The 49,145-nt window shown below is 59.2% G+C and carries 49 protein-coding genes, 1 pseudogene and 1 riboswitch; of the genes and pseudogenes, 14 read left to right on the plus strand and 36 right to left on the minus strand.

Features of this window, described 5'->3' with window-relative positions; genetic code table 11:
* From HMPREF1147_RS03870 to HMPREF1147_RS03930, 13 genes and pseudogenes are all read right to left on the minus strand, one after another.
* Positions 1-99: pseudogene (locus tag HMPREF1147_RS03870) on the minus strand (acetyl-CoA carboxylase biotin carboxyl carrier protein subunit); the annotation flags it as partial.
* A 52-nt stretch (positions 100-151) separates the two neighbouring features.
* A complete protein-coding gene (locus HMPREF1147_RS12160; RefSeq protein ID WP_009350212.1) occupies positions 152-289 on the minus strand; it encodes a hypothetical protein in 138 nt (45 codons plus the stop codon).
* A gap of 18 nt (positions 290-307) precedes the next feature.
* Positions 308-1,837, minus strand: a complete 1,530-nt coding sequence (locus HMPREF1147_RS03880; protein WP_009438198.1) for an acyl-CoA carboxylase subunit beta — start codon at positions 1,835-1,837, stop codon at positions 308-310.
* A gap of 107 nt (positions 1,838-1,944) precedes the next feature.
* Complete coding sequence (gene mce, locus HMPREF1147_RS03885) at positions 1,945-2,361, minus strand: methylmalonyl-CoA epimerase (RefSeq protein WP_009350214.1); 417 nt, start codon at positions 2,359-2,361, stop codon at positions 1,945-1,947.
* 59 nt (positions 2,362-2,420) lie between these two features.
* Positions 2,421-3,359 (minus strand): methylmalonyl Co-A mutase-associated GTPase MeaB, encoded by a 939-nt coding sequence (gene meaB / locus HMPREF1147_RS03890; protein WP_009350215.1) that lies wholly within the window; start codon positions 3,357-3,359, stop codon positions 2,421-2,423.
* Between the two features lie 99 nt (positions 3,360-3,458).
* Positions 3,459-3,854, minus strand: a complete 396-nt coding sequence (locus HMPREF1147_RS03895; RefSeq protein WP_009657784.1) for a cobalamin B12-binding domain-containing protein — start codon at positions 3,852-3,854, stop codon at positions 3,459-3,461.
* 37 nt (positions 3,855-3,891) lie between these two features.
* Positions 3,892-5,538 carry a methylmalonyl-CoA mutase gene (locus HMPREF1147_RS03900; protein ID WP_009350217.1) on the minus strand — a complete coding sequence of 549 codons (1,647 nt, stop codon included), beginning with the start codon at positions 5,536-5,538 and terminating at the stop codon, positions 3,892-3,894.
* A 77-nt stretch (positions 5,539-5,615) separates the two neighbouring features.
* Positions 5,616-7,112 carry an acetyl-CoA hydrolase/transferase family protein gene (locus HMPREF1147_RS03905; protein ID WP_009350218.1) on the minus strand — a complete coding sequence of 499 codons (1,497 nt, stop codon included), beginning with the start codon at positions 7,110-7,112 and terminating at the stop codon, positions 5,616-5,618.
* Between the two features lie 290 nt (positions 7,113-7,402).
* Entirely contained in the window at positions 7,403-8,056 is a 654-nt protein-coding gene (locus HMPREF1147_RS03910) for a redox-sensing transcriptional repressor Rex (protein ID WP_009438154.1), read from the minus strand.
* A gap of 2 nt (positions 8,057-8,058) precedes the next feature.
* Complete coding sequence (locus HMPREF1147_RS03915) at positions 8,059-9,405, minus strand: O-antigen ligase (RefSeq protein ID WP_009657808.1); 1,347 nt, start codon at positions 9,403-9,405, stop codon at positions 8,059-8,061.
* Between the two features lie 4 nt (positions 9,406-9,409).
* A complete protein-coding gene (locus tag HMPREF1147_RS03920; RefSeq protein WP_009657803.1) occupies positions 9,410-10,711 on the minus strand; it encodes a folylpolyglutamate synthase/dihydrofolate synthase family protein in 1,302 nt (433 codons plus the stop codon).
* Positions 10,712-10,720: 9 nt separating this feature from the next.
* Entirely contained in the window at positions 10,721-13,384 is a 2,664-nt protein-coding gene (locus tag HMPREF1147_RS03925) for a valine--tRNA ligase (protein WP_009657790.1), read from the minus strand.
* Between the two features lie 123 nt (positions 13,385-13,507).
* Positions 13,508-13,978: a YhcH/YjgK/YiaL family protein gene (locus tag HMPREF1147_RS03930; RefSeq protein WP_009657785.1), complete on the minus strand. Its 471-nt coding sequence runs from the start codon at positions 13,976-13,978 to the stop codon at positions 13,508-13,510.
* Positions 13,979-14,234: 256 nt separating this feature from the next.
* Positions 14,235-14,418: riboswitch (cobalamin riboswitch) on the plus strand.
* A 175-nt stretch (positions 14,419-14,593) separates the two neighbouring features.
* On the opposite strand from HMPREF1147_RS03930, the gene HMPREF1147_RS03940 reads away from it, so the two are divergent.
* The 5 genes from HMPREF1147_RS03940 (at position 14,594) to HMPREF1147_RS03960 (ending at position 20,405) form a co-directional block, all read left to right on the plus strand.
* Positions 14,594-14,935: a hypothetical protein gene (locus tag HMPREF1147_RS03940; RefSeq protein ID WP_009657806.1), complete on the plus strand. Its 342-nt coding sequence runs from the start codon at positions 14,594-14,596 to the stop codon at positions 14,933-14,935.
* A 38-nt stretch (positions 14,936-14,973) separates the two neighbouring features.
* Positions 14,974-17,430 carry a TonB-dependent receptor domain-containing protein gene (locus tag HMPREF1147_RS03945; RefSeq protein WP_009657776.1) on the plus strand — a complete coding sequence of 819 codons (2,457 nt, stop codon included), beginning with the start codon at positions 14,974-14,976 and terminating at the stop codon, positions 17,428-17,430.
* Positions 17,431-17,546: 116 nt separating this feature from the next.
* A complete protein-coding gene (locus HMPREF1147_RS03950; protein ID WP_009350227.1) occupies positions 17,547-18,563 on the plus strand; it encodes an ABC transporter substrate-binding protein in 1,017 nt (338 codons plus the stop codon).
* Between the two features lie 5 nt (positions 18,564-18,568).
* Positions 18,569-19,624, plus strand: coding sequence for an iron ABC transporter permease (locus HMPREF1147_RS03955; RefSeq protein ID WP_009657796.1), 1,056 nt, complete (start codon positions 18,569-18,571; stop codon positions 19,622-19,624).
* A gap of 1 nt (position 19,625) precedes the next feature.
* Positions 19,626-20,405: an ABC transporter ATP-binding protein gene (locus HMPREF1147_RS03960; protein ID WP_009657787.1), complete on the plus strand. Its 780-nt coding sequence runs from the start codon at positions 19,626-19,628 to the stop codon at positions 20,403-20,405.
* Positions 20,406-20,480: 75 nt separating this feature from the next.
* On the opposite strand, the gene HMPREF1147_RS03965 is transcribed toward HMPREF1147_RS03960, so the two are convergent.
* The 22 genes from HMPREF1147_RS03965 to HMPREF1147_RS04065 all read right to left on the minus strand — a co-directional run bounded on the left by HMPREF1147_RS03965 (position 20,481) and on the right by HMPREF1147_RS04065 (position 41,698).
* On the minus strand, positions 20,481-22,391 hold the full coding sequence (locus tag HMPREF1147_RS03965) for a TonB-dependent siderophore receptor (RefSeq protein WP_009657780.1): 1,911 nt from the start codon (positions 22,389-22,391) through the stop codon (positions 20,481-20,483).
* Positions 22,392-22,410: 19 nt separating this feature from the next.
* Positions 22,411-23,412, minus strand: coding sequence for an ABC transporter substrate-binding protein (locus HMPREF1147_RS03970; protein ID WP_037351117.1), 1,002 nt, complete (start codon positions 23,410-23,412; stop codon positions 22,411-22,413).
* Complete coding sequence (locus HMPREF1147_RS03975) at positions 23,409-24,185, minus strand: ABC transporter ATP-binding protein (protein WP_009657794.1); 777 nt, start codon at positions 24,183-24,185, stop codon at positions 23,409-23,411. The genes HMPREF1147_RS03970 and HMPREF1147_RS03975 overlap by 4 nt, the downstream gene beginning before the upstream one ends.
* 1 nt (position 24,186) lies before the next feature.
* A complete protein-coding gene (locus HMPREF1147_RS03980) occupies positions 24,187-25,206 on the minus strand; it encodes an iron ABC transporter permease (protein WP_009657783.1) in 1,020 nt (339 codons plus the stop codon).
* A 236-nt stretch (positions 25,207-25,442) separates the two neighbouring features.
* Entirely contained in the window at positions 25,443-27,110 is a 1,668-nt protein-coding gene (locus tag HMPREF1147_RS03985) for a formate--tetrahydrofolate ligase (protein WP_037351119.1), read from the minus strand.
* 291 nt (positions 27,111-27,401) lie between these two features.
* Positions 27,402-28,256: a bifunctional methylenetetrahydrofolate dehydrogenase/methenyltetrahydrofolate cyclohydrolase FolD gene (gene folD / locus HMPREF1147_RS03990; protein WP_009657797.1), complete on the minus strand. Its 855-nt coding sequence runs from the start codon at positions 28,254-28,256 to the stop codon at positions 27,402-27,404.
* Between the two features lie 21 nt (positions 28,257-28,277).
* Complete coding sequence (locus HMPREF1147_RS03995) at positions 28,278-29,138, minus strand: 4-hydroxybenzoate octaprenyltransferase (RefSeq protein ID WP_009657781.1); 861 nt, start codon at positions 29,136-29,138, stop codon at positions 28,278-28,280.
* Positions 29,135-30,595 (minus strand): menaquinone biosynthesis decarboxylase, encoded by a 1,461-nt coding sequence (locus HMPREF1147_RS04000; protein WP_009657775.1) that lies wholly within the window; start codon positions 30,593-30,595, stop codon positions 29,135-29,137. Before HMPREF1147_RS04000 ends, HMPREF1147_RS03995 begins: the two co-directional genes overlap by 4 nt.
* 18 nt (positions 30,596-30,613) lie before the next feature.
* Complete coding sequence (gene tatC / locus HMPREF1147_RS04005) at positions 30,614-31,558, minus strand: twin-arginine translocase subunit TatC (RefSeq protein WP_009657788.1); 945 nt, start codon at positions 31,556-31,558, stop codon at positions 30,614-30,616.
* A gap of 3 nt (positions 31,559-31,561) precedes the next feature.
* Positions 31,562-31,780, minus strand: coding sequence for a twin-arginine translocase TatA/TatE family subunit (gene tatA, locus HMPREF1147_RS04010; protein ID WP_009438175.1), 219 nt, complete (start codon positions 31,778-31,780; stop codon positions 31,562-31,564).
* 117 nt (positions 31,781-31,897) lie between these two features.
* On the minus strand, positions 31,898-32,044 hold the full coding sequence (locus HMPREF1147_RS12010) for a hypothetical protein (RefSeq protein WP_156791296.1): 147 nt from the start codon (positions 32,042-32,044) through the stop codon (positions 31,898-31,900).
* A gap of 100 nt (positions 32,045-32,144) precedes the next feature.
* Complete coding sequence (locus tag HMPREF1147_RS04015) at positions 32,145-32,525, minus strand: twin-arginine translocase TatA/TatE family subunit (protein WP_009657799.1); 381 nt, start codon at positions 32,523-32,525, stop codon at positions 32,145-32,147.
* Between the two features lie 136 nt (positions 32,526-32,661).
* A complete protein-coding gene (locus tag HMPREF1147_RS04020) occupies positions 32,662-33,627 on the minus strand; it encodes a polyprenyl synthetase family protein (protein ID WP_050992864.1) in 966 nt (321 codons plus the stop codon).
* 135 nt (positions 33,628-33,762) lie between these two features.
* Complete coding sequence (locus tag HMPREF1147_RS04025; protein ID WP_009657793.1) at positions 33,763-35,394, minus strand: phosphodiester glycosidase family protein; 1,632 nt, start codon at positions 35,392-35,394, stop codon at positions 33,763-33,765.
* A gap of 38 nt (positions 35,395-35,432) precedes the next feature.
* The gene (locus HMPREF1147_RS04030; protein WP_009657779.1) at positions 35,433-35,879 is read right to left on the minus strand and encodes a rod-binding protein; all 447 of its coding nucleotides are present in this window, start codon (positions 35,877-35,879) and stop codon (positions 35,433-35,435) included.
* A 10-nt stretch (positions 35,880-35,889) separates the two neighbouring features.
* Positions 35,890-37,002, minus strand: a complete 1,113-nt coding sequence (locus HMPREF1147_RS04035; protein WP_009657807.1) for a flagellar basal body P-ring protein FlgI — start codon at positions 37,000-37,002, stop codon at positions 35,890-35,892.
* Between the two features lie 16 nt (positions 37,003-37,018).
* Positions 37,019-37,618 (minus strand): flagellar basal body L-ring protein FlgH, encoded by a 600-nt coding sequence (locus HMPREF1147_RS04040; RefSeq protein WP_009438199.1) that lies wholly within the window; start codon positions 37,616-37,618, stop codon positions 37,019-37,021.
* 31 nt (positions 37,619-37,649) lie between these two features.
* Positions 37,650-38,351, minus strand: a complete 702-nt coding sequence (gene flgA, locus HMPREF1147_RS04045) for a flagellar basal body P-ring formation chaperone FlgA (RefSeq protein WP_009657801.1) — start codon at positions 38,349-38,351, stop codon at positions 37,650-37,652.
* Positions 38,352-38,410: 59 nt separating this feature from the next.
* Positions 38,411-39,205, minus strand: coding sequence for a flagellar basal-body rod protein FlgG (gene flgG / locus HMPREF1147_RS04050; protein WP_009350251.1), 795 nt, complete (start codon positions 39,203-39,205; stop codon positions 38,411-38,413).
* Between the two features lie 87 nt (positions 39,206-39,292).
* Positions 39,293-40,093 carry a flagellar hook-basal body protein gene (locus HMPREF1147_RS04055; RefSeq protein ID WP_009657792.1) on the minus strand — a complete coding sequence of 267 codons (801 nt, stop codon included), beginning with the start codon at positions 40,091-40,093 and terminating at the stop codon, positions 39,293-39,295.
* Between the two features lie 67 nt (positions 40,094-40,160).
* Entirely contained in the window at positions 40,161-41,189 is a 1,029-nt protein-coding gene (locus tag HMPREF1147_RS04060; RefSeq protein WP_009350253.1) for a rod shape-determining protein, read from the minus strand.
* A gap of 35 nt (positions 41,190-41,224) precedes the next feature.
* The gene (locus tag HMPREF1147_RS04065) at positions 41,225-41,698 is read right to left on the minus strand and encodes a hypothetical protein (RefSeq protein ID WP_009657798.1); all 474 of its coding nucleotides are present in this window, start codon (positions 41,696-41,698) and stop codon (positions 41,225-41,227) included.
* Positions 41,699-41,881: 183 nt separating this feature from the next.
* Between HMPREF1147_RS04065 and HMPREF1147_RS04070 the strand changes: the two genes are divergently transcribed.
* The 9 genes from HMPREF1147_RS04070 (at position 41,882) to nrdG (ending at position 48,310) form a co-directional block, all read left to right on the plus strand.
* Positions 41,882-42,427 carry a GNAT family N-acetyltransferase gene (locus HMPREF1147_RS04070; protein WP_009657804.1) on the plus strand — a complete coding sequence of 182 codons (546 nt, stop codon included), beginning with the start codon at positions 41,882-41,884 and terminating at the stop codon, positions 42,425-42,427.
* A 5-nt stretch (positions 42,428-42,432) separates the two neighbouring features.
* Positions 42,433-43,617 carry a phosphopentomutase gene (locus HMPREF1147_RS04075; protein WP_009657800.1) on the plus strand — a complete coding sequence of 395 codons (1,185 nt, stop codon included), beginning with the start codon at positions 42,433-42,435 and terminating at the stop codon, positions 43,615-43,617.
* A gap of 9 nt (positions 43,618-43,626) precedes the next feature.
* Positions 43,627-44,949, plus strand: a complete 1,323-nt coding sequence (locus HMPREF1147_RS04080) for a thymidine phosphorylase (protein WP_009657795.1) — start codon at positions 43,627-43,629, stop codon at positions 44,947-44,949.
* A complete protein-coding gene (locus tag HMPREF1147_RS04085) occupies positions 44,939-45,349 on the plus strand; it encodes a cytidine deaminase (protein ID WP_009657786.1) in 411 nt (136 codons plus the stop codon). The genes HMPREF1147_RS04080 and HMPREF1147_RS04085 overlap by 11 nt, the downstream gene beginning before the upstream one ends.
* The gene (locus HMPREF1147_RS04090) at positions 45,346-45,714 is read left to right on the plus strand and encodes a response regulator (RefSeq protein ID WP_009657782.1); all 369 of its coding nucleotides are present in this window, start codon (positions 45,346-45,348) and stop codon (positions 45,712-45,714) included. Before HMPREF1147_RS04085 ends, HMPREF1147_RS04090 begins: the two co-directional genes overlap by 4 nt.
* Entirely contained in the window at positions 45,711-46,163 is a 453-nt protein-coding gene (locus HMPREF1147_RS04095) for a hypothetical protein (protein ID WP_009438169.1), read from the plus strand. Before HMPREF1147_RS04090 ends, HMPREF1147_RS04095 begins: the two co-directional genes overlap by 4 nt.
* A gap of 30 nt (positions 46,164-46,193) precedes the next feature.
* The gene (locus HMPREF1147_RS04100) at positions 46,194-47,252 is read left to right on the plus strand and encodes a mechanosensitive ion channel family protein (protein ID WP_009657802.1); all 1,059 of its coding nucleotides are present in this window, start codon (positions 46,194-46,196) and stop codon (positions 47,250-47,252) included.
* Between the two features lie 274 nt (positions 47,253-47,526).
* Positions 47,527-47,811 (plus strand): anaerobic ribonucleoside-triphosphate reductase, encoded by a 285-nt coding sequence (nrdD, locus tag HMPREF1147_RS04105; RefSeq protein ID WP_009350263.1) that lies wholly within the window; start codon positions 47,527-47,529, stop codon positions 47,809-47,811.
* Complete coding sequence (gene nrdG / locus HMPREF1147_RS04110) at positions 47,789-48,310, plus strand: anaerobic ribonucleoside-triphosphate reductase activating protein (RefSeq protein ID WP_009350264.1); 522 nt, start codon at positions 47,789-47,791, stop codon at positions 48,308-48,310. Before nrdD ends, nrdG begins: the two co-directional genes overlap by 23 nt.
* Before the next feature lie 256 nt (positions 48,311-48,566).
* Here nrdG and HMPREF1147_RS04115 read toward each other — a convergent pair.
* On the minus strand, positions 48,567-49,145 hold a 579-nt coding region (locus HMPREF1147_RS04115), incomplete at its 5' end, for a transposase (protein ID WP_198002973.1).

The raw sequence follows: 49,145 nt of genomic DNA on the forward strand, positions 1-49,145 counted from the left end.
GGGAGCCGCTGCGCGCGGAGCTGCCGATGCGCCGCCGCGTACTTCTTCGACTTCTACGTCATAGGCGGTGCCGTTGACAGTGATGTTGAACTTTTTCATGTGTGATTCCTCCAACGTGTTTATTCCAAAGTCTCCGGTATGATGGGATTCCTCAGATACTGCTGCGATTTGCAATCGTCCAGATCTCTGCCGGCTTAATGCTGACAGCGACGACCTTGCTGCCCATCGCCGACTGAACGGCGGCGGTGATGGCGGCGATAATTTCCGGTGCAACGCTGCTGTTAGCCATGCTATCCCTCCTAAGGAATTAGAGCGGAATGTTGCCGTGCTTCTTCGCCGGGTTCGCCTCACGCTTGCTCGAGAGTGCGTTGAGCGCCGTGATGATGTACGGACGCGTCTCGCTCGGCGTGATGACCATATCGACGTAGCCGCGCTCTGCCGCCTTGTACGGCGTCGCAAATTCCTTGATATATTCTGCTGTGCGCGCTTCCTTATCCGGATCCTTACGGAAGATGATGTTGGCTGCGCCCGCAGGTCCCATAACGGCGATCTCGGATGTCGGCCATGCCATGACCTGATCCGCGCCGAGCTCACGGTTGCACATTGCGATGTAGGAACCGCCGTATGCCTTGCGCGTGATAACCGTCACCTTGGGCACGGTTGCTTCGCTGTATGCGTAGAGCATCTTTGCGCCGTGACGGATGATGCCGTTGTACTCCTGGTTGACACCCGGGAGGAAGCCCGGAACGTCGACGAGGTTGACGAGCGGAATATTGAACGCATCGCAGAAGCGGATGAAGCGCGAGGACTTGCAGGATGCGTCAACGTCGAGGCAGCCTGCCATGACGTTCGGCTCATTCGCGATGATGCCGACCGCGCGGCCATCGAAGCGTGCGAAGCAGCAGATGATGTTCTTTGCGTAGTGCTCGTGCACTTCGTAGAACTCGCCGTTGTCGACGATGCTGCGGATGACGTCCTTCATGTCATACGGTGCATTCGGGTTGTCCGGCACAACGGAGTTGAGCGACTCGTCCTGACGATCCGGATCATCGCCCGTATCAACGCGCGGGGTCTCTTCCATGTTGTTGCTCGGGAGGAAGGAGAGAAGATAGCGGATCTGCTCGATGCAGTCCTCGTCGTTCTCCGTTGCGAAATGCGCAACGCCGGAGCGGCTGTTGTGCGTCATCGCGCCGCCGAGTTCCTCTGCCGTAACCTCTTCCGCTGTGACGGATTTGATAACCGCAGGGCCCGTGATGAACATCTGGCTCGTGTTCTTCACCATGTAGATGAAATCCGTGAGTGCCGGGCTGTAAACGGCGCCGCCCGCGCAGGGTCCCATGATGACGGAGATCTGCGGGATCACGCCCGAAGCCTTCGTGTTGCGGTAGAAGATGCCGCCGTAGCCGGAGAGCGCGTCGACTGCCTCCTGGATACGTGCGCCGCCGGAATCGTTGATGCCGACGCACGGTGCGCCCATCTTCATCGCGAGATCCATGACCTTCCAAATCTTGTGGGCGTGTTTCTCACCGAGCGAGCCGCCCTCGACGGTGAAGTCCTGTGCGAACGCATAGACGAGACGGCCGTTGACCGTGCCGTAGCCCGTAACGACGCCCTCGCCGGGCAGTTCCTTCTCCTCCTGCCCGAAGTTCGTGCAGCGATGCTTCACGAACAGATCGAGCTCGACGAAGCTGCTCTCGTCAAAGAGCAGGTTGAGACGCTCGCGCGCCGTCAGCTTCCCTTTGGCGTGCTGCTTCTCGATGCTCTTTGCGCCGCCGCCCTGCATGACATGCTCTTTTTTCTTGAGCATCTCATCAATTTTTTCCTGGACTGTGGACATCATATCCCTCCTGATGTTTATATGTGGAATCTACGGCAGTGCGGCGGGGATGAGTCGCGCTCTGCCGGGGAATCGCCCAATGAAATGATATGCGTAGAAGAGCCGCCTCAGCGATCCTCATGCTCGCAGATCTCAAGGAGAACGCCCTTCGTCGCTTTCGGATGAAGGAACGCAATCTTTGCGCCGCCCGCACCGATGCGCGGCTTCTCGTCGATCATGCGGACGCCCTTTGCCATGAGGTCGGCAATTGCGTTCTCGATATTGTCGACACGCAGAGCGACATGCTGGATGCCCTCGCCGCTGCGCTCGATGTACTTCGTGATCGGGCTGTCCGGCGCCGTGCCGATCAGGAGCTCAATTTCGCTGCCGTTCGGGGTCGGATGGAACGTCGTCGTGACTTTCTGCTCGGCGACCGTCTCCTGATTCGTGCAGGGGATGCCGATGACATCCGACCAGAACGATTTGCCCTCTTCGAGGTCTTTCACTGCGACACCGATGTGATCGATTCCCAAAACCTTGAACATTGTTAATCCTCCTCATCAAGGAAATGCCCGCGCAGAGTGATCCGGCGCTCGGTATTTCCCTATGACAACATTTCGGCCATGACCTCGCCCACTACGGTGTAGGGGTCTGTCTCATGTGCCTTGATCTGCGCCACATACGCGTCGAGCCGTCCGGTACTGACGATTCGTTTTTCGATATGGCGCCCCACCCCCGCATGGAGGATGTCGAGCATCTCGTCGCGTGTACGGCGTGTCCGCCGTTCCGTGAGGACGCCGTTTCCTTCGATATGGGCGCGGTGTTCTTCGAGCGTGTCCACCAGATCCTCGATTCCTTCGCTGCGGTTGGCAACGACTTTGCGGATCGGCGGCCGCCAGTCTGACATATGATCGTCAAGATCCAGCATCATATTGATTTCGCGGACGAGTTTATCCGCACCGTCAAGATCGGACTTGTTGACGGCGAATACATCGCCGATCTCCAAGATGCCCGCCTTAATGGCCTGAATATCGTCGCCCATACCGGGGATCAAAACGACCATGGTAGTGTCCGCCGCCCGCACAATGTCCACCTCGGACTGCCCGACACCGACGGTCTCGACAAAGATGATATCTTTGCCGAACGCATCCATGACCTTTACCGCGTCAGCAGTCTTGTGCGAAAGCCCGCCAAGGCTGCCGCGCGTTCCCATACTGCGGATAAATACGCCCTCGTCGAGCGTCAGGTCGTTCATACGGATGCGGTCGCCCAAGATGGCGCCGCCGGAAAAGGGGCTTGTGGGGTCGACGGCGATGATGCCGACGGTTTTCCCGCGTTTGCGGTATTCCTTGGCAATCTTATCCGTCATGGTGCTTTTCCCAGCACCGGGGGGTCCCGTAATGCCGAGGACATAGGCGTGTCCCGTGTGTGGATAAAGAGCCTTCATGATGTCCGTCGCGCTCTCGCGCTCGTTCTCAATCGCCGTAATGGCGCGTGAGAGGGCAAGGCGATTGCCGCGCAGCACTTCGGCGGCGATATCCATATTACCCGCCTCCTTCGCGTCGCTGCTTCCATCAAAACATGTCAGGTGGATGGCAGTGAAGAGATTCCGCTGCCATCCACCTTTCTAAAAATGCGTTTGTTACGCTTTTACATGTGCCTTGATGAAGTCAACAATCGCGCCGGTCGGCGTTCCGGGTGTAAAGACTTCTGCGACGCCCGCCTGTTTGAGTGCGGGAATGTCGCCCTCGGGGATCACACCGCCGCCGATGATCAGGACGTCGTTCATGCCCTTGCTGCGGACGAGATCCACGACCTTCGGGAACAGATGCGGATGCGCACCCGAGAGGATGCTCATCGCGATGACGTTGACGTCTTCCTGCAGTGCCGCTTCCGCGATCTCCTCGGGCGTCTGACGAAGACCTGTGTAAACGACCTCAAATCCGGCATCGCGCAGTGCGCGTGCGACGACCTTCGCGCCGCGGTCATGCCCATCAAGACCGGGTTTCGCAACGAGTACTCTGATTTTCTCTGCCATTTTTATATTCCTCCTGAACCTTGCATTCACCAATTCATTACAGGTTGACGTGTGCTTCGTATTCGCCGAAGACTTCGCGCATCACGCCGCAGATCTCGCCGAGCGTTGCGTAGGTCTTGACCGCTGCGAGAATATGCGGCATGAGGTTCTCGTCCTCGTCCGCACAGGCGTTCTTCAGATCCGCCAGAGCAGCCTGAACGGCGGCGTTGTCACGCTTTGCCTTCATAGCCTCAACCTTGGCCTTCTGTTTCTCGCCGACAGAAGCGTCAACCTTGAGCAGGTTCTTCGGAGCTTCCTCTTCCACCTGGAATTTGTTGACACCGACGATGACGCGCGCGCCGGACTCAACATCCATCTGCCACTTGTAAGCGCTGTCCTGAATTTCCTTCTGGATATAGCCCTTCTCGATCGCCGCAACAGCGCCGCCGATATCATCAATCTTCTTGATGTATTCCCATGCCTCCGCCTCGATGCGGTTCGTCATGGCCTCTACATAGTAGGAGCCTGCGAGCGGATCGATGACGTCGGCAAGCCCGCTTTCATACGCAACGATCTGCTGCGTGCGGAGAGCGACCATAACCGATTCCTCCGTCGGAAGCGCGAGCGCTTCGTCGCGGGAGTTCGTATGCAGCGACTGCGTGCCGCCCATAACCGCAGCTGCGGTCTGGAGTGCAACGCGGACGATGTTGTTGTTCGGCTGCTGCGCGGTCAGCATGGAGCCGGCCGTCTGCGTGTGAACGCGGAGCATCATGGACTTGGGTTTCTGCGCATGGAAACGCTCTTTCATGACCTTTGCCCAGACGCGGCGGGAGGCACGGAACTTCGCAACTTCTTCGAGCACGTTGTTGTGTGCGTTCCAGAAGAAGGAGAGACGTCCCGCGAAGTCGTCGACGCTGAGCCCCGCCTTGATGGCGGCTTCAACGTAGGCGATGCCGTCCGCAATGGTGAATGCAATTTCCTGCGAAGCGGTGGAACCTGCCTCGCGGATGTGGTAGCCGGAGATGGAAATGGTGTTCCAGTTCGGCACGTTCTTGGAGCAATATTCAAAAATGTTCGTGATGAGACGCATGGACGGACGCGGCGGGAAAATATAGGTACCGCGTGCCGCGTATTCTTTCAGAATATCGTTCTGAATGGTCCCTTTGAGTTTGTCCGCGGAGACGCCCTGCTTCTCTGCCACAGCGATATACATCGCGAGCAGAACGGAAGCCGGTGCGTTGATCGTCATGGACGTGGAGACTTTGCCGAGGTCGATCTGATCGAAGAGGATCTCCATATCGGCAAGCGAATCGATCGCAACGCCGACCTTTCCGACCTCGCCCTCAGCGATGGTATCCGTGGAATCGTAGCCGATCTGCGTCGGGAGATCAAACGCGCAGGAAAGCCCCGTCGCACCGCTTTCGATGAGGTAACGATAGCGCTTGTTGGATTCCTCCGCTGTGGAGAAGCCCGCGTACATACGCATGGTCCAGAAGCGCCCGCGGTACATCGTCGGCTGAACGCCACGGGTATAGGGATAAACGCCGGGGAAACTGAGATCCTCCGCGTAGTCCGTCTCCTTGATGTCGAGCGGGGTGTAAAGCCCCTGCGCCGGAATGTTCGGGCGCGCGGGGAACTTTGCGGTTGCCTTCTCTACGTTGGCATTGTACTGATCAAGCTCCGCCTGGATTTTCTCATTGCTCATTTGGATTTTTTCCTCCTATGCTCTTTTCAGTTTTTGCGCTTTGTGCGCTAAAGTGCTTTTTGCACCTTTTATCTGTTTTATTTCTGCATCGACCCCGTTGTTACGAAGCGCTGATGGAAGGAAAGCGCCTCATCGAGCAGATGCGGTGTCTGTGCGCCCTTGGTTGCCGCAAGCGCACGGTTGTAGTAATCGAGCAGAATCGGACGATAGTCCGGATGTGCACAGTTGTTGATGATCTCGAGGGCGCGCTGGCGCGGGGATTTGCCGCGCAGATCCGCAACGCCCTGCTCCGTGATGACGACGTCAACGTCGTGTGCGCCGTGGTCAATGTGTGCGCAGAACGGAACAATGGACGAGATCTTTCCGCCCTTTGCCTCGGACGTCGTGTAAAAGATCGTGAGGTAGGCGTTGCGCGCAAAATCGCCGCTGCCGCCGATGCCGTTCATCATCTTCGTGCCCGTAACATGGGTGGAATTGACGTTGCCGTAGATATCGACTTCGATCGCGGTGTTCATCGCGATGACGCCGAGACGACGGACAACCTCGGGGTTGTTCGAGATCTCCTGCGGACGGAGCATCATGATCTTCTTGTACTTGTCGATGTCCTTGTAGAAGCGCTGCAGCCCTTCCGGAGAGGGAGAGAACGCCGTGCCGGATGCAAACTTCAGCTTGCCGGCATCCGCAAGGTCGAACATGCCGTCCTGAATGACCTCGGTATAGACCTCAAGATCCGTGAAGTCAGAGTTGACAAAGCCTGCGATAACGGCGTTTGCCACGTTGCCGACGCCCGACTGGAGTGGGAGAAGCCCTTTGGGCATACGCCCCGCCGCGATCTCCTTCTTGAGAAGCTCGACCGTGAACGCACCCATCTTGCGCGAGGCATCGTCGAGCGGTGCGAGCGCACGCGTCTTGTCGGTGATGTCACAGGGGACGATGTACTTGATCTTCTCGAGCGGGCACGGAATGAAGTTCGTGCCGATACGGTCGCCCGCCTTCGTGATGGGAATCGGCAGACGGTTCGGAGGATCGAGCGGGATATAGATGTCGTGCATTCCGACCAGCTCCATGGGCTGGCTGGTGTTGACCTCGACGATGACCACATCCGCGGTCTGCACATAGGACGGGGTGTTGCCGACCGAGGTCGAGGGGATGATGCCCTCCTCGGTGATCGCAACCGCCTCAATGAGCGCGACGTCGATCTTGCCCAGGAAGCCCTCGCGGCTCTGCTGCGCGACTTCCGAAAGGTGCATATCGATGTAGTTCACTGCTCCCGAATTGATCTGATTGCGCAGCGGCGTGTTCGTCTGATAGGGCAGACGCTGCTCAATGCCGTTTGCCTCGGCGAGCGCGCCGTCCAGCTCGGGACCTGTGGATGCGCCTGTCCAAAGATTGACCTTGAACGGGCTCTTCTTCATCCGCTCCGCGATGGCGAGGGGCACTGCCTTCGGATAGCCGGACGGCGTAAAGCCGCTCGCACCGATGGTCATGCCGTCCTTAAAATACTCGGCAGCTACTTCCGCACTCACGATTTTGTCCGCAAGGGACTTAGGTACGCGATCGGAAATATCGATCATAGAAAAACCTCCCTCTTGCTACACCGACCAGTTCTCTTGGCGGCTGCTCTTCTGATACATCTATGGCACCGCGCCGGAACACTCGTAATCCATCCAAAACATGAGGTAAAAACCTCCGTGGAGAGTAGATGTAAACGCTTTGAATAGTTACGAGTTATCATAGCTGCATATGCCAATTATATCTGCCCCTTAGAATATCACGAAAAAAAATTACCGTCAAGATTGTATTGACGGCATTTTCTGTGATTTGTGAAAAAAAGTGCACGCAAGCGCTATTCTATATTATTTTTCTATGACAATTCTTCATCTTCAACCGCAATATGTGTGAGCGAATAAGAAAGACTGCTGAGTCCGACGGACAGATCCTCACTGATCAGCGGAATGTTTTCCGGCACAGAGAGCTTCACGGGAGCGAAATTCCAAATCCCCCGTATCCCCGCTCCTACCAGTCTGTCGGCAACTTCCTGTGCATGCGCGGCAGGCACGGCGATGACGCCGATCTGAACGCCGCGTTCGGCGACGATCTCGGGGAGGTACGCAATGTCCTCGACACGCCGCTCGCCGAGGCGCGTTCCGATGACGACGGGATTCACGTCAAAGAGCGCGGCGATGCGAAAACCAAGGCGCGTGATCCCCTGATAGTTTGCAAGTGCAACGCCGAGATGTCCCATGCCGACGATGGCAATATTAAACCGCTGGTCAAGCCCCAAAATCCCGCCGATATTTTCCTTGAGTTCAGCGACGTAATACCCGACGCCTTTTTTTCCGAACTGACCAAAGACCGCAAGGTCTTTGCGAATCTGTTCGGGATTGACGGAGGTACGCCTGCCGATCTCTTCAGAGGACGTGATCTCGACGCCCTCGTCCGCGAGCAGACGCAGACAGCGGTAGTACCGTGGAAGCCTGTCTACCGTTGCCTTGGAAATTGAACTGTTTTCCTGCATACTCATCCTTCCTTCCGTTCCCCCGCGATCGCATGTACGGCAGCCGTCATTGCGGCAAGCATCCACAACAGCATGGAGGACGGAATGTTAAACAACAGGTGATCGGTGAGCCCGTTCAGAGCGACGGAGCAAAATGCAAGCCCCAGACCCAGGCTAAGCCCGTCAATAAATTTATCACTGCGCCACGCCTCGAGCCCCGCGCGCACGTCGGCGAGCGTTTTCCACGCCCGCTCATGCACGGCGAGCTGCGCTTCCCACGGCGGCGTATCGCGCTTTGTGCGCAGAGCAAGCACGAGCGTCCCGAAAAAGAACCACAGGAACGCGAGCGCCCCGGGGATGCCGATCTCTGCGGCGTAGTTCAGATACATATTGTGCGCGTGTACGATCTGCACGGGCGCGCCCTGCAAGTAAAAATCGTAATCGGGATAGACCACGAAGTACATCCCCCACCCAATGCCGAGAAAGGGATGGTCTAAAATCATCGCGACAGTGCTCTCCCAGAACGCGAGACGCATCTCCGAAGAGGTATCAATGTGCGTAAATACCGAGAGCAGCCGATCCGTCAGCACAGGGTCAAAGGCAAGAACAAGCCCGCAAATCACCGCAATTCCCGCGAGGATGCGCAAATCACGCAAGATGCCATAGCCTGCAAGCACCGCGGCAATGACAAGGCACGCGCCGCGCGCATAGGTCATGCCAAGGCACGCGAGTGCTGCGATGAGAAGGACAATTGCAAGGATGCGCAGCCAACGCTGAAGCCCGGTCATGAGACCAACCGCGATACAGGCAACGATGTCGAGATAGCCTGCAAGGATATTCGGATTTTCCCATGTGGAAAAAACCCGTTTCGACAGCTCCGGGAAGGACTCGCCGTCCACCCATTTCATCGCGGAGATATCAATGCCGAAAATGAACTGATAGAATCCGTAAAGGATGACAATCCCTGCGGCAATTGCCATGACGAGTACCGTATGCCGCAGCGACGCCGTGTCGCGCAGCGTTTGACCCGCGAGCAGGTAGGTCAGCGCATAGACCGGGACAAGATGATAAAAGTTGTAGAAACTGAACGCCTTATCCGGTGCAGCGGCGACGGATGCCAATGCGATGACGACAAAGAGAAGCGCGGGCGCATCGTACGGCAGCCGCCGCAGACGGAACTCCGGATCGATGCGCAGCCGAAGCGCAAGTGCCCCGCATCCGACGAGCAGGACTGCCATCGCAGCGAGCGGTACGAGAGGGATGAGGAAAGCCTCCGCGAGCACTGCATAACGCATGACGGCGCCCATGCGTGCCCCCCATCGGCGGCGCCGCCGGAAGCGGCGGCGCTGCTTGACGTAATCCTCCGCCATCCGCTCACCTCCCCGCTGCGCGCAGGAGTTTGCGCACGCCGCCGACAAGATAGAGCGACCCACAAGCGACGAGCAGTGCATCGCCGTGTGCGCGCCGCTCCGCCTCAACGAGCGCCGTTTCCACATCACTGCAGGCAACGGTATCCAGCCCCATCGCAGCGGCGACGGCAGCGACGACATCCGCGCCCGCTGCACGCTCGGAATTCGGACGTACCGTGACGACCACATCCCCGGGACGCAGAAGGATACTGAGCATCGTGTCGATGTCCTTGTCCTTGAGGATGCCAAGCACAAAGACACGCTGCTCCTTCGGGAAATAGCGGTCAAGACTCGCCCGCAGCGCCGCCATCCCCGCCGGATTATGCGCACCGTCCACAACGGCGTCCCCCGCCGCCCATGATCGAATCTCAAAGCGCGCGGGATGCCGCACATGTGCCAGCGCCGTCCGCAGCGCCTCTTCCGTAATGCGCGCATCATCGCGCTCGAGGAGCTTTGCCGCCATGATGACGAGGGCGGCATTCTCCGCCTGATAGGTTCCTGCAAGTGAGAGCTCAAACGGCGCAGGCTCACGGCAGACAAGCGAATGAAACGCAACGCGCTGCCCTCCGCCCGCCGGGAAAATCATATCGGCAGAAAAGTCCTCGCCATAGACAAAGACGTCCGCCGTCATCTCCTCCGCACGCGCTTGGATGATCTCAAGCGGCTCACCCGACGCCGCCGTGATCACAGGCACGCCCTCCTTGATAATGCCCGCCTTGTGCTCGGCGATGCCCGCGAGCGTACCGCCGCAGCGGTCGGCGTGATCCATGGCGACATTTGTAATGATGGTCAGCATCGGCTCTATGACATTTGTCGAATCGAGCAGACCGCCGAGCCCCGTCTCAATGACGGCGATCTCCACCTTCTCCTCGGCAAAATAGAGGAACGCGAGCGCCGTCAGTGCCTCGAACTGCGTCGGGTGCTCATGTCCCTCCGCGGTCATCGCGTCCGCCGCCGCACGCACGCGCGTTAAGAGCGCGGCAAACCGCTCCTCGGAGATGTCCTCTCCGCCGACGCTCATGCGCTCCGTATAGGAAATGAGATGCGGCGACATATAACGTCCGCAGCGAATGTCTGCCGAGCGGTACACGGCATCCATCATCTGTGTCACGGAGCCCTTGCCGTTCGTCCCCGCGATGTGGATCGTCCGATACGCGCGCTCGGGATGCCCCAGCCGCGCGCACAGCTCCTCCATCCGCGAGAGACCCAAGCGGATACCGAACGTATTCAGTTCGTCCAGATATGCCAGTGACTCTTGATAGTCCATCGGCGTACCTCAGAGTTTCGCGAGATCCGCAAGGCGGGTTCTGAGGAGCGCGATTTTCTCCTCATATCCCGCGAGCTTTTCGCGCTCCGCCGCAACCACCTGCACGGGGGCTTTGGAGGTAAAGCCCGCGTTGGCGAGCTTGCCCGACAGGCGAGCAATCTCCTTCTCGAGATTTACCTGTTCCTTTTCAAGGCGTGCGCGCTCCTTCGGGACGTCAATCAGCCCCGCGAGCGGCAGATAGACCGCCGCGCCCGCGAGTGCCCCCGTCACCGCATTCTCCGGATCGGATGCGTCCGCCGCGAGGAACGTCACGGACGAAGCGGAGGCAAGCGCGAAGAAATAGTCCTCGTGCGCCGCAAAGACCTCCCGCAGCGCCCCGTCCGTCACGCGCAGGATGAGCTCGCTCTTCTTGCCCGGGGGCGTGCCGAGCTCCGCGCGCAGGTTGCGCACGGTCTTAATGACCTCCATGACGGCGGTCATATCGCGCTCCGCCGCCGCATCGAGGTCGCTCTCATGCCCCGCCGGCCAGTGCGCCGTCATGATGCTCTCGCCCTCATGCGGCAGCTTTTGCCAAATCTCCTCCGTGAGGAACGGCATGAAGGGATGCAGGAGACGCAGCGTCCGCTCGAGCACGGTGCGCAGCACATAGAGTGCCGTATTCTTCGCGCGGATATTCTCTTTATCGTAGAGCCGCGCCTTCGTCAGCTCGATGTACCAGTCGCAGAACTCGCTCCAGAGGAACTCATAGATCGTGCGCCCCGCCTCGCCGAGCTCGTATTTCTCGAGGTTCGCCGTCACGTCGCGCGCCGTCACCGCACAGCGCGAGAGGATCCAGCGGTCGGCGAGCGTATAGTCCTCCGCCGCGGGGACGAAGGAGGTGTCCGCCCCCTCGAAATTCATCAGCATGTAGCGCGATGCGTTCCATATCTTATTGGCAAAATTACGCGCCGCCTCGACGCGCTCCCAGTAAAAACGCATATCGTTGCCCGGCGTATTGCCTGTGATGAGCATGAACCGGAGCGTGTCCGCGCCGTATTTCTCAATGACCTCGACGGGATCGATGCCGTTGCCAAGGGACTTTGACATCTTGCGCCCCTCGCTGTCGCGCACGAGCCCGTGGATGAATACGTCGCGGAACGGCACGTCGCCGCCGAACCGCAGCCCCATCATGACCATGCGCGCCACCCAGAAGAAGATGATGTCGTAGCCCGTGACGAGCGCCGCCGTCGGGTAAAAATGACGCAGATCCTTCGTATCGTCCGGCCATCCCATTGTCTCAAACGGCCAAAGCCCCGAGCTGAACCATGTGTCGAGGACGTCCTCGTCCTGCCGAATGTGTGTCGAACCACAGTGCGCGCACGCCGTCAAATCCTCGCGCGAAACGCTCGTCTCGCCGCAGTCGTCACAGTGCCACGCGGGGATGCGGTGTCCCCACCAAAGCTGACGCGAGATGCACCAGTCGCGGATATTCTCGAGCCAGTTTTCATAAATCTTCGTAAAGCGATCGGGCACAAAGCGGATACGCCCGTCCCGCACCGCCGCGATCGCGGGCTCTGCAAGTTCCTCCATGCGGACGAACCACTGCTTTGAGGCGAGCGGCTCGATCGTCGTGCCGCAGCGCGAGCAGTGTCCGACCGCGTGCTCATGTCCCTCGGTCGAGACCAGCGCGCCGATCTCCTCGAGCTCCTGCACGAGCGCCTTGCGACAGGCATAGCGATCCATGCCCTCATAACGCCCCGCGCCCGCCGTCATCTTCCCTTCCGTATCGATGACGATGATCTGCTCCAGATTGTGGCGCAGCCCCATATCAAAGTCGTTCGGGTCGTGCGCCGGCGTCACCTTGACCGCGCCCGTCCCAAATGCGGGATCGACATAGGCGTCGGCAAAGAGCGGGATGCGCCGTCCCACGACGGGCAGAATCAGCGTTTTCCCGACGAGATGTTTGTACCGTTCGTCGTCCGGGTGTACCGCGACGCCCGTATCGCCGAACATCGTCTCGGGGCGCGTGGTTGCGATCTCGACGTAATCGTCCGTCCCCTCGATCGCATAGCGCAGATGCCAGAGATGCCCCTCTTCCGTCTCGTGGTTCACCTCGATGTCCGAGATCGCCGTCGTGCAGGACGGGCACCAGTTCGTGATGCGCGTCCCCTGATAGATGAGCCCGTGCTCATAGAGACTGACGAACGCCTCGCGCACCGCGCGCGAGCATCCCTCGTCCATCGTGAACCGCTCGCGCGCCCAGTCGCAGGACGAGCCGAGCATCCGCAGCTGATACATGATGCGGTCGCCGTACTGCTCCTTCCACGCCCACACACGTTCGAGAAACTTCTCGCGCCCGAGGTCGAACCGCGTCGTCCCCTCCGCGCGCAGCGACTCCTCGACCTTTGCCTGCGTCGCGATGCCCGCATGGTCGCAGCCCGGCACCCAGATGACGTTCTTCCCGCGCATCCGCTGATACCGCACGAGGATATCCTGCAGAGTATTGTCGAGTGCATGCCCCATGTGGAGCTGTCCCGTCACATTCGGCGGCGGGATGACGACGCTGTACGGTTCGCGGCTCTCGTCCGCCTCTTGATGAAAAAATCCGTGATCTTCCCAATACGCATACCATTTCCGCTCAAAGGAAGCGGGATCGTAGTTCTTCGGAATATTGGCGCCCTGCTCTTCTGACATCTATTTCGTTCCTCCCGAAAAAAGCGCCCCGTCCCGAGGGGGACGAGGGCGCCCGCACATCGTCGTTTATTTTGGTATGAAATACTACGTAAGAGTAGCACAAAACAATATTTTTTGCAAGGATCACGACGTCATGAGAGACGAATGAACCTTAACGACCGCCTTGCGGATCTCCATCGGCTCGCCTGCTGCGACCGTCGGGCGGTGGATTTCCCCCGGCGCAAAGATCGTCACCGTCCCCGGCACGACGTCGATATACTCCGGATCGGGCGTCCCGCGGTAAAAGATCAGATCGCGCTCGGGGATGCGCGCCGCGACCTCTCCCTCCGTGCCCTGCGGCGCATAGTGCAGCCGCTCCGCTCCGCGCGCGAGGTACTGCACATCGTAATACTGCTCGTGCGCCTCCGCACGCTGGTCGCCGTACCGCCGCGTCACCGCGTCGAACACATCCGCGTACATATCCTCGCCCGCAATCTCCACACGCCCCGCCGCCATATTCGCAATATCGCGCAGATGCAAGACCTGCAGCGCCTTTTGAATCGGCGCCGGCAGCGACTTATCCTTCACCATTTCCTTTAGTTGTCCGGTTTGCATATGTTAATCCTCCTTAATTAATCTCTATATTACGGCCACTGCAGCAGCTTTCCGCATACTGCCAAACCATATTCGTAGAAATACCATGTCAAGTGCCTCTTAAACTTCATTCTAGCGAATGACACGCTTTCATGCAAGATAAAATCATCCGCTATAAACATTCGATATTTTTGCATATTTTTTTCTGTTCCACCCGAATCCATCTTGACAAATTCCATTCCCCTATAATATAATAAGCGCGCATTATAATAATATCATAAACTTAAACGGAACAGGTGTCCTTTGGACTTAATAGGGAATTCGGTGTGAAGCCAAAGCGGTCCCGCCACCGTAAGGAAGAGCAATGCTGTATGATGTCACTGGGGAGATCGTCTCCTTGGGAAGGCGCAGCCGCGCGATGATTCCGAGCCGGGAGAACTGCCTGTTTGACGCTCACCGCCTGACCCACGAGCGATGGGGAGGAGAGCCGCGCCCACAGCGGCGGTATGACGGCTTTTTCCTGTGCGGAGAACGCCGTTTTTTTGTGAGATTTTTCCAAAAGGGGGTGAGGAAATGCGTTTATACAGGATGTTGTTCTTTGCTCTTCTGCTTGTCCTGTGCACAGGCGGCAGAGGAATGGCGGCAGAGGTCTCCGGCGATCCGATGATGCTCGAATGGACGACGACAAAGGTGTGGCTGTCCGGGGGAGACCTCTGCGTATCAGGTACCTTCGAGAATCGCCGCGACGACATCACCGTCACGGCGCTGAACGACTTCACCATGCAGATCACATTCACGCGCGCCGACGGCACAACCTACCAATTCATCGGCACACCAAAGCGTCTGCCCATGTGCAAAGTCCCTGCGGGTGAGACAAAGCGTCTGACACTGAACTTCGGTTCGTTCGAGGGTCAGTGGAAAACATGGGTCACAGAACAAAACTACGAATTCTCTTACATCAACGGAGCGCGGTGGTAATCCGCAGACCCTAGAAACATTGAGGAGGAACTATCGGTATGAAGAAGAAACAGCTGTCCGCGCTCGTCGCTATAGCACTCATATCCATTGGCGGAGGGCACGACACCGTCTACGCGGCGCATGACGAGAATCTCAACGAGTATACGCTGGACGATGTCGTTGTCAGCGCTGAGCGTACGAAGGATCAATTCGGCGATACGATCACCGAGCAGTCCTACTATCGCACGGGCGGCGATGTCAAGGTCATCACACGCGAGGAGATCGAGAAACGTCATTATCTTGATCTGACCGAGGCGATCAAGCGCATCCCGGGCATCACGTTCCAGAATCCCGGCTACCGCGGCGGCGAGTACGGTTACGAGTTCTACAACAACGGCATTTCGATCAACGGGGATACGCGTGTGATTATTCTCATCGACGGACGGCGTGTGGACAATCTCACAAGTACGCGTGTCGGAGATACCAGTACCTCCGGCACCAAGTCGACAGGTGTCAATCTCGATCAGATGCTCGGTATCGAGAGCGTGGATAAGATCGAGGTCATCAAAGGCCCGGGCGCATCCGTTTATGGTCCTGATGCGACGGGCGGTGTCATCAACATCATCACGCGCAAAGGCGGCGAAAAGCAACGCGGAACGCTTGACCTTTCCACTGGCGCGTGGCATAAACATAACTATGCGCTCACGCTCTCGGGCAATGCATTCTCTCCGCATGACCTGCGCTACTTCTTTACTGCGAGCCGTAATATGAGCGGCGATACGAAATTTGTAGACGGCGAATCAGGCATCACGGGCACGCTCGGCGGATCAGAGTTCAAAGAGGACGCACTGAATATCCGTCTCGACAAAAAGCTCGGTGACAAACAGAACCTCAAACTCTGGTATAACTTCAAGCAGGGCAAGGATGGCTATCCCATCGCAACTCCTGCACAAAAATATTGGAACGAGTCTGATTGGAACCGAATCATTTTTAACGCTGCCGTTGGTCAACTTGATGCAAACAATGCCATCAAGGGCGCGATCGACCCAAATGATCACATTTGGAAGCCGGAGCGGACGCTCGCGGGAGCAACGCGGAATCCCGGCTACCGCAATCTCTTTGCGCTCGACGGGCAAGTGTACCGCTCTTTCAGCAGATTTAAGAACAACGATTGGGAGCTGACATGGACGTTCCATAAGGAGAATGGTATGGAGAGCTTTGTGCGGCTCTACGATCAGAACCATCGTTACGCCAACAGAGACTATTATCGGTGGCGTTTGGGAAATAAGAGCGCCACCGATTTGGCAAACGAATATCATGCAGCATTCCCGCACGGCGCAACGAACGAGCAGCTGCAAGAGTGGATTCGAGAAAACCTCGCCCCCTTCCCGGGCGGGGATCAAAACAGAGTCAAAGAATGGCTTGCAAAAACAGGCGGTACGGCAAAAGAACCGACAAGCTGGCAGGAGGAACGGAACCGCGGGGTGCAAGTTCAATATGCGAAGGCACTTGGCAAAAATGACGTAATCGCAAGTCTCACCTATGATCGCGCCAAAAACTTCTCCAAGAGTCTCCGCAACAACGGTACGGTTCGGCAATCGCACACAACGCGCAGCTCGATTCTCGGCTATGTGCAGGATAAGATTCATGTCTCAGATAAGTTTGACATTACGCCTGCCCTGCGCTACTCCTACTATTCTTCTTATGAATCAACAACGACAGGCGACGCTGTACAAGGCAAAGGAAAGTCGCATCTCATCACGCCCGCACTCAATCTCCAGTATACATTCGACTACTCCACCAGCCTTTATTTTGGTTGGACAAAGATTTACCGTCCGCTGCGCCAAGGTGATTATACGGAGGTCAACGGCGTCTTCAACACGCCTCTTGAAGATGAACGCGGGAATGTATGGACAATCGGTGTTCAAAAAGAATTCTCCGAGCGGACATCAGCGGCAGTTCACTATGATTGGACGCGCATGAGCAATGCCGTCGCAACACTTCCCATCTGGGACGGAACAGAATTCAGCAGTACGGCGGTCAACGCGCGTGAGGATAAAAAATCCTTTAACCTAACCTTTGACCACAAGTTTAATAAACATGTAACGATGAGTGCCTCCTACTCTCATATGTTGGACAAATGGTCAGCAAAATCTGGCTGGATACTCGATCCGAACTGGGGATATCAAGGAGGACATGATATCAATACGCAGATCAACCGTCTGCGCCCGGCAAATCACTATGCTTTAAATCTGTCCTATGAAAAAGGCAGACTTTATACGGGGCTGCTTGCCAACTGGTATACAGGGGCGAGCCGCAATGCCTTTACAAGCAGCCGGTTTCTCATCCTCGACTGGAATCTCAACTACGAAGTCACAAAGGATTTGACGGCGTATATGGTCATCAACAATCTGACAAACCAAGGCTACGAGACGTCGTTCAATTCATGGACGGGCCTCGGCGGCGCGGCGATGCCGGGACGGAGCTGGATGATCGGCGCGCGGTACAATTTCTAATGCGCCGCGGCATATAGACCGCTCCCTAGGGGCTGTTGCATGATGCAATAGCCCCTTTTTGAGCAGCGCAAACACATACGCCGCCCCCGTAACGCCGTATTTTTGAGGTATATCTCATGTATAAATTGTTATTGCCGGCGCTGTGCGCCCTTCTCCTCGCCGCCTGTGCGCCGATCGTCCGCGTCAATGAAAATGCGGCGCAGACACCCGCGCCGGCGGATGTGTCGCCGCGCGCCGGCTATCCCGTGACGATCGAGAACATCGACGCCAAGGGCAACCCGGCGACGGACACATACGACGCCCCGCCCCGCCGCATCGTCGCCGTGTGGCAGAACTCTATCGAGACGCCGCTCGCGCTCGGTGCGGGCGATCGTCTCATCGCGGGCATGGGCGTCCCCGATCGAAAATATCTCAGCCCCGCATATCAAGAGGCCTATGACCGCATTCCCTATACGAGCCTTGAAAATCTTGACGTCGAAACCGTCCTCATGATGGAACCGGATCTCATCATCGGATGGGCGTCAACCTTCTCCCCGAAGGTGCTGCGCGGTACGGATTTTTGGCATGCGCGCGGGATTCACACCTATATCGCCCCCTCCTCGTCCGCCGCACGCGCAAGAAAAACCATCGACGACGAGTGCCGGGATATTCTGAACCTCGGTAAAATCCTCGGGCATCCGGCGCGCGCAGAGGAACTCGTCCGCGCCATGCGCAGCGAAATCGCTTTCGTCGCGGAGCAGACGCGTGACGCTGCGCGCCGCCCGCGCGCCCTTGTCATCGAGCCGATGGGCAGAGATATCCGCGCGTACGGGGACAACTCCCTCGCGGGCGATATCCTGCGCGCGCTGCACGCGGAAAATCTCGGCGCGGACGGGTTGAATCTCAGCCTCGAACAGATCATCGAGATGGATCCGGATGCGATTTTCCTCGTCGTCGTGGAGTCGGATTACGACCGCGCGGCGGAAATCAAAGCGCGCTTCTGCGACACTCCCGCGCTGCGCGGCCTCTCCTGTATCCGCGCGGGGCGCGTCGATACGCTCCCCCTCTACACGGTTTACAGTGCCGGAACGCGCACGTACGACGGCATCCGAATCATCGCCGCAGGGCTTTACCCGTCACTTTATAAGGAGTAAAATATATGCGGAACTTTTTTCAAAAATGGGGCGTGCTCGGCGTCTGTCTCCTGCTCCTCCTGCTTCTCTGCGCGGCGATCTTCTGGGCGCTCGGCATCGGTACGGTGCATCTGCCCGCAGAGGCCATTTGGAGCGCGGCCGGCGCACAGTTCGCGAGCGGCACGCCCGTCGACGCGCCGGGTAAAGGTCCGGTACACGACATTGTTTGGCTCCTGCGCCTGCCGCGCCTTCTCCTCGCCGTCGCCATCGGCGCGGGACTCTCGGTCTGCGGCGTCATCATGCAGGCCATCGTGAAGAACCCGCTCGCCGATCCCTACATTCTCGGCATCTCTTCGGGCGCTTCGCTTGGAGCGACCGCCGCCGTTCTCCTCGGCGTCGGCGCGGCGTTCGGCGAGAACGCGGTCGGCGTCTCGGCATTCGTCGGCGCGTTCGCCATATCGCTCGGCGTGCTCTTCATCGCAAACCTCGGCGGCCGTGCCAACGCGGTGAAGCTCCTGCTCGGCGGCATGGCGCTCAGCGCCGTGTGCAGCGCGTTCTCAAGCTTTATCATCTATTTCGCCAACAACAAGGACGGCATTCAAACCGTCACCTACTGGCTGATGGGCAGTCTCGCGGGCGCGAACTGGGATACGCTTCCCGTCATCGGCGGTATTGTCGTCCTCGCCGTTCTCTTCTTTTGGACGCAGAGCCGCATCCTCAATCTCATGCTGCTCGGCGACGAATCCGCCGTCACGCTCGGCAAGGATCTGCACGCCTATCGGCAGGCATACCTGCTCGTGAGCGCGCTCATCGTCGGCTTCGCGGTCTATGCGGCGGGCATGATCGGTTTCGTCGGTCTCGTCGTTCCCCACGTCGTCCGTATGCTCATCGGCACAGATCATAAGCGGCTCATCCCCGTGGCCGCGCTCTCCGGCGCCGTCTTTCTCGTCGTCGCCGACGGGCTGTGCCGCGTAATTATCCCGCGCACGGAGCTGCCGATCGGCATCCTCATCTCGATGATCGGCGCCCCCTGCTTCATCTATCTCATGGTGAAACGCACTTACGGATTTGGAGGAAACTGATATGGAAATACTCGCGGAGGCCGTGAAGCTCTTCATCGGTAAGCAGGCGATTCTCAAAGGGATGGATTTTCATCTGCACGATAAGGAGTTTCTCGGCATCATCGGACCGAACGGCAGCGGCAAGAGCACGTTTCTCAAATGCATTTACCGCGTGCAGCGTCCGAGCGAGGGAACGATCTCGCTTGACGGGCGTCCACTCGACGATTTTTCCTATCAAGAGTCTGCACGACGGCTCTCTGTCGTCGCGCAGCACAATTTTTACAGTTTTGACTTCCCCGTGCTCGATGTGGTACTCATGGGGCGCTCTCCGCACAAGAAGCTACTCGAGCGCGACAATCTGCGCGACTATGAGCTCGCACGCAAGGCGCTGGGGGTGGTCGGCATGGCGGCGTTCGAGGAGCGCAGCTTCTCCAGTCTCTCCGGCGGCGAGCAGCAGCGCGTCATCCTCGCGCGTGCGCTTGCACAGCAGACGGAGTGCATGATCCTCGACGAGCCGACAAATCACCTCGACATCAAGTATCAACTCCAGATCATGGACATCGTAAAGGGGCTCGGTCTGACCGTTGCCGCCGCCATCCATGATCTCAACATCGCCGCGCTCTACTGCGACCGCCTCATCGCGATTAAGCAGGGTCAAGTCGTCGGTCTCGGCACGCCGCGCGAGCTCCTCACGGAGGAGTTTATCTACGATCTCTACGAGGTGCGCTCCACTGTCAGCATCCACCCCGATACGGGTCGGCTGAACATCGTATATCTGCCGCAGTACGAGGAGCATCCGTAACCGGTGCGCAAAAAAGGCTGCCGCACATTGGTCAACACCTTTGTGCGGCAGTCTTTTATTGTGCGCGATATTTTTTTAGAAATTATATGTCGCGCCGAGGACGAAGTGCCGAGCGGGCATAGCGTAGGCGCCGCGCTGCGCGCCGAAGCCGATGCCAATGGATTCATAGGCTTCGTTTGTGAGGTTATAGCCTTTCAGATAGACCTTGAACGCATCGCTCACCCGATAATTCACACCGAGGTCGAGGGTAAGATAACTCGTATCGGTGAACCGCTCGATGCTCCGCCCCGTGACGTAGTTCAGATCCGCATCCGCGCTCCAACGGTTCATCGTGTAGGAGAGCCCAAGGTTATACCCGTTCGGACGTGTATTCGTCGAAAGATAGTTTTTGTTCGTATCCGTCGATTCGACATGCGCATAGCTATAGGCGGCGCGCACCGTCCATGCATTGCTTGCGCGGTAGCGCGCGCTCAGCTCCATACCGCGGCGATCCTCGTTGTCCACATTGTAATAGCGCGTATAAACGTTCCACGACCAGTTGAGTGCATCTTTTACCTTGCTCTTATAGATGCTCGCCGAGACGTTCCACTTGCGCGAGAGCTGACTTTCCGCCCCGAGGGTATAGGTCTGTGATTTCTCCTGCTTGAGATTTGGATTGCCCTTCATGTACGGGGTGTCGGCATAGCGCATTTTAAGCGTTGGATTATTGACTGCCTGCCCCCATGAGAAATAGACGTGTGTATTGCGTCCAAATTTTTTATTCAAGCTGATATGAGAGGCGACATCGCCGCCGAAGTCACTGTGATGCTCGTACCGCGTGCCGAGTTTCAGCGCATACCCGCCGCCAAGCTGCCAGTCGTCCTCAGCAAAGATCGCCTTCGTTGTCGCGGACGCGTTCATCTCCGATCCGTCGTTGTTCTCATAGATGCTTTCCTTCGCCCACAGGAATCCGCCGACGAGCATATTCTTATCGCCCAACATCCAAAGTTTTTGTCCTTCAAAGCTGTTGCGGCGCAGCTTATGATTATACGGCGCGCCAAACGGCGAATCCGCCGTGGATTCATTGCGATAATAACGCAGGAACGTCCCCTCGCCGTCCTTCTCCGAGCCGAACATATAGGTGATGCCATAGGCGGTATTCAGCGTTTCCTGACGCCCCGTGTAGGTGGGTTCGCCGGTCTTTGGGTTCTTTAACAAAACACCGAATCCATCGTCCATTTCGTGCCGTGAAAAGTCAAAGCTCAGTCGGTCATTGCCAATGATGCGGTCATAACCCATCGTATAGTCCGTATGCTTGATGTCACTGTTGCCAAAGGTGCGCGTGTCTCCGTCCGCGTTCCGGTAGCGGAAATCATGACTGCGCTCATGCGCAGCGCTTGCCTTGATGCTGTTTTTCGCATCACCGCCGGTCACATAGACGCCCGCACGCTTTTCCCCCCACGCGCCGAGCTGCATGTTCAGCGATCCGGACGGCTTGCCCGTCTTGGCGCGCTTTGTGATGATGTTGATGACGCCCGAGACGGCGCGCTCGCCGTAGAGCGAGGAGTTCGGCCCGCGCACGATCTCAATGCGCTCGACGTTCTCCATCGGCACTTGATCCACGTTGACCGCATTGTCGTCGCCGCTGACCATGAGATGATCCCAGTTGACCTTTTTCCCGTCGACCATGACGAGCACGCGCGAGTCGCCGTTGATGATCGGATAGGCGGCAAAGCCCTTCTTGACGACGTTGATGTTCGCCCCCGCCAGCGCGTCCGAGACGCTCTTGTAGTTGCCGCGCTCGATCTGCGCCTCACTGATGAGCGTGACGTCGGCGGGGACATCGGCGATCTGCGTATCGCTGCGGCTCGCAGTGACAATCACATCGTTTAACGTATAGCTCTCCATTCCCATATCATCGGTATCGGCGGCGTACACCGGTGTACAAAGCCCTGCTCCGACGGTCAGCGCCCCCGCCACAAGCCCGCGCAGTACATTCTTCTTCATAATAAATCCTCCCAATTCCCTAGTCCGCGAGGGCATCCAGCCCCGCGGAAATATCTTTAAGCGCCGTGATCGTGCGCCCGTTCCCATTGTTCACATCGGCGTAGGAAACGACGATGATGCGGTTCTCGCGGATCGCCCGCATATTCCTTAGATTCTCATCCGCGCGCAGCTCGGCGCGCGCCTCCTCCGCGGAGATATTCTTCGGATTCACATAGATAACGACGTCGGGGGCAAAGCCGAGCACACGCTCGGGTCCAACGCCGTTCATCTGCCGCTCCGTCACATTGTCCGCGCCTGCCCGCCGCGCGATGTCGTCGATGATGTATGTGGCGCCGTAGAGACTATAGAGGCTGCTCCCGTGCGCCTGCAGGATCATCGCCGTATACCTTTTGCCCCGTGCGCGCGTCCGCTCCTCAACCGCTGCGGAACGCGCCCTCAGTCCCGCAGCATAGGCGGCGGCACGTTCCTCCACCGCAAACATCCGCCCCATATCCTCAATGAACGGATAGACCGTGCCGTCGAGCGTCGGATGCCCTTTGCGCACGGTGGAGGGGACGACGTAGCATCCGATCCCCTTGCGGAAATAATTGTGCACGTCGCCGAGCGCGTCGGGCGTGAAGTGATGCGACCAGCCGATGATGAGATCGGGGCGCAGCGCTGTCACCTCCTCGCGGCTCGGCACATAGGGCGCGCCGAGGATGGGCAGGGCGGCGTAAGCGTCCCTATAGACAGGCGGCTCCTCCCCATACGGCGCGATCGCGCCGACGATTCGATCCGCGATGCCGAGGTCGATCATCAGCTCCGCCGCCCCGGGATAAGTGACGAGGACACGCTCCGGCACATGCACGAGTGTGAACGTCGTCGGGTGCCCGTCGCTGTCCGCCGTGACGAACGTCTCGCCGCCCGGCGTGCCCGCCGCCTCCTCAGCCCCGCGCCCCTCCGTATAGGAGAGAAAGAGAATGAGCGCGGTGACGGCGAGGAGCGGCAGCAGACAGAGTGCCGCGCGCATCCGCCGCCTCATGGCGCGTACGCTCCCGTACGGTAGTCGACGAGCGGCAGCCCCGCCGCGTCATGGTCGACATGTGCCGCAACACCGTAGACACTTTGCAGCATATCCTCCGTGATCACCTCGCGCGGCGCGCCGATCTCTACGATTTCCCCCGCCTTCATGACGACGAGCAGATCGGCGAACATCGCCGCGAGGTTGAGGTCGTGGAGCGCCGCGATGACGCCGATGCCGAGGCCTTTGACGAGGTGCAGCAGATGCAGCTGGTACTTTACATCGAGATGGTTCGTCGGTTCGTCGAGGATGAGCAGGCGCGGTTCCTGTACGAGACAGCGCGCGAGCATGACGCGCTGCTGCTCGCCGCCCGACAGCTCGTTGAAACTGCGCGCCGCCGCGTCCGCCATGCCGACCTTCTCAAGCGCGGCGCGGACGAGGGCAAAGTCCGCCGCCGTATCCTCCTCAAAACTCTCCTTGTACGGGGCGCGCCCCATGAGCGCGATCTCCTCCACGGAGAAATCAAAGTCCACCGCGTGGAACTGCCCCATCACGCCAATCTCCTGCGCCGCCGCGCGCAGCGGGATGTCGGCGATGGGCACGCCGTCGAAGTAGACCGCGCCCTCTTGAATCTGATGTACGCGGTAGAGGTGTTTGAGCAGCGTGGACTTGCCGCAGCCGTTGGGGCCGAGGAGCGCGACGAAACGGTCGGCGGGCAGCGCGGCGGAGATGCCGTGCAGGATCTCTTTTGCGTCGATGCGGAATTTCAGCCCCTCAATGCGAATCTCCTTCATATCAGCCTCCGAAGTTCCCGCCGCTGCCAAAGAGCAGCTTCATGAAGAGCGGCGCGCCGATGAGCGCGGTGATGATGCCGATGGGCAGATCGCCCGAGGGGAGAAGTGTCCGCGCGATGAGATCCGCGACGATGAGGAAGATCGCCCCAATGAGGAGCGTCGCGGGGAGCAGCCGCCGATGCGACGCCCCCGTAAAGGCGCGCACGAGATGCGGCACGACGAGCCCCACGAAACCAATGATGCCGCAGGTCGCGACGAGGACGCCCGTCAGTAGCGCAAGCAACGCCATATAACGGCGCCGTTTCGCGCTCGCATCGATGCCGAGTGTCGTCGCCAGCTCCTCGCCGAGGAGGAGCACGTCCAGCGTGCGCAGCTGCGAGAGGAAGTACACGGCGAGCGCGCTCACAACGAGGACGGGCAGGAAGAGACTGCGCCATTTCGCATCGGCGAGCGATCCCATCGTCCAAAATGCCGCGGACTGCATCCCCTCCGCATCCGCCGCCATGTAGACGATGAAGTTCGTCGCGGCAACGCAGAGCGCGCTGATCGCCGCGCCCGCGAGCACGAGTTTCACTGTCGATACGCGCCGGTGAATCCCCGCGAGCATGAGCACGGCGAGCGTTGCGAGAATCGCGCCGAGAAACGCCGCCCCCGGCACACCGAAGGGGATCGCCGCAGAGCCGAGGAGGATCGCAAGCGTCGCGCCGACGGACGCCCCTGAGGCGATGCCGAGGATGAACGGTTCGGCAAGCGGGTTCTGCACGGACGCCTGCATCACAACACCCGCAAGCGCAAGCCCCGCGCCCGCCGTCATTGCAAGCAGTACACGCGGCACACGCAGTTCCCAGATGATGTCCGTCACCGCGGGATCAACGGACGGCTCATGCCCCATCAGCTTCGCCGTCACAATGGCGAGCGTATCGGATGCGGGAACGGCGACGCTGCCCGCAGAGACCGCATAGAGCGCGACGATCGCGACCACTGCCGCGAGTACGGGCGGCGCTGTCAGTATACGCCTCATATGCACGAGTGCTCCTTTCTCCCATATGCCGCATCAAGACAAGGTAATTCTTAAATATGAACAACATTCACCTTTGCAGAATAAAGTATTTCACAGCAACTGTCAATGAAAATCCGTCTCATAAGATATAATAGTTTTATTCTGTCGATTTTAATATGATCGGCATAGAAAAAGGGCTTACTGCTTGTGTGAAAAACACCTTTACGTGCAGTAAGCCCAGCTTATATTTATTTTTTTTAGAACAGTCCCGTAATCACACCGTCCTCATCGACGTCCATATCCATCGCAGCGGGATGTTTCGGCAGCCCCGGCATGGTGAGGACACTCCCTGTGAGCGCGACGACGAAGCCCGCACCGCAGGAGGCACGCAGTTCGCGCACGGTGATGCGAAAGCCCGTCGGGCGTCCGAGACGCGCAGGATCATCCGAGAAGGAATACTGCGTCTTTGCCATGCAGACGGGCGTCTGTGTCATACCGAGCCGCTCCATCTCGGCGAGTTGTTTCTTCGCTTCGGGCGTAAAATCTACACCGTCCGCACCGTAGATTTCCCGCGCGATCGTTTCGATCTTCTCGGCGATGGGGCGCACTGTATCGTAAATCGTCCGGAAGTCGGCGGGCTTTTGAAGCGCCGCCTCCACGGCATCGGCGAGGGCAAGTCCGCCCGCGCCGCCCTGCGCCCAGACCTCGGAGCGAACCGCAGGCGCGCCGAGCGCCGCGCAGAGCTCCTCGAGCAGTGCCAGCTCCGCCTCGGTGTCGGTCGGGAACACGTTGACCGCGACGACGGCAGGCAGTCCGAACTTGCCGATGTTCTCGATGTGCTTTTCGAGATTCGCCGCGCCGCGCCGGAGGGCGTCGAGGTTTTCTGCGCCGAGTGCGTCTTTTGCCACACCGCCGTTCATCTTGAGCGCGCGCACCGTCGCGACGATGATGGCCGCATCGGGTCTCAGCCCCGCCATCCGGCATTTGATGTCAAAGAATTTCTCCGCGCCGAGATCCGCGCCGAAGCCCGCCTCCGTTACAGTATAGTCGGCACATTTCAGCGCGTACTTCGTCGCCGTGACGCTGCTGCATCCGTGCGCGATGTTCGCGAAGGGTCCGCCGTGAATGAGCGCGGGCGTCCCCTCAAGGGTCTGCACAAGGTTCGGCCGGACGGCGTCCTTGAAGAGCAGCGCGAGGGCGCCCGTCGCGCCGAGTTCCTCCGCGTATACGGGGCGTCCGCCGCGCGTATATCCGATGAGGATGCGCCCGAGCCTTCGTTTCATGTCCGAGATGCCGTCCGCGAGACAGAGAATTGCCATCATCTCCGAGGCGACCGTGATGTCAAAGCCCGATTCGCGCGGGACGCCGTGCGCCGTGCCGCCAAGACCGAGCACGATGTGCCGCAGGGCGCGGTCGTTGACGTCGAGCACGCGCTTCCACACGATGCGCCTGACGTCGAGGTCGAGCGTGTTCCCCTGCTGGATGTGGTTGTCAATGAGCGCAGCGAGCAGATTATGCGCCGTCGTGACGGCGTGGAAGTCGCCCGTGAAGTGGAGGTTGATGTCCTCCATCGGCACGACCTGCGCATAGCCGCCGCCCGCCGCACCGCCCTTCATGCCGAAACAGGGGCCGAGTGAGGGTTCGCGCAGAGCGACGATCGTTCGCTTCCCCCGGCGGTGCAGGGCGTCGGCAAGTCCGACGCTCGTCGTTGTCTTGCCCTCACCCGCGGGGGTCGGGTTGATCGCGGTCACGAGGATGAGTTTGCCGTCGGGATTATTTTTTACGGCGTCAAGCGCGGCGCGCCCGATCTTCGCCTTGTATTTTCCGTACGGTTCGAGATGATCGGCGCGGATGCCGATGCTCTCGGCAATCTCCGCGATGGGGCGCATTTTCACTGCGCGTGCGATTTCGACGTCGGTTTTCATGTTGGTGCTCTCCTTTACCAAATTTGACCGATATTTACCGATAAATGTTGAGGTGTCCTCCATATTGTTAGGCGCGCATTGATTGATCATTTCGCCCACGATGTATATCATGCGGCGAATGTCAATCACTACTTGCCTCTTGTACGGCACAATCATCCGGCATCTTCTTTGTCGCATCCTAACGATTCATGCCGCCCCCGTAGGGGCACGGCGCTGCCGTGCCCTCTTGCTCAATATGGCGGCGTAACGTATCGCCGTACAGTAGACACAGCTATGCGCCAAAATCCCACGTCATTTTTTCTGCATACGAGCAGCATATACTACATTCTGCATCAACATCGCCACCGTGAGCAATCCCACGCCGCCCGGCACGGGCGTAATCGCGCCCGCAACCGCAGAGACCGCCTCAAAATCCACGTCACCGACGAGTTTTTTCGGCGCGATGCGGTTGATGCCGACGTCGATCACGGTTGCGCCCGGCTTTACCATATCGGCGGTCACGAAGCCCGGACGCCCCACAGCCGCGACGAGGATATCCGCCGCGCGCGCGACGGCGGCGAGGTTCTGCGTCCGCGAGTGGCAGACCGTTACGGTCGCGTTGCGCTCAAGGAGGAGATGCCCCATCGGCTTGCCGACGATGTTGCTGCGCCCGATGATGACGGCGTGCGCGCCCTCGATGGGGATGCCCGCGAGCTCGAGCATCCGGATGCAGCCGGCAGGCGTGCAGGGGCGCAGTCCCGGCGCACCGAGTACGAGCCGCCCTGCGTTCATGGGGTTGAACCCGTCCACGTCCTTGCGCGGGTCGATACGCTCCAGCACTTCCTCTTCATAGGCGCGCAGCCCCTCCGGCAGAGGAAGCTGCACGAGAATCCCATGCACGGATGCGTCTGCGTTCAGGGCATCGATGCGCGTGATCAGCTCCTCCTTTGCCGTATCGGCAGGCAGGGCGATGTGATCCGAGATGATGCCGAGCTCCGCACAAGCCTTTTGCTTGTTGCGGACGTAGACCTCCGAGGCGGGATCGGCGCCGACGATGACGACGGCGAGCCGCGGGTGAACGCCCTCCGCCTTGAGCTCCGCGACCGCGCGTCCCGCGTCCTCTTTGATTTTCGCGGCAAATTCCTTGCCCGACAGTATGCGTGCCATATGCTCTCCTCTTTTTCAGTTCTATATATAGTAACTCATCCACGCGAACGCGCAAACGGCGATCGATACGATGCCGTTCCGCATGAAATATCTCTGCGTCACGCGTGAAAAATCCGTGGGGCTCGCGATGCGGTGCTGGTAGACGAGTGTCGCCGCCGCGATCAGGACGCCGACAAAATACGGCCAATGCAGCCGGCACATGATGCCGACGGCGATGAATCCGACAATCGACAGCACATGCGCGATGCGTGCGATGCGGAACGCCCCCGCCGCGCCGTAGGAGACGGCGAGGGAATGCAGCCCATGCCTCTTGTCGAACTCCTCATCCTGCGCACCGTACATCGCGTCAAACGCCCCGATCCAAAGCGCGACGGCGAGGCAGAGGACGACCATCGGCGCGGCGATCTCCCCTGTGACCGCGACCCACCCGCCCGCGGGCGCCATCGCGATCGCGATGCCGAGGAAGAGGTGTACCCACCCCGTCACGCGCTTGAGGAACGGGTAGACGAGAAAGGGCAGCGCGGCGATCGGCAGGAGATAGATGCAAATGGGATGCAGCTGCAATACCGCAAATACAAGCACAAGGAGGCACACGCCTATAAAGACGAGCGCCTCCCGTTTGCTCACGCGTCCCTGCACCATCGCGCGGTACGCGAGGCGGGGCTGCTGCCTGTCATATTTCAGATCGGCGAGATTGTCGAGGACGAGCGCCGCCGACCGCGCCGCCGTGATGGCAAGGACGATCCAGCCGAGGTCTCCCGGACGCGGATGCCCGTCCGCAGCGAGCAGCGCCGCCATGAGCGCGAACGGCAGCGAGAACACCGTATGATGAAAGGCGGTGTTGTTCGCGTGCGCCCGCATCCGTTCGATCAATCGGTTCAATCGAGTCCAAACTCCTTCCAGCGTGCCGTGACGCGCGCCTTGATCTCATCGCTCATCGTGATCTCGTCCGGCCACTCGCGCGCGTGTCCTTCGGACGGCCACGTCTTGGTCGCGTCGATGCCGAGTTTTGATCCCCACTGCGCCATGGGCGAGGAGTGATCGAGGACGTCGAGCGGCCCCTGCACGATCTCAAGATCATATTTCGCGTCGATGTTGTTAAAGACCCGCCACCAGACTTCCTTCATGTCCTGCACGTTGACGTGCGCGTCCACGACGATGATCATCTTGACGTTCATCATCTGCCCCATGCCCCACAGCGCGTGCATGACCTTGCGCGCGTGCATCGGGAACTGCTTTTTGATGGAGACGACGATGCAGTCGTGGAACACGCCCTCGAGCGGCATGTTGACGTCGACGATCTCCGGCAGCATCTGTTTGAGCAGGGGGAGGAAAATGCGCTCGGTTGCCTTGGCGATAAAGCAGTCCTCCATCGGCGGCTTGCCGACGACGGTCGCGGCGTAGATGGGATCTCTGCGATGCGTGATCGCCGTGATGTGAAAGACGGGATAGTCGTCGGCGAGCGAGTAGTAGCCCGTGTGGTCGCCGAACGGCCCCTCGCGCCGCCGCTCCTCCGTGTCGACATAGCCCTCAAGGATGATCTCCGCCGTCGCGGGCACTTCGAGATCGACGGTCACGCATTTCACGAGCTCGACGGACTTGTGCCGCAGGAAGCCCGCGAACACCATCTCGTCAATGTCGCGCGGCAGCGGCGCGGTCGCGGCGTAGGTGAGGATGGGATCGGTGCCGATGGCGACCGCCGCCTCGATGCGCGTGCCGCCGCGCTCCTTCGTATCGCGAAAGTTCTCCGCGCCGTTCTTGTGGATGTGCCAGTGCATCCCCGTCGTGCGGCTGTCATATTTTTGCAGGCGGTACATGCCGACGTTGCGCTTGCCCGTCGCGGGGTTCTTCGTAAAGACGAGCGGCAGTGTGACGAAGGGGCCGCCGTCGTCCGGCCAGCATTTCAGGATGGGGATATTGTCGAGGCTCGGATTCTCGGTCTCGATCACTTCCTGACAGGGCGCATTTTTCACATATTTCGGGAAATTAATCGCCTTGCGCGCCATCGGGATGAGCGTCATGAGGTTCATCTTGTTTTGGAGGGAGATGTGCGGGATTTTGAGCAGCTCGGTCAGCTCGTCCGCCACGTCGTCGAGTTTTTCCACGCCGAACGCGAGCGCCATGCGCTCGTAGCTGCCGAACGCGTTCATGAGGACGGGCATGGTCGAGCCCTTGACGTTCTCAAAGAGGAGGGCGACGTTTTTCTCCCCCTCCAGTTTCGATATGCGGTCGGTAATCTCGGTGATCTCGAGCTCCGGGTCGACCTCCGCCGTGATGCGTCTCAAGAGGCCGCGCTGTTCGAGCACGTCGATGAATTCGCGTAGATCTTTATACGCCAAGGAAATCCCTCCTAGATGTTATTTGCGCAGGATGTACCGCACGATGAGGTAGCCGACGCCGTAAAGCGCGATCATCGGCACGGCGATCATCGACTGGGTAAAGACGTCCGGCGTCGGCGATATGACGGCGGCGACAACGAACGAGAGGAAAATGACGATGCGGGCGTATTTGCTGAGGAATTTGGACGAGATGAAGCCCATTTTTCCGAGAATCGTGATGATGAGTGGCAGTTCAAAGACAAAGCCGAACGGCAGAACAAACATGATGACAAATTCGAAGTAACGGTTGACGGAAAAGAGCGCCTCGAGTTCGGCATTGCCAAAGCCCTTGAAGAAGAGAATCGCCGCGGGGAATACGAGGAAGAACGAGAATGCGAGCCCGAGGAAGAACAGCACGACCGAGACCGGGACGACGATCCCGAGGACGATGCGCTCCGCGCGCGTGAGCGCGGGCAGGAAGAACCGCCACACATGGTAAAAGATGACGGGCAGTGCGAGAAGAAAGCCCACGACGACGGCGATCTTGATATAGGTGAAGAACGCCTCGGCGGGCTGCATGTAGTAGAGTTTTCCGACCGGTCGGGTCAGATAGTGCATGATGTCTTCGATGAAGTAGTAGCCGACGCCGCTCCCGACGGCAACGGCGAGGAGACACTTGATGAGGCGCGACCGCAGCTCCGTCAGGTGTGCGATGAGCGACATGCTCCCCTCGTCGTCCTCCTCCGTCTCTGCGGCGGTGGGGGAAAGCGGCGGTTCCTCTCCGCCCGTCGGATCGGGTTCCGCGATCGGAGGAGTGTCCTCCGTGGGCGGCACATCGTCAGGAGACGAGATTGTCTCGGGTGTCTGTGCCGCCTGTTCCGCAGCCTCCGCCGCCCGCCGCTGCGCGGCGATCATGGCGTCGCGCTCCTCCGGTGTGGCGGGGCAGGAGACAGGCGCCTCGGGCGTTTTCGATTCCTCAGACATAGATTAGCTCTTCGTTTCCGTCTTTCCGTCCGCGGGGAGCGTCTTTGTCTCCGCCGTGACATTGATCTCGGATTTTTCCCGGTCTTGTTCGTTGTTCGCGGATTTGAACTCCTTGATGCTCTTGCCGAGCGCCTTGCCGATGTCCGGCAGGCGGCCGGGGCCAAAGACGACCAGTCCGATGATGAGAATGAGTACGAGTTCGGGTACGCCGAGTCCAAACATGATGATTGTTCCCCTCCCAAGGCGTGAAGTGAGATTTTTTCAAAACTTTCACTTCACTCTATTCTTCCTAAAAATAATACAACTTGTTATATCGTTAAACATTTTGGCTGCCGGACGTTACGCCGCCGTGAATCGCAGGAGGGCACGGCGGCGCCGTGCCCCTACGGGGGCGGCATAACGAGGTACTTCACACGCGATGTCGCGGTGAATCTCCATGCCGACATGATGTGATGCTGTTGGCTGCCGGACGTTACGCCACCGCATATCGCAGGAGAGCGCAGCAGCGCGGCGCCCCTACGGGGGCGGCATAGCGAGAGATGTTTCGCTTGCGATGCGATGCCGCCATATATCGGCAGAACCGTTACTATCCGTTCTTTTGTGCGGGTTCTGCAGTCTCTGCGGCGGTGGGCTGCTCTCCCGCCGTTTCCGCCTGCGCTGCACGATGTGCCGCGACGGCTGCCGCCGCGCTCTCCATGGTCGCGGGAGCGGGCTGTGCCGTCTCCTGCACAGGCTGTGTGGTCTGTATAGGCTGCGCCACGGGCGGTTGTTGTGCCGGCTGCGGCGCGGGTGCGGCGGGCGGCGGATCGGGCGCGTTAATCGCCTGTGTCAGGGCGTTCGACGCTTTGCGGAACTCGCGGAGTCCCTTGCCGAGCGACCGCCCCACCTCGGGCAATTTACCGGGACCGAACACGATCAGTCCCACAACGAGGATTAAAATGAGTTCGGGGACACCGATACCAAACATGAATGACACCTTCTTTTATGATAAACGATTGTTACAGAGCGTAATCAAGAACAGCGCGCATACCGTGCCCTCCTGCAGTATATAGCGGCATGTCTTCACGACGACACGACGATGCGCCCCTCTCTGCTTCGCCCTCTCAAAACTCTCTGCGTCCGATGAAATCCGCCGCCATGAGGCACGTTTCCCTGATGCGCGGGTCGAGCGATGCGGGGAGCGCCTCCTTCGCTCGCGCGAGGTAGGCATCCGCCTGCTCCTGCGCGTAGTCCACGCCGTCCGTACTGCGAACGAGTACGAGCGCGCGTGCGACCTCCTCCTCCGACATCTTCGGATTCGTAATAAGCGCCGTGAGCTCGGCGCGCTCCTTTTCGCCGAGCACCGAGAGCGCGCGGATGACGGGCAGGGTCACATAGCCCTGCGCGAGATCGCGCCCTGCAGGCTTTCCGATGCGCTCGGCGGTCTGTTGGAGGTCGAGCAGGTCGTCCGTAATCTGGAACGCCATGCCGATCGCGTGCCCGTACCGAGCAAAATTCGCCGTATCCTCCGCGCTCATCCCGCCGATGCCCGCGCCGAGCTCGCAGCAGATCTCAAGGAAGTCCGCCGTTTTCTTCCGAATACGCTCATAGTAGGCGTCCTCGCTCGCCGGCACCTGATAGACCGTATGATCCTGCAGGATCTCCCCCTCGCTGAGCGTACAGACAAGGTCGGCAAGGCGCATATAGATGTGCGAGGAATACCCGACCCGCGCGACCTGCTTAAAGGCGCGCGCAAAGATATAGTCGCCGCTCAGAATGGCGACCTGATTCCCCCATTTTGCATTTGTTGTTGCCGCCCCGCGCCGCGTATCCGCCTCGTCGATCACATCGTCATGCACGAGGGACGCCGTGTGAATCAGCTCGAGCGCAACCGCAATCGGCATCGCACGGTCACGGTCAAAGGCTGTGCCGCCGCGCGCCGCGAGCAGGAACAGAGCGGGACGCAGCCGCTTCCCACCGGAGGAAACGAGATGCGCGCCGATGTCGCTCACGAGCGCCGAGTCCGAGGAAAGTGCCGCCTCCAGCGCCGTCTCGAGTACGGTGAGGTCTTCCTCTATGACATCAAACATGTCGTTCTTCAATGTCTTATCACCTACAGTAACGCGATCCGCAGCGCGGAGCGGCGACTCTCTTCATTGATATTTCTAATGCCCGCAGGCATAAACCTCATCACATTCTATCATATTGCCGCTATACCGTCAAAATTATTTCTTCTGCAAAACGAGCGCGCTGCCGACACTGCGCTCCGTCCCATCCGAGGGGAAATTCTGCACTTTGCCGTCCGCATAGAGTGCTGAAGAACCGCCGCCGTCGAGGTTCACGGCATCCCGTACCCCCTGCTTTACAAGGAACTCCGCGAACTCCGTCAGCGTCAGTCCGTGGCTGTGCGACTGCCGCCCGTCAACCACGGCAAAGAAAATCATCCCGTTTTTCGTTACGCCGACCGCACTGCGCGGCGCGCGTCCGTAGCGGATGTCACCGGGGAACTGCTCGTCCCCTGCCGTCACATGTACTTTTCCATTTTCAACGAGCCGAGGACCTGCGCCGACGACCTGCACGGCGCGGTCGAACGCCCCTGTTAGATGCTCCGTCAGCGTCACAGGATCGCCAACGCGCACGCCTGCCGAGGCGAACGCGTCCATTGAGGATCCGTGTACCGAGACGACATAACCGTCCGACGGAATCACGGAGTCGTTCGTATTGATCTCTGTCACACGCCCGTTCCGCACAACGTACTCCAGCCCGTAGGGGTTCGTCCCCGTCGTCCTGCCGTAGGCACGGTTGTAGATGATAAGGTTATTCTCCCCGCGTTCTGCATCGACACCCGAGACGGGCAGCGTCGTTTGGTCGATCTTCACCGTTCCATTATAGGACACAACGCCGAAAATAAAGGAGCCGTCCTCCATCACGCCAAATGCGGAGCGATCGAAATACGTCGTTCCAACGACGAGCCCATCGATCTTCGTCACGCCGATGAGCTCGCCGTTCGGGGCAAAATAAGATGCATTGATCGCTGTGGCCGCGTTTGTCGCGCGGGCGATACCGCTGACTGTCTGCCTTCCGGGGATATAACCGCGCGCAAGTGCGGGACGCACACTGTAAAACTGCGGATCAGCCTCGATGAAGAATGCCGTCACGAGACCGTCCTCATCTTGCCATACCTGTGTCGTCATTTGGAGCCCCTGCCCGAGATTCGTGACGCGGCTGACGGGCAGGACACGCCCCGCGCTCACATCACGCGGATCGACGTCGCCGAGCAGTCCATGCTCCTGCAGTACTTTGATATAGGCGGGCATTTCCTGCGGCGGCGCATCGCTCGGCACAGGTCTTTCTACCGGCTTTTGCGCGGGTTTTACCGCAGAATTTTCCTCTGGTTTTGCCGCCCCCTCGGACGCAATGTCAACAAAAATACGGAACGGATTTGTCAGGTTTCCAATCCGGTACGACATCCCCCTTGCCATCGTAACGGTGACATAGAAATGCCCGTTGCGCTTTGCATAGGAGACAGACTGAATGCGCTTTGTCCGAATCGCTGCCCGATTAAGTTTTGCTGCATTCACATCCGCAAAGTCGAGCGTCAGTTCACGTCCATCCTCGGAAATATTCGCATGGTAGATCGGCATCTCCGTGAGGTCGAACACGATGCGGTCACGCGCTGTGCCCGATGACGAGCGCAGTCCGGTCAGATCTGCCGCCGCATGTACATAAGAAGCTGCCGCAAGCATCAGCGCCGCGGCAAGCACAAGGATTTTCTTCAAAACACGCATAACAAACTCCAAACTAGAAATCGCAGTCTCAAAACAAAAAGAGAGCTGCCCAAAAACAGCTCCCTTCATCACAGCGTCCTCCTTAGGACGTTTTCTCTCTTGCTTCGTTATTTCTTCAAGGCGGTCGGAGCAAGCTGCTTGTACATCATATCCGCGATGCCGATGCCGCCGCTCTTAGAGACCTCGTTCATCAGCTCCGTGTCCCGCATATCCTCGAAGATATTCATCGCGTTGGACTTTTTGCCGAAAAGTCCGCCCTCGGGCACGGTTGCGCGCATCTGCTTATACATCATGCTGAGGAACATCGCCTCGAATCCCTCGCACGCCTCGCGCAGCTTCTTTGCCTCCACGTCCGCGTCCGTCATCGTTCGGACGAATCCCTGCGTCTCCGACACGGTTTTTGCGGTCGACGCATTCGCAGCGGCGGCTTTGCGCTGTAATTCCTCCAATGTCGATTGGAACGATTTCTCCTCGGCGTTCGTGCGCGCGGCGTCATAGGAGGTTCCCGCGGCGCCGTTCATCATGGCGGCGCTATTGATCGGCTGTATTGTCATGCCTTCCTCCTTAGATAATCTCGAGTTCGGCGTGCAGTGCGCCCGCCGCCTTCATCGCCTGAAGGATGGAAATCGTATCGCGCGGTGTCGCGCCCACGGTATTGAGCGCACCTACAATATCGCTGACATTCGTCGTCGCGGGCAGAACGATGGTACTGCCCTTTGCCTCGGAGACCGATACGTCAGGGTTCTCCGTCACAACCGTGTTCCCGTAGCTAAATGGTCCCGGCTGCGAGACATCCGGATTCGCCTGAATGCGGATCGTAATGCCGCCCTGCGTGATAGCGACCGCATCCACGGAAACGTCGCCGCCCATGATAATCGTGCCGGTGCGCTCGTTGACCACGACCCGCGCCATATTATCGGGGCGGATCGGCAGCTCCTCGAGCGATGCAATGAAGCTGACCACGTTCCCACGGTAGTAGGATGGGATCGAAACGTCCACGCGCCCTGCATTCGCCGCCTGCGCGATGTTCCCATACTGTGCGTTGATCGCCCCCGCGACCCGCGATGCCGTTGTAAAGTCCGCGCGCGAGAGCGAAATCGAGATGCGCCCGTCCCCGCCGATGTCGTCCTCCACTGTGCGCTCGACAATGCCCGCGTTCACGGCGATACCGACGGTTGGAAATGCCGCCTGCATGCTGCTGCCACCGCTGCCCGCGGTAAAGCCGCCCGTAGAAACCGCGCCCTGCGCGACGACGTAGACCTCGCCGTTGCCCGCACGCAGCGGCGTCTGGAGCAGCGTGCCGCCGCGCAAGCTCTTCGCATCGCCGATGGAGGAGACGGTCACGTCGAGTGCGTCGCCTTCGCGGACGAAGGGCGGCAGGGTCGCCGTCACCATGACCGCCGCTGCGTTCTTGAGCTTGATCGAGCTCATATTGACATTGATGCCGTAGCTGATGAGCATATTTGCAATCGACTGAAGCGTTTCGCCCGAGCTGGAGCCGTCGCCCGTACCGTTGAGTCCGACGACAAGTCCGTAGCCCATGAGCTGGTTGGAACGCACGCCCTGCACCTTCGAGATGTCCTTGAGACGCGTGACTGCGGATTCCGCCGATACGATGCCCGGAAACGTTCCGAACACGAGGGCGAGGAGGAGCAGCGCTGCTGCAAATTTCTTCATAAGAACTCCCTCCCCTTTAGAACAAGATATTGAAGATCTGGGTCAAAATGCCCTGCCGCTGTTTTGCATTGAGCGGTCCCTTGCCGTCGAAGCGCACCGTCGCATCGGCGACGCGTGTCGAGAGCACGGTGTTCGTTGCGGAGATGTCCTCCGGGCGGCACATGCCGCGGAACGTGATCTTGTGCTCATTGCGGTTCTGCCAGATGGACTGCGTCCCCTCAAGGATGAAGTTCCCTGCGGGCGTGATCTCCGTGATGGTCACGGTCACGTTGCCGATCGTCCGATTCGTCGAGGATGCGGAGCCCTTTGCGTTGAATTTATCGGATCCGCTCGCCGAGGCCGCCTTGAGGAAGTCAAAAATCCCGACGCCCGCACCGATCGAAACAGAGCCGCTTTTCTCATTCGCGGACGATCGTGTCGCCGATGTCGTTGTGGTCTCACTGATGATGATGGTCACAATATCGCCGACATTCATCGCACGGTGATCCGCGAAAACATTTCGTGTCGGGTAACCGCTCGGATTCTTCCACAGGGACTCCGCCGAGACGGCGGGTGCAACGCTCCCGACCGCAAAGGCGGCGGCAAGCATCCCTGCAAGCCATTTCCTCTTACTCATCATGTTCTCCTCCCGAACTCCCGTTGTCCCGTTACCCCGAAATCTGTACCGTCTCCGCGTCAATCACCTTGCCGCGCAGGATCTTCCCTGAGCGCACATTGCGCACGCGGATCGTGTAGCCGATGCGGCCGCCCTCCATCGCCGCCCCCTCAGCACGAACGACGATGCCGTTCATGTCGAAAATGAGCGTCACGGGATTTCCCACACGAATCACGAGCGGCATCGCCAAAAAGTTTGGCGTAATCACCGTATCCTTGCGAATCCAGCGTCCCGCAACGCGTCCCCCGAGCTTTGAAAAATCTGTCAGCGTTACGGCGGGTGCGGTATCCACCGCGCGCTCTTCGATCCGCGCATTCGCGGGGCTGATCTCCGCCTCCTGGCGGATGTCCGTCATGGCGACGAGCACGCGGTCATAGACCATAACACGGTAATAATTCGTCGTTTTCCGCTGCAATACGCCGTCTACATAGACTGAAATCAGTGCCGGGAAATCTCTGCCATAGGGAATGCCGCGCGGAAATTCTACGGTCGCTGTCACCTCGCCTGCCGGGAGGTGCATTGTGTTTGTCGATCGCTGCAAATGCAGCTCATGCCGTCGTGTTTCTCCGCTCTCCGTAAGCGTCTCTTCGATTTTTTTCTCTGCGAGCGTTGAAATCTGCACGGCGGAAAGCACGTTTGGAAACTGCTCCCCCACCGTGTCGTACGGGACGGCAGCGACCGTCTGCGCGGGCAAAAAAGCGAATAAGCCACTCCATAGGAATAGAATGGCTGTGATGATTCTAATTTGAATGCTCAACGCTTGAGCGTATTTGCAATCTCGAGCATCGAATCAGACGTCGTAATTGCCTTGGAGTTGGATTCGTACGCACGCTGTGAGATGATCATCTCGACCATTTCCTCAACGATCTGCACATTGCTCATCTCGAGTGTCCCCTGCGTGAGCGTTCCCGTTCCGTCAAGACCGGGCGTCGACTCGATCGCCTCGCCCGAAGCGTCGGATACGACGAAGAGGTTCTTGCCGATAGAGGTTAGTCCCGCAGGGTTCACGAAACGTGCAAGTGTGATCTGTCCCGCTTCCTGCTGCTGCGTCTGCCCCGCCTCACGGTAGGAGACGCGCCCGTCGCCGGAGATCGTGATGGACTCCGACGGCGCATTCTCACCGATCTGAATGCCGTCCGCAATCAGATAGCCGTCCGTCGTCACCATGCGGCGGTTGCTGTCGAGCTTCCACGTGCCGTCGCGCGTATATGCAGTCGAACCGTCCGGCAGCGTGACGCGGAAGAAGCCCTCGCCCTGAATGCCGATGTCGGTCGGGTTGTCCGTCGTCTGGAGTGCCCCCTGTGTGAAGATACGCTGCGTCGCGGCGACGCGCGTGCCGAGACCGATCTGCAGTGCTGTCGGGTACTGCGAATCCGTGCCGTTCCGTGCGCCCGCCTCGCGGAGCGTCTGATAGACGAGATCCTGGAACTCTGCGCGCACCTTCTTTCCGCCGTGAGTGTTGACGTTTGCGATGTTGTGCGCCACGATGTCCATATGCGCCTGCTGCGCCTTCATGCCGGACGCCGCAGACCAAAGTGCTCTCATCATAGTCGATATCCCCCTCCATAGAGAAGTATTTTTCCCTAGTTATTCACTCTTTTATATCGAAATCTTTTCCGTTTTTCTTAAATGTATTTAACTCGTACGTCCGACGTCGTTGACCGCCTTGTCGAGGAGCGAGTCCTGCGTCTGCACGGCGCGCGATCCTGCCTCGTAGACACGGTAGTTGTTGATGAGCTCGACCATCTCGGTGACGATGCTCGTGTTCGACATCTCGAGCAGTCCCTGCTCGATCGTTCCCGTCGCCTGTGTGGGGCGTGCGCCCTCCTGCGGACGGTAGAGGTTGTCGCCCTGCTTGATGACCGCATCGGGTGCGTCGAACTGCACAAAGCCAAGCTGCGCGATCTCCGCATTTCCTACATAGATGCGCCCGTCACCCGAGACGTTCACGCGCGTCGCGTCCGCGGGGATATTGATGGGACGCCCCTGCGCGGAGAGCACTGCCTGCCCGCGTACGTTCTGCAGCTGCCCGCTCGCGGAGCGGTAAAAACTGCCGTCGCGCGTATAGCGCGGTCCCTGCGGGGTGTCGACGACGAAGTATCCCTCGCCCGAGATGGCGAAATCATAGGTGTTGCCCGTTGTCTGAAGCGCGCCCTGCAAATGATCCGTCGCGATCTCATCTACCGCAGAACCGAGTCCAAGCATACCGACGCGTGGGGCGCCATGCCCCAGCCGAAAGCCCTTAAAGCTTGTCACATCCGTGTCCGCCGTATAGTCGTTGATGCGGCGCAAGAGCATCGGTTCGAACTCGCGGATCGCCATATCGTCACGCTTAAAGCCCGTATTCGACGCGTTCGCAAGGTTGTTCGCGATCATGTCCGTGTGCTTGGTCTCCGTGATCATGCCGGACGCCGCGATATAAAGACCTCTCCACATAACTATCCCTCTTTTTCCCGAAAGTTTTCCTTCTCGTATAAAATTCGCCGCAGAGAAAAATTTTCCTCTATTTTTTCCTGCCGAATGTCGTATTCGTCGCCTTGCCGTCAAATTTGTCAAAGATGTCGAGTGCCTTGCCGCACCCCATCGCAACGCAGGACATAGGATCATCCGCGACAAGCGTCGGCGTCCCCGTCTCGCGCTGAATCAGCTCCGCCATGCCGTAGAGGAGTGCGCCGCCGCCCGTGAGGACAATGCCGCGATCCATGATGTCCGCCGCAAGCTCCGGCGGCGTATCCTCGAGCACCTTTTTCACACAGTCAACAATGCGCATCACGGATGTCTCAATCGCAGCCGATGCCTGTGCCGTCGAGATCGTGACCGTCTTCGGCAGCCCCGAAAGGAGATCGCGCCCGCGAATGTCCATCTGTTCGCGCCGTGCCGCCGTATGTGCCGCGCCGACACGCGTCTTGATCTCCTCCGCTGTGCGTTCGCCGATGAGCAGGTTGAACTCACGCTTCACATACGCGATGATATCCTCGTCGAACGTGTCGCCCGCCATGCGCAGGCTCTCGCTTGTCACGATGCCGCCGAGACTGATGACAGCAATATCGGTCGTACCGCCGCCGATGTCGACGACCATCGAGCCCTGTGCCTCCACGATGTCGAGTCCCGCGCCCATCGCCGCCGCGAGCGGCTCCTCGATGAGCTGAATGTGCCGCGCCCCCGCCTGCTCGGCGGCCTCCTGCACGGCACGCTGCTCGACCATCGTCACCCCCGAGGGGATACAGATCATGATGCGCGGGCGGAAGACGATGCTGCGCCCGACGACTTTTTCGATGAAGAAACGGAGCATACTCTCCGTGATGTCGTAATCCGCGATCACACCGTCGCGCAGCGGGCGTATGGCAACGATGTTGCCGGGCGTGCGCCCGATCATGCGGCGCGCATCCTCGCCAATGGCGAGCACCTGATTCGTGTCGCGGTTGACGGCGACGACGGACGGTTCCTTGAGGACGATGCCCTTGCGTTTCACATAGACGAGGACGTTTGCCGTCCCGAGGTCGATTCCTATATCCATTGACATGCCGAACATGTACGGAAATCCTCCTAATAATTACGGTTCAAAAATCAATTGTCCTCATCCTCGACCACGAATTGTTCGGGGACGGGCGTCACGGCAGTGCGGATCTCTTCGAGCGATTTCTCAAGCGACGCCATGTATTCCTCTTCGAGCGTCTTGTTGTCCCATTTGCACTTTTTCCCGTAGTTCAAAATGCCGTCGAGATAAGGAATCGCCATTTCCGAGACATACGCCTTTGAGACCTCGGCTGCGGTCATGTAAGCATCCTTCGTACGCAGCTCGAACGCGATGCGGTCGATGTAATGCTCCCCTTCAATAACATAAGCAAGCGAGCGCAACCGCAGGCTCATCTCGCGTGCGGTCACAGCGTCGCGCGATGTCGCCGAGCGATCCGCTGCGATCTTCTCAAAAATAGCCCACGCCTCATCGCACAGATTCCCGACCGTGGCAAGCACCCGGTCGCGCGCACGCTTCTTGCGCCAAAGCACTTCGCGGACGGTCGGCTTTTTCTGCTCTCCCATGCCTGCTTCCCCATTTCCTTTGGTACAATCTCTATCAAGTCTTTCCATTATATGATTTTCCCCGTGCCGCGTCAATCTATAATTATGCGCCGATCACCGCGCCCACCGCGTAAAATATTTGCATTACCGGGGCGATTCAATGTAAAATAGCAAAGAGAAGTTCTTTCATAAAAGGAGTACATGATGGCGGAAATCCTAAGAGAAAGCGCGTGTCTCTTCCTGCGCCGCGCAGAGCCGGAGGACATCGACTACATCTGCGCGCTGCAGGAGGCGGAGGACAATCGAGACTACATCGTCCCGTTTTCCCGCGCAGATCACGAGACGATTATTTTACAAGGAAAGGCGGCGCTCGACCTCATCGTCGTGGAGAAGGAGCCGCTCGTGCGTGTCGGCTACCTCCACGTTGGCGGGCTGCTGCTCGAGAGCAAGGAGCAGGAGTGGACGCACGTCGTCGTCGAGAAGAAGGGCTGCGGCTACGGACACGAGACGATGCAGCTCCTGAAGGCATGGGCGTTTGACGTCTGCGGCGCCCACCGCGCATGGCTCGACTGCAAGGACTACAACGCGCGCGCGCTGCACCTCTACGAGTCCGAGGGCATGGTGCGCGAGGCGCTCATCCGTGAGACACTGCTCCACAAGGGCGTTTACGAAAACCTCGTCGTCCTCGGCATCCTCGACCGCGAGTATCGCGCACGCAAACGTGCGGGTCTTGAATTAGAAGGGATTTGAGTTCCATGAAAAACACAGGCATCAACCGCGTTTTCCTCATCGTGCTCGACAGCTTCGGCATCGGCGCCGCCCCCGACGCAGCGGAGTTCGGCGACGCGGCGACGTGCAGCACGCTGCGCTCCGTCACGGAGAGTGGTCTATTTCCTGCACGCAATCTCCGCGACCTCGGGCTCTACAACATCGACGGCGTAGACTGCGGCAGGTCGTACTATGACCCCGCAGGGGCATACGCGCGCCTGCGCGAGCTCTCGCGCGGCAAGGATACAACGATCGGGCATTGGGAGATGGCGGGCATCGTGCGCAGCGAACCGCTGCCAACCTATCCGGACGGATTTCCGGCGGACGTCATCGCGCAGCTCGAGGCGGCGTTCGGGCGAAAAATTCTCTGCAACAAGCCCTACTCCGGCACACAGGTCATCCACGACTACGGCAGGGAGCACGAGGAGACGGGCGCACTCATCGTCTACACCTCCGCGGACAGCGTGCTCCAGATTGCGGCGCACGAGGACTGCGTTCCCGTCGAGCAGCTCTATGCCTACTGCCGCAAAGCGCGCGAGATCATGTGCGGCGCGCACGCCGTTGGACGCATCATCGCGCGCCCCTTCGTCGGCGCGTATCCGAACTACGAGCGCACGCCGCGCCGCCACGACTTTTCCCTCGAACCGACGGGCGAGACGATCCTCGACGCGCTGAAGCACGCGGGCAAGGACGTGATCGGCGTCGGGAAGATTTCGGACATCTTCGCGGGGCGCGGGCTGACGCGCTCGCTCGGTGTGAACGAAAGCAATACGGACGGCATGAGGAAAACAATTTCTCTCGTGGACGAGGACTTCACCGGACTCGCCTACATCAACCTCGTCGACGGCGACATGATCTACGGACACCGCCGCGACGTGGAGGGCTACGCGCACGCGATGCAGGAGTTCGACGACTGGCTCGGCACATTCCTCCCACGCATGAGGGAGAGCGACGTTCTCATGATCACCGCCGACCACGGCTGCGACCCCGGCGCGGCGGGCACGGATCACACGCGCGAGTATGTCCCGCTCCTCGTCTACGGCGCCTACATCGCGCCGCACAGTCTCGGCACATATCCGACCTTTGCCATGATCGGCGCAAGCATCGCGGACATGTTCGACGTGCCGCTCACGACCAAGGGCGAGAGTTTCCTCCCCTCCATCTTGATCTAGAGGTGCGCCATGAATATGTACGACCTCATCACGGTGAAAAAGCGCGGCGGCGCGCTCGTGTGCGACGAACTCTCCTACATGATCGGCGGCTATGTTGCGGGCGAAATCCCCGACTATCAGATGTCCGCCATGCTGATGGCAATTTATTTCAATGGAATGACGCCCGAGGAGACCACGAACCTCACGAAAATCATGGCGGCATCGGGCGACCGCATCGACCTCTCCGCCATCGACGGCATCAAGATTGACAAGCATTCGACAGGCGGCGTCGGTGACAAGACAACGCTCATCGTGAGCCCCATTGTCGCGGCGTGCGGCTGCTATGCGCCGAAGATGTCGGGGCGCGGGCTCGGACATACGGGCGGCACGGTGGATAAGCTCGAATCCATCCCCGGATTCCGCACCGACCTCACGCAGGAAGAGTTCCTCGCCGTCGTGCGCGACTGCCGCATGAGTCTCATCGCGCAGGCAGGGACGCTCGCGCGCGCGGACAAGCTGCTCTACGCTCTGCGCGACGTAACAGCGACCGTCGACAGCATTCCCCTCATCGCATCGTCCATCATGAGCAAGAAGCTCGCCTGCGGCGCTGACGCCGTTCTCCTCGACGTGAAGGTCGGGCGCGGCGCGTTCATGAAGACCGCCGAGGAGGCGCGCACGCTCGCCGCCCTCATGGTTGACATTGGGCGGCAGGCGGGGCTTCCGACCGCCGCGCTCCTCACGAACATGGACGTCCCGCTCGGCAATGCCGTCGGCAACAGCCTTGAGGTCATCGAGGCAATGGCGGTACTGCGCGGCGCAGGTCCCGCCGATCTGCGCGAGGTCTCCCTCTCTCTCGCCGCGGAAATGCTGCATCTGGCGGGATGCGGTACGCGCGTGAACTGCCGTTCCCGCGCCGAATCCGCCGTTGCGGACGGATCGGCGTTCGAGACCTTTGCCCGCATGACGGCGGCACAGGGCGGCGACACCGCCGTGCTCGACGATCCGCGCAAATTCCCGCAGGCAAAGCATCAATGCGTACTCACCGCAAAAGAGACCGGCTATATCGCGCGCCTCGACGCCGAGACCGTCGGTCGTGCCGCCGTCCTCCTCGGGGCGGGGCGCGCGGACAAAAACGCCGCGATTGACCATGCTGCGGGCATCTATCTCGATAAGAAATACGGCGATCCTGTCACAATGGGCGATGCACTCGCAACACTCTATGCCGAGAGCGAGGAGCGGCTCACGGCGGGCCTCGCCCGTCTCGGAGACGCCTATGCCATAGATGCCGTATCGCCTGCACCGCAGAAGCTCATCTACGGCACGGTGGACGCGGAGGGGTATCATGACCGATAGAGAACTCGTCGCGGCGGCGACACGCTTTCGTGCGCACGCCTATGCGCCCTACTCACGGTTCGCCGTTGGGGCGGCTCTCCTTGCGCGCAGCGGGCGCGTCTACGGCGGCGTGAACGTCGAGAACGCCTCCTATCCTGTCGGTATCTGTGCGGAGCGCGCGGCGATCGCCCGCGCCGTCACGGACGGGGAGCGCGCTTTCGACGCGCTTGCCGTCGTTGCCGATACACCGGATGTCTGCGCCCCCTGCGGCATGTGCCGGCAGGTGATGGCGGAGTTTCCCATCCGCCGCGTCATCCTCGCGAACCTGCGCGGCGATATGCATGTCTTCTCGCCTGCCGAACTGCTCCCGCACGCCTTTGGCGCGGCGGCGCTCCCTGCAAAGGAGGAATCCCCCACATGAAAATCCTCATCGTTGACGACTCGCGTCTCGTCCGGCTCAAGCTGCGCGCGGAGCTCTCCGACCGCGGTCACACCGTCGTCGAGGCTGCGAATGGCGAAGAGGCACTGAAACAGGCAGAGAGTGATCTGCCCGACGGCGTCTTTCTCGACGTCATACTGCCCGGCATCGACGGATGCGAAACGCTCCGTCGCCTGCGGGCGGTGCACCCCCGGCTCCCCGTCGTCATGATCTCGACCGACGCGTCGGAGGAGAACGTCGCCCGCGCCCATGCAAGCGGCGCGCTCATGTTCATCCAAAAGCCATATGCCGACCACGAGATCACAACAGCGCTCGCCAAGATACGCGCGTATCGGGAGGAATCATGAGCGAGTTGTTCGGTGCATATACGGCATCATTCCTGCATGGGCTCTCGGTCTATGCACATGTGGAGGCATCCGTGTCCGCACAGCCTGCGGACACGCCGCCCCCATACATTACCTTGTCCCAGCGTCTCACGGCGGACGGTCTGCCCTTCATCGTGGGACTTGCCATGCCTGCGGACGCGTTCTATGCGATCGCGGCGGGCTACAGCGGCGTCTGTCTCGACACCGCCGAGGAGCTCGCCGTCGATGCCGCAGGGGAACTCTTCAACGTCATCAACGGGCATTTTTCCTCCGAAATGCGCGCTCGCGGACATGCTGTCTCTATCGAAGAGCCGCCGAGCCATGCGTACGCCGCCCCTTTGCCTGCCGGCACTGTCCTCCGATGCGACGCCGCAAGTCCGTTCGGTACGATGCACATTATCGCCGCGCAGGAAGAATTTCTCCCTGCCTGAACGCAGCCAGCTTTTTGAAAGGAGCTCATCTTGACTGCCCTATTCGATCTCGATCTCCATACGCTTTTAGATCTTCTCCTCGTCCCGGTTTGCATCGTCTGCGCCGCGCTCACCGTCGGCATCATCGCCGACCGCTTGATCCGCCGCTATGTCAACCGCCACCTCGCGGTGGAGGAAAGCACTTGGAAATATGTGCTCATCCGCTCTATGCACGGTGTGCCGATTTTTTTCAGCTTCATCATCGGTCTCTACTGGGCGATTGACGCCGTGGAGATCTCGCCGACGCTCACAAAATTATTTTCCTATCTGCTCTTTACGAGCAACGTGCTGACCATCACACGCGTGATTGCGCGTACCGTGGACGGCGTCGTCACCATGTATTTCGAGCGATCGGACAAAAATCTGCCAAAGACGACGCTGCTCAACAGCATTCTCATCGGTGTCATCTACGCGATGGGGATTCTTGTCATCCTCCAATACTACGGCATCTCCATTGCCCCCATCCTCACGGCAGCGGGCGTCGGCGGCATGGCAGTCGCGCTCGCCCTGCAGGAAACGCTCGCAAACATCTTTTCGGGACTCCATCTCATCCTCTCGAAACAGCTCCGTCTTGGCGACTACATCAAACTCAGCAGCGGTGAGGAAGGGCGCGTCACGGACATCACATGGCGGTTCACGACCATCATCCCCGTCGGCGCAAGCAATACCATCGTCATTCCAAACAAAACGATTGCGGGCGCAAACATTACGAACTACAGTCTGCCGAGCAATCAGATCAACATCAGTGTTCCCATCGGTGTCGCGTACGACAGTGATCTCGTGCTCGTGGAGCGCGTCACCGTCGAGACGGCACGCGAAGTGCTCGCACGCGTCGACGAGGATGCAAGCGCGAACCCGGTCGTGCGTTTCACGGATTTTGGCGAATCCTCCATCGACTTTGTCGTCGTCCTACAGTCGAGTCTTTTTGACCATCAGGGCGTGATCAAGCACGAGTTCATCAAGGCGCTCACCGAACGCTACCGCAAAGAAGGCATTGACATGCCCTATCCGATCCGCACCATCATCCAAGAACAGGAAGCGAACGAATAGGCTTATCCACAGAATACACCGCCATGCGCAACGGATTATTGTGGATAATTTTGGCGCCGCCGGAATGCCCGAGGCGCCTTTTTTCATTGGAAAAATCGACATTGCCATATCTTTTTTCCAAAATTTTTCTGTGGATAAGTCTGTGTAAAACAACTATATATAGATTTCCTATTGACTCCTGCCCACTACATGTTGTATAATCCTCTCCAGACAGCGCAAAGCCGCTGAGCATATTATCCCGCCGCAAGCGGCGGAACTCAAAGGAGAATGCAGCATGATTGTCAACGATATCAACGTCACGGTAAACGGTCTTACGGATGTCACCGCGCACGAGGTCGAGAATTATATCTCGTACATCGAGGGACAGACGAACGAGAAGCTCGACAGCCTCTCCATCACGGGGACGGACGACGGTCGCGTCACGCTCGGCTACGAGGTGCGTCAGCCGAAGTTCGAGCGCGTCCGCCGCATCACGGGCTATCTCGTTGGCACCACGGATCGCTGGAACAACGCCAAGCGCGCCGAGGAACACGAGCGTGTCAAGCACGGACTCCACTGAGATCCGCATCTCCGGCATCGCCCGCGACTCCATTGTCGACGGCGAGGGCATCCGCCTGACGGTCTTTACACAGGGCTGTCCGCGCCGGTGCCCCGGCTGTCACAACCCGGAAACGCAGCCGCTCGTCGGCGGACGTACGACGACCGTCGGTGCTGTGGTGGCGGAGCTGGATGAAAATCCGCTCCTCACGGGGCTGACGCTCAGCGGCGGCGAACCGTTCCTTCAGCCGGGAGCACTGCTCCCGCTCGCACGCGCCGCACACGCACGTGGGCTCGATGTGTGGAGCTACACGGGGTTTACTCTCGAAGAACTCCGCGCACAGGGCGACACGGACGTGGACGCGCTGCTCGAAGAGCTGGACGTCCTCGTTGACGGCGACTACCGCGAAGAGCTGCGCGATCTCACGCTGCACTTTCGCGGATCGCGCAACCAGCGTGTCATCGATCTCGCCGCCACGCGCCGCACCGGCGAACTCACACTTCTTTACGCAAACGACTAACAACACTTAGCAACATCACACCTAACAACAACGCAAAAGGGGACGACTGCAAATGCGGCCGTCCCCTTTTGTTGCATCTATATTTTCTCTTTTTAATGTGTTCCTTGCAGGAGTTCTTGATACATCGGACGCTCGGCAGCAGGAACTTGGAGCAGATCCATTGCTTGTTCCGCAGAAATTTTCAGCTGCGCAACAAGATGCTGAAGATTTGCAGCGCGTTCTTTTTGGGGTATGTCAAGTAAAGTGTGTAAGTTTCTTATAGAGCGGAATATTTTCGGATCATCTGTCCGAGCCGCTCATCAATACAGAGTTGATTCATCACAATCGCCCAGTTCTGAATGGAGTGTCCCTTCCATTTCTTGTACAGCTCCTTGATCCGTAAGTAAAACACCTTGAACACAGCCGTCTCGCTTTGAAATGCCTCCTGCTTCGTTACTTTGCGAAAACTTGCATTGACGCTCTCTATCGCATTTGTTGTGTACATGATACGACGGACATCACTGCCATATTGGTAAAGCTGCTCAACATGCCGGAAGTTGTCCTTCCATACGCGAATTGCGCCCGGATACTTGCTCCAAGTCTCACAGAATTTCTCAAATTCGCTCTGTGCAGCCCGAAGGCTAACTGCCCCATAGATCTTTTTAAGTTGTGCCGTAAATGCCTTGTAATCCTTGCTCGGAACGTATTTAAGAGAATTGCGTATCAGGTGAACAATGCACCGCTGTACCACCACGTTCTTAAAGATCGACTTTGCGCCGTCTTCCAGGCCGCTCACGCCGTCCATTGATATGAAGCCGATGTCCTGTACGCCGCGTGCTTTGATCTCGTCAAATAC

The sequence above is a fragment of the Selenomonas sp. FOBRC9 genome, from assembly GCF_000287655.1.
Classification (GTDB): Bacteria; Bacillota; Negativicutes; order Selenomonadales; family Selenomonadaceae; genus Centipeda; species Centipeda artemidis.

Coding starts and splice junctions, on each gene's coding strand:
- HMPREF1147_RS04095 (WP_009438169.1), top strand. CDS start 45,711: ATGAGCGAGTTGTTCGGTGCATATACGGCATCATTCCTGCATGGGCTC.
- HMPREF1147_RS04060 (WP_009350253.1), bottom strand. CDS start 41,189: ATGTTCGGCATGTCAATGGATATAGGAATCGACCTCGGGACGGCAAAC.
- folD (WP_009657797.1), bottom strand. CDS start 28,256: ATGGCACGCATACTGTCGGGCAAGGAATTTGCCGCGAAAATCAAAGAG.
- HMPREF1147_RS03925 (WP_009657790.1), bottom strand. CDS start 13,384: ATGTCAGAAGAGCAGGGCGCCAATATTCCGAAGAACTACGATCCCGCT.
- HMPREF1147_RS03945 (WP_009657776.1), top strand. CDS start 14,974: ATGAAGAAGAAACAGCTGTCCGCGCTCGTCGCTATAGCACTCATATCC.
- HMPREF1147_RS12010 (WP_156791296.1), bottom strand. CDS start 32,044: ATGCGGTGGCGTAACGTCCGGCAGCCAACAGCATCACATCATGTCGGC.
- HMPREF1147_RS03955 (WP_009657796.1), top strand. CDS start 18,569: ATGCGGAACTTTTTTCAAAAATGGGGCGTGCTCGGCGTCTGTCTCCTG.
- mce (WP_009350214.1), bottom strand. CDS start 2,361: ATGTTCAAGGTTTTGGGAATCGATCACATCGGTGTCGCAGTGAAAGAC.
- nrdD (WP_009350263.1), top strand. CDS start 47,527: ATGATTGTCAACGATATCAACGTCACGGTAAACGGTCTTACGGATGTC.
- HMPREF1147_RS04055 (WP_009657792.1), bottom strand. CDS start 40,093: ATGTGGAGAGGTCTTTATATCGCGGCGTCCGGCATGATCACGGAGACC.
- HMPREF1147_RS04065 (WP_009657798.1), bottom strand. CDS start 41,698: ATGGGAGAGCAGAAAAAGCCGACCGTCCGCGAAGTGCTTTGGCGCAAG.
- HMPREF1147_RS03970 (WP_037351117.1), bottom strand. CDS start 23,412: ATGAGGCGGCGGATGCGCGCGGCACTCTGTCTGCTGCCGCTCCTCGCC.
- HMPREF1147_RS04035 (WP_009657807.1), bottom strand. CDS start 37,002: ATGAAGAAATTTGCAGCAGCGCTGCTCCTCCTCGCCCTCGTGTTCGGA.
- HMPREF1147_RS04090 (WP_009657782.1), top strand. CDS start 45,346: ATGAAAATCCTCATCGTTGACGACTCGCGTCTCGTCCGGCTCAAGCTG.
- HMPREF1147_RS04070 (WP_009657804.1), top strand. CDS start 41,882: ATGGCGGAAATCCTAAGAGAAAGCGCGTGTCTCTTCCTGCGCCGCGCA.
- HMPREF1147_RS03950 (WP_009350227.1), top strand. CDS start 17,547: ATGTATAAATTGTTATTGCCGGCGCTGTGCGCCCTTCTCCTCGCCGCC.
- HMPREF1147_RS04030 (WP_009657779.1), bottom strand. CDS start 35,879: ATGACAATACAGCCGATCAATAGCGCCGCCATGATGAACGGCGCCGCG.
- HMPREF1147_RS03900 (WP_009350217.1), bottom strand. CDS start 5,538: ATGAGCAATGAGAAAATCCAGGCGGAGCTTGATCAGTACAATGCCAAC.
- HMPREF1147_RS03910 (WP_009438154.1), bottom strand. CDS start 8,056: ATGCAGGAAAACAGTTCAATTTCCAAGGCAACGGTAGACAGGCTTCCA.
- HMPREF1147_RS03940 (WP_009657806.1), top strand. CDS start 14,594: ATGGCGGCAGAGGTCTCCGGCGATCCGATGATGCTCGAATGGACGACG.
- HMPREF1147_RS03915 (WP_009657808.1), bottom strand. CDS start 9,405: ATGGCGGAGGATTACGTCAAGCAGCGCCGCCGCTTCCGGCGGCGCCGC.
- HMPREF1147_RS03905 (WP_009350218.1), bottom strand. CDS start 7,112: ATGATCGATATTTCCGATCGCGTACCTAAGTCCCTTGCGGACAAAATC.
- HMPREF1147_RS03920 (WP_009657803.1), bottom strand. CDS start 10,711: ATGGACTATCAAGAGTCACTGGCATATCTGGACGAACTGAATACGTTC.
- HMPREF1147_RS03960 (WP_009657787.1), top strand. CDS start 19,626: ATGGAAATACTCGCGGAGGCCGTGAAGCTCTTCATCGGTAAGCAGGCG.
- HMPREF1147_RS12160 (WP_009350212.1), bottom strand. CDS start 289: ATGGCTAACAGCAGCGTTGCACCGGAAATTATCGCCGCCATCACCGCC.
- HMPREF1147_RS04040 (WP_009438199.1), bottom strand. CDS start 37,618: ATGAGTAAGAGGAAATGGCTTGCAGGGATGCTTGCCGCCGCCTTTGCG.
- HMPREF1147_RS03930 (WP_009657785.1), bottom strand. CDS start 13,978: ATGCAAACCGGACAACTAAAGGAAATGGTGAAGGATAAGTCGCTGCCG.
- HMPREF1147_RS03985 (WP_037351119.1), bottom strand. CDS start 27,110: ATGAAAACCGACGTCGAAATCGCACGCGCAGTGAAAATGCGCCCCATC.
- HMPREF1147_RS04080 (WP_009657795.1), top strand. CDS start 43,627: ATGAATATGTACGACCTCATCACGGTGAAAAAGCGCGGCGGCGCGCTC.
- HMPREF1147_RS03965 (WP_009657780.1), bottom strand. CDS start 22,391: ATGAAGAAGAATGTACTGCGCGGGCTTGTGGCGGGGGCGCTGACCGTC.
- flgG (WP_009350251.1), bottom strand. CDS start 39,205: ATGATGAGAGCACTTTGGTCTGCGGCGTCCGGCATGAAGGCGCAGCAG.
- HMPREF1147_RS03880 (WP_009438198.1), bottom strand. CDS start 1,837: ATGTCCACAGTCCAGGAAAAAATTGATGAGATGCTCAAGAAAAAAGAG.
- HMPREF1147_RS04025 (WP_009657793.1), bottom strand. CDS start 35,394: ATGAAGGGAGCTGTTTTTGGGCAGCTCTCTTTTTGTTTTGAGACTGCG.
- meaB (WP_009350215.1), bottom strand. CDS start 3,359: ATGGATATCGCCGCCGAAGTGCTGCGCGGCAATCGCCTTGCCCTCTCA.
- HMPREF1147_RS03975 (WP_009657794.1), bottom strand. CDS start 24,185: ATGAAGGAGATTCGCATTGAGGGGCTGAAATTCCGCATCGACGCAAAA.
- HMPREF1147_RS04015 (WP_009657799.1), bottom strand. CDS start 32,525: ATGTTTGGTATCGGTGTCCCCGAACTCATTTTAATCCTCGTTGTGGGA.
- HMPREF1147_RS04020 (WP_050992864.1), bottom strand. CDS start 33,627: ATGTTTGATGTCATAGAGGAAGACCTCACCGTACTCGAGACGGCGCTG.
- tatA (WP_009438175.1), bottom strand. CDS start 31,780: ATGTTTGGACTCGGCGTACCCGAACTCGTACTCATTCTCATCATCGGA.
- HMPREF1147_RS04085 (WP_009657786.1), top strand. CDS start 44,939: ATGACCGATAGAGAACTCGTCGCGGCGGCGACACGCTTTCGTGCGCAC.
- HMPREF1147_RS03980 (WP_009657783.1), bottom strand. CDS start 25,206: ATGAGGCGTATACTGACAGCGCCGCCCGTACTCGCGGCAGTGGTCGCG.
- tatC (WP_009657788.1), bottom strand. CDS start 31,558: ATGTCTGAGGAATCGAAAACGCCCGAGGCGCCTGTCTCCTGCCCCGCC.
- HMPREF1147_RS03895 (WP_009657784.1), bottom strand. CDS start 3,854: ATGGCAGAGAAAATCAGAGTACTCGTTGCGAAACCCGGTCTTGATGGG.
- HMPREF1147_RS04075 (WP_009657800.1), top strand. CDS start 42,433: ATGAAAAACACAGGCATCAACCGCGTTTTCCTCATCGTGCTCGACAGC.